Genomic DNA, 56,297 nt, shown 5'->3' on the forward strand with positions numbered 1-56,297 from the left:
TACGTTTGCTACATGTATTCCAAGGCCTCGCCCAACGTGAATATCCTGCCGGCCCTCAAGCCGCTGCCGAACTTCGAGTTGCGGGCCAATTCCCATGTGCTCAAGGTCAACCTGGACAGCAGCAAGACCCTGGCCACCGGCGTCACCTACGTCGACGCCCAGGGGCGCGAGATCGAGCAACCGGCGGACCTGGTGATCCTCGGCGCCTTCCAGTTCCACAACGTGCGCCTGATGCTGCTCTCGGGCATCGGCAAGCCCTACGACCCGATCACCGGCGAAGGCGTGGTGGGCAAGAACTTCGCCTACCAGAACATGGCCACCATCAAGGCCTACTTCGACAAGGACGTGCACACCAACAACTTCATCGGCGCCGGTGGCAACGGCGTGGCGGTGGACGACTTCAATGCCGACAACTTCGACCACGGCCCCCATGGCTTCGTCGGTGGTTCGCCATTCTGGGTCAACCAGGCCGGCAGCCGGCCGATCGCCGGGACGTCCAACCCGCCAGGCACTCCGGCCTGGGGCAGCGCCTGGAAGAAGGCCACGGCCGACTACTACACCCACCAGGTGTCCATGGACGCCCACGGTGCGCACCAGTCCTACCGGGGCAACTACCTCGACCTGGACCCGGTCTACCGCGATGCCTACGGCTTGCCCCTGCTGCGGATGACCTTCGACTGGCAGGAAAACGACATCAAGATGAACCGCTTCATGGTCGAGAAGATGGGCAAGATCGCCCAGGCGATGAACCCCAAGGCCATCGCCCTGCTGGGCAAGCAGGTCGGTGAGCACTTCAACACCGCCTCCTACCAGACCACTCACTTGAACGGTGGCGCGATCATGGGCACCGACCCCAAGACCAGCGCCCTGAACCGCTACTTGCAGAGCTGGGACGTGCACAACGTGTTCGTGCCTGGAGCCTCGGCCTTTCCCCAGGGCCTGGGCTACAACCCCACCGGGCTGGTGGCGGCGCTGACCTACTGGTCGGCGCGGGCGATCCGCGAGCAGTACTTGAAGAACCCCGGCCCGCTGGTCCAGGCATAAGGAGCGATGACCATGAAAGCACTCGTTATCGCCAGTCTGGCGCTGTTGGGCAGCGCCTCTCTCCAGGCCGCCGAAGTCGACCAGGCCCTGGTCAAGCAGGGCGAATACCTGGCCCGTGCTGGTGACTGCGTCGCCTGCCACACCGCCAAGGACGGCAAGCCGTTCGCCGGCGGCCTGCCGATGGAAACCCCGATCGGGGTGATCTATTCCACCAACATCACTCCGGACAAGACCGGTATCGGCGACTACAGCTTCGAGGACTTCGACCAAGCCGTGCGCCATGGCGTGGCCAAGAACGGCAGCACGCTGTACCCGGCCATGCCCTTCCCGTCCTACGCCCGGGTCAACGACGCCGACATGCAGGCGCTCTACGCCTACTTCATGCACGGCGTGGCGCCGGTGGTGCGGGACAACCAGGACAGTGACATTCCCTGGCCCCTGAGCATGCGCTGGCCGTTGTCGATCTGGCGCTGGATGTTCGCCCCGAGCGTGGCGCCAGCCGCCGTGGCTGCCGACAGCGACCCGTTGATCAGCCGTGGTGCCTACCTGGTGGAAGGCCTGGGCCACTGTGGCGCCTGCCATACGCCACGGGCGCTGACCATGCAGGAGAAGGCCCTGAGCGCCAGCGAAGGTAGTGCTTTCCTGTCCGGCAGCGCGCCGCTGGAGGGCTGGATCGCCAAGAGCCTGCGTGGCGATCACAAGGACGGCCTGGGCAGCTGGAGCGAAGAGCAACTGGTGCAGTTCCTCAAGACCGGTCGCAGCGATCGCAGCGCGGTGTTCGGTGGCATGAGCGATGTGGTGGTCCACAGCATGCAGTACATGAGCGACCAGGACCTGACGGCCATCGCCCGCTATCTCAAGTCGCTGCCGGCCAACGATCCCGCCGACCAGCCGCACCAGTACGACAAGCAAGTGGCCGACGCCCTGTGGAAAGGCGACGACAGCAAGCCGGGCGCCTCGGTGTATATCGACAACTGCGCCGCCTGCCACCGTACCGATGGCCATGGCTACACCCGGGTGTTCCCGGCGCTGGCCGGCAACCCGGTGCTGCAATCGGAAGACGCCACCTCGCTGATCAACATCGTGCTCAAGGGCGGCACCCTGCCCGCCACCCACAGCGCGCCGTCGACCCTCACCATGCCGCCCTTCGCCTGGCGGTTGTCGGACCAGGAGGTGGCCGACGTGGTCAGCTTCATCCGCAGCAGCTGGGGCAACCAGGGCGCGCCGGTGAAGGCCGCGGACGTGGCCGGGCTGCGTGACGGGCGCCTGCAGAGCACCTCCAACGACGACCTGGGCAACGTGATTCCACGTCACTAGTGGCAGGACCGGCGCCTGCAACGGGCGCCGGTTCGACATGGGCCTTCAGCCCCCGGGGAATGGCTGGATCCCCAGCTGGCTTTGTAGCTGGTAGCCGGCGATGCAGTCCGCCAATCCGGCGCTCATCAGGTCTTCCCAACTCGCGGGCAGCAGGCCGATGTCGTCGTGGTGAGGGCGCCAGTGCGCCTCGGCGAACTTCGCCTCGGCTGCATCGAAGGGCTGCAGGCCGCTCACCGCGGCTTGCCGGATGTCCCGGGTGCACAGGTCGAACTCGCAGGCCAGGCCCCAGAGCTGGCCATCCGCGGCCCTGACGATGATCAGGTCGGCGCCTTGCCCGTAGCTCGGCAGGTAGGCGTGCGCCGCATAGAAGATCTTTTCCAGTGTGCCGGGTGTCCTGGGCATTGCCGTGCTCCTTTGATTGCCGCTCGGGAAGCCTTTCCGGCTGCCGGCCTGCAGGGTGTCCTGATTAGTGTGCTGCGGGGTCTGTTCCCCCTCGGCATGGCTGCGCCGCCGAGTCAGGCAGCCGTGTCCAGGGCTGCTGCGATCTTACCGAACACGCCATGGAGGCGAACATGAATAGCTCTGAAGTTGAAACAGGAAGCTCACTGTCCCGGGGCGCTGCGCTGCGTTCCATAGGCAAAGGCACGTGGTGGCTGGCGGGCGCGCTGATGTTCCTGGCCCAGGGGGCATTTGCCAGTGATGTGTGCAGCGTGCCGGATACCAAGGCGCCGCTGGACATCGCCTGTTCGATGCCGACCAAGGACAACGCGGACACTGCCAAAGGGTACGAGAGCGCGTTGACGCTGGTCCAGAAGCAACTGGCCAAAGCGCTGGACTGGAAGGGTGTGCTCAACCCAGTGACGGAAAGCCAGGTTGCCGCGAGTGGCAAGTTTGCCAGCCTGAGGTTCCTGGACGACAACCAGAAAGAGGTCGTCAGGTTCTATATCAATCTACGGGACCTGTATGTGGTCGGCTATAAGGTTGGCGCTACTTACTACGAGCTCAAGGATCAGACCGGCCCTGATCTCAAGCCGAAGGTGAAGTTGAGCTTTGGCGGGAGCTACCAGCAACTGGAAACCAAGGAGGTTGATCGGACCGACATCAACTATGGATGGGTGGTGCTCACCAGTTCACTCAACAAGCTCGCGCTGGATCCCAGCGGTGGTAAAGAGGGCAAGGGCGCCAAGAAGGCACTGCTGGTCGTCATCCCCATGTTCATCGAAGGCTCACGCTTCAAGTACTCCATCGGTCGCGATATCCAGCAGAACATTGTCAAGGAGGCAGAGGGGCAGCCAGTGAAAAGCTACAACATCGACTTGATGGAAAGCTGGCGCAAGTTGAGCGATCTGGCATTTTCCAGCTATGCCCCCAAGAAGGGCGAGAAAGTGACGCCCGTGACCATCGCGCCGAACACGTCCGAGGCCAAGACATTCAAGGACTACAAGGATGTCAGTGGCTCGCTGGGCATCTTGCTGACCCTGAAGAAGTGAAGCCGGGCCGGCGAGAGGTCCCGTGAAACGTTCTGCTCGACGGCGCTAGGCAGCTTATCGCAGCTCCATTACTGTATTCATATACAGTAATGGAGCGTCCCCATGTCCAGCCCCTTGCCGCCCCGCGGTCGCGGCACCGCGAGCAACCCGCACAACCGTTTCGCCCCTAGCCGTTCGGTGGCCGAGGATGACGGCTGGCACCAGGAAGTACCGCTGACCCAGGGCACCGAGGTGCGCTTGGAAACCGCCAAGTCGATCATCACCCGCAACAATTCGCCGGACCTGCCCTTCGATCGCTCGATCAATCCCTATCGCGGTTGCGAGCACGGCTGCATCTACTGCTATGCGCGGCCCAGCCATGCCTACTGGGACATGTCGCCGGGGCTGGACTTCGAAACCCGGCTGATCGCCAAGAGCAATACCGCCACCCTGCTGGAGCAGCAGCTGTCCAAACCCGGCTACCAGTGCGCGCCGATCAACCTGGGTTCCAATACCGATCCCTACCAACCCATCGAGCGTGAACAACGGCTGACCCGGCGCACCCTGGAGGTGCTGCTGCGCTACCGGCACCCGGTGACCATCGTCACCAAGGGTTCGCTGATCCTGCGTGATCTTGACCTGTTGGCCGAGCTGGCCCGGCAGCGGCTGGTGGCGGTGATGATCAGCCTCACCACCCTGGACGATGAACTGAAACGCATCCTCGAGCCCCGGGCCGCAGCGCCCAATGCCCGCCTGCGGGCGATCCGGGTATTGCGTGGAGTGGGCGTGCCGGTGGGGGTGTTGTGCTCGCCGATGATCCCGATGATCAACGACAGCGAGCTGGAGGCCCTGCTGACCGAAGCCCAGGCCGCCGGCGCGCAAAGCGCGGCCTACATGATGCTGCGCCTGCCCCTGGAGGTGGCGCCGCTGTTCGAGGAGTGGCTGGCGGCTCACTATCCGCAACGCGCCGCCCATGTCCTGAGCCTGATCCGCCAGAGCCGCGGGGGCGAGCTCTACGACAGCCGCTTCGGCAGCCGCATGCGCGGCGAGGGCCCGTTCGCCGACCTGCTGGCCCAGCGTTTCGCCAAGGCACTCAAGCGCCTGGGGCTCGATCGTCGTGGCGGTTTCGACCTGGACTGCTCGGCATTCTGTCCGCCGGGCAGGCAGATGTCGTTGCTGTAGGCCCGCGGCTTTTGCGAACGGATGTGCCGCCCATCGTTTCGCGGCCCATAGTGGCGTTCTAGAGCGCTGCATTCAGTTTGAGTTAAGTTTTCACGGCTACCTTGCTCATCAAGTGACTTGGATGTCACTTCCGACGGTTCGGTCGTTTTTTGATCAGCCGTCGGCGTCGTGCCGGATCATTCTGGGACATTCACCAAATCCGACAGAGAGAATCAATCATGAGTGACAAGGATAAACAGCCGCTGGCTGCGTCGGCTCCAGCCCCTACCAACGGTTCCGCCGAGACCGCCGATGCAGCGCTGCAACATATCGTCGACGGTTTTTTGCATTTTCATCATGAAGTCTTTCCGCAGCAGCAAGAGTTGTTCAAGAAACTCGCCACGGCCCAGCGGCCAAGGGCGATGTTCATCGCCTGTGCCGATTCGCGGATCGTTCCCGAACTCATCACCCAAAGTTCCCCTGGCGACCTGTTCGTGACCCGCAACGTGGGCAACGTGGTGCCGCCCTATGGGCAGATGAACGGTGGTGTGTCCACGGCGATCGAATACGCGGTAATGGCTTTGGGCGTGCACCACATCATCGTTTGCGGGCATTCGGACTGCGGGGCCATGCGCGCCGTGCTCAACCCGCAGAGCCTGGAAAAGATGCCCACGGTCAGGGCCTGGCTGCGCCACGCCGAAGTGGCCCGGACCATGGTCCAGGACAATTGCTCGTGCGCCGACGAGCCTTCGAGCATGCATGTCCTGACCGAAGAGAACGTCATCGCCCAGTTGCAGCACTTGCGTACCCATCCTTCCGTTGCCTCGCGCATGGCCAACGGCCAGTTGTTCATCCACGGCTGGGTCTATGACATCGAGACCAGCTCGATCAAGGCCTACGACGCGGACAAGAGCTGTTTCCTGCCGCTCGACGGTAGCCATCCGATTCCCGTGGCGACGCCCAAAGCGCGTTTCTGAATCCACCTCAATTCCTTGTGAGGTCTTGGCCTGGGCTGCTTGGGAGCAGTCCGGCCTTGCCACGCCTGAAGAAAATGTCGGGAGAGTTGTCATGCGTGCAGCACAGCTTAAAAGTGTCCTGCCACGGGAGCTGTTGGCTTCGGTGGTGGTGTTTCTGGTGGCCCTGCCCCTGTGCATGGGGATCGCCATCGCCTCGGGCCTGCCGCCGGCCAAGGGCCTGATCACCGGGATCATCGGCGGCCTGGTGGTGGGTTGGCTGGCAGGATCGCCATTGCAGGTCAGCGGCCCGGCCGCGGGGCTGGCGGTGCTGGTCTTCGAGTTGGTGCGCCTGCATGGGGTAGCCATGCTCGGGCCGGTCCTGCTGTTGGCCGGGCTGTTGCAGTGGTTGGCCGGGCGTCTGCGCCTGGGGTGCTGGTTCCGGGTCACGGCGCCGGCAGTGGTATACGGCATGCTGGCGGGTATCGGGGTGCTGATCGTGTTGTCCCAGGTCCATGTGCTGGTGGATGCCGCGCCCCAGGCCTCGGGGCTGGATAACCTCGCCGGCTTTCCCGCCGCGCTGTCCCGGGCCCTCGATGGCCTGGGCTGGCAGGCCGGGCTGCTGGGGCTGGCGACCATTGCGGTGATGTGGGGCTGGGACAAGTGGCGGCCCCAGGCGCTGCGTTTCGTCCCCGGGGCGCTGCTCGGGGTGGGCTTGGCGACCCTGGCCAGCCTGCTGCTGGCGCTGCCGGTGAACCGGGTCGAGGTGCCGGCGAGCATGGCCGAGGCCATCGACTGGTTGCGTCCTGGCGACCTGCTGCACCTGGCGGACCCGGCCCTGCTGGTAGCGGCCGTGGCCCTGGCCTTCATCGCCAGTGCCGAGACGCTGCTCTCGGCTGCTGCTGTGGATCGCATGCACAACGGCCAGCGCTCGGACTTCGACCGCGAGCTGTCGGCCCAGGGCACCGGCAACATGCTCTGCGGCCTGCTGGGCGCCTTGCCGATGACCGGGGTGATAGTGCGCAGTTCGGCCAACGTCCAGGCCGGTGCCCGCACGCGCTACTCGACCATCTTCCACGGCCTGTGGCTGTTGGGGTTCGTCCTGCTGCTGTCCAGCGTACTGCAGCGCATCCCGGTGGCGAGCCTGGCCGGCGTGCTGGTCTACACCGGCTTCAAGCTGGTGGATCTCAAGGCCTTCCGTGGTTTGGGACGCTACGGGCGGATGCCGATGTTCACCTATGCGGTGACGGCCCTGGCGATCGTCTTCAGCGACCTGTTGACCGGTGTGCTGGTGGGTTTCGCCCTGACCTTGCTCAAGCTGGCGTTCCAGGCCGCGCGCCTGAAGATCAGCCTGGTCGACCTGCCCCAGGCGGGACAGATGGAACTGCGCCTGGTGGGGACGGCGACCTTCCTCAAGGTGCCCGCGTTGAGCCAGGTCCTGGCCACGGTGCCGGCGGGGACGACCTTGCATGTGCCGCTCAACCACCTGGGCTACATCGACCATGCGTGCCTGGAGTTGCTGGAGGAATGGGAGCGGGCCAGCGCTGCCAAGGGCTCGCGGCTGGTGATCGAGTCCCGGGGCCTGAAACGGCGCCTGGAGGGACGCTTGAGCGGTGTCGGCGGGATGGGCGTGGCGGTACGCGAGTGAAGCATGGGCCTGGCGCCAGGCCCTTCGCCACAAGGCCCACGGTGGGCCTTGCCGGCGAGGAGTGGGTCAGGCGGCGGGCTGGTCGAGTTCCAGTTCCACGCCCAGCTGGCGTGACAGGCACGGCCAGCGTTTCCAGGCTGCCTCGGTGTCGGGGCTGCCGAGGCGGTCGCGGTAGGTTTCCACTGACTCCAGGGCGAAGCTGTCTTCGTCGAGCATGGCGTCGACCGCGTGATGCACGGCTTCGTCCAGTTGGTTGGCAAAGGTCTCGCCGATCAGCTGATGGGCGATGAGATTGGCGACCGTCATGTCCAGGGGGATCAGTGGACGGCCGAAATGCTTGATGTACAGGTCGTTGACTTCCTCTACCAGGCGCAGGGCCAGGTAGGCTTCGTCCAGCAGGCCGTCGAGGCCGACATGCCCGGCCATGATGGCCGGCGGCTGGAGGAAGAACTGCTCGGCGATCTTGAGCACCGGCTTGATCTGCGATTCGATGCCCGCTTCACGGGCAACGGCGTTGGCGGCGTCCAGAAGGTCTGGCACCTGATCGATGTATGCGCTGACGAAACGGGTCATGACGCCTTGTGCGTCGACTTCGGGCAGCAGGATGGCGGGGTGCAGGTGAGGGAGCTGCGCTTCCAGTTGGCGGGCCAGGTGGCCCGTGCTGGCTTCGTGCTGTTGAGCCAATAGGATCTGCTCGCGTAATGCGGCGGTGTTCATGAAAGCTCCAGGAACAAGGGCGGTCGATCGGGACAACCGAGGTGGGATGACGGCCTGCCGCCCATTAGCGACCATCCCTCGGGGGAGAACATAAGTTAGCCTGCTCATCAAAGTGTTTAAGACATATTTGTAATATTCACTTATTACTTAGTCGGGTGCGTTATATCGTCGCACCCCCTCTTTTTCGTCAATCCCTTGATTACCGTGGCCTGCAAAGCCTCCATGAGGTGTTTCAGCAGGTTTACGCCATTGCGTTGCGAGGTGAGAGTCGCTGGCTATACTCGCCAATGTATGAAGTTAGCTGATGATGCCCGACTGCAATTGCAGCGAGGCTCGATGGTCTAAGTTCGTAGTCTAGGCAGTCGCTCCCTTGCCGCAGGTGTATAGCCGGCGGGATAACAAGAACGATAAGGGGAACCCGCAATGAAGCGACATCCACAAGTCTGGATGGGCCTCCTGTTGTGGACGATATTCAGCCAGGCGCAAGCCGCCTGGACGGTGAATATGGCGCCTGGGGCTACCGAGATAAGCCACGCGGTATTCGACCTGCACATGACCATCTTCTGGATCTGTGTGGTGATCGGCGTCATCGTCTTCGGCGCGATGTTCTGGTCGATGATCGTTCACCGTCGCTCTACCGGCCAGGTCCCGGCCAGGTTCCACGAAAGCACCACGGTGGAAATCCTCTGGACCATCATCCCTTTCCTGATCCTGGTGGCTATGGCCGTGCCGGCCACCGCGACCCTGATCAAGATGTACGACACCAGCGAGCCGGACGTGGACGTGCAGATCACCGGCTACCAGTGGAAGTGGCACTACAAATACCTGGGCCAGGATGTGGAGTTCTTCAGCAACCTGGCCACCCCCGCCGAGCAGATCCACAACAAGAGCGCCAAGGGCGAGCACTACCTGCTGGAGGTCGACCAGCCGCTGGTGCTGCCGGTGGGCGCCAAGGTGCGGTTCCTGGTGACCGCCGCCGACGTCATCCATTCCTGGTGGGTGCCGGCCTTCGCGGTCAAGCGCGATGCCATCCCCGGCTTCGTCAACGAAGCCTGGACCCGGGTCGACAAGCCCGGCATCTATCGTGGCCAGTGCGCCGAGCTGTGCGGCAAGGACCACGGCTTCATGCCGATCGTGGTGGAGGTCAAGTCCCAGGCCGACTACGACGCCTGGATGGGCGAGCGCAAGGCCGAGGCCGCCAAGCTCAAGGAGCTGACCAGCAAGGAATGGACCCTCGACGAACTGGTGGCCCGCGGCGACAAGATCTACCACACCACCTGCGTGGCCTGTCACCAGGCCGAGGGGCAGGGCCTGCCGCCGATGTTCCCGGCGCTCAAGGGCTCGAAGATCGCCACCGGACCCAAGGAGGCTCACCTGAGCCTGGTGTTCCACGGCAAGCCGGGCACCGCCATGGCCGCCTTCGGCAAGCAGCTGTCGGAAGTCGATATCGCCGCCGTGGTCACCTACGAACGCAACGCCTGGGGCAACAACAAGGGCGACATGGTGACGCCCAAGGATGTCCTGGCGCTGAAACAGGCGGAAAGCAAATGAGCCGGCTTCTTGGGTATCTGCGCAACCGGTCGCGGCGCGCCGCCGCCGATCGTCCAGTCCATTCGCGTGCAGGAGACAGGACATGAGTGCTGTGATCGATGACCACGGCCATGCCGGCCATGATGACCATGCCCACGGGCCGGCCAAGGGCCTGATGCGCTGGGTGCTGACCACCAACCACAAGGACATCGGCACCCTCTACCTGTGGTTCAGCTTCACTATGTTCCTGGTGGGCGGCACCTTCGCCATGGTGATCCGCGCCGAGCTGTTCCAGCCCGGCCTGCAGATCGTCGAGCCGGCGTTCTTCAACCAGATGACCACCATGCATGGCCTGGTGATGGTCTTCGGCGCGGTGATGCCGGCCTTCGTCGGCCTGGCCAACTGGATGATCCCGCTGATGATCGGCGCGCCGGACATGGCCCTGCCGCGGATGAACAACTTCAGCTTCTGGCTGCTGCCGGCGGCCTTCCTGCTGCTGCTCTCGACCCTGTTCATGGCTGGGGGCGGACCGAACTTCGGCTGGACCTTCTACGCGCCGCTGTCGACCACCTACGCGCCGGAGAGCGTGACCTTCTTCATCTTCGCCATCCACCTGATGGGCATCAGCTCGATCATGGGGGCGATCAACGTGATCGCCACCATTCTCAACCTGCGCGCCCCGGGCATGACCCTGATGAAAATGCCGCTGTTCGTCTGGACCTGGCTGATCACCGCGTTCCTGCTGATCGCGGTGATGCCGGTGCTGGCGGGCGTGGTGACCATGATGCTGATGGACATCCACTTCGGCACCAGCTTCTTCAGCGCCGCCGGAGGTGGCGATCCGGTCCTGTTCCAGCATGTGTTCTGGTTCTTCGGCCATCCCGAGGTGTACATCATGATCCTGCCGGCCTTCGGCGCGGTCAGCTCGATCATCCCCACCTTCAGCCGCAAGCCGCTGTTCGGCTACACCTCGATGGTCTACGCCACCGGGGCCATCGCCTTCCTGTCGTTCATCGTCTGGGCGCACCACATGTTCGTGGTGGGCATCCCGCTGGTGGGCGAGCTGTTCTTCATGTACGCCACCTTGCTGATCGCCGTGCCCACGGGGGTCAAGGTGTTCAACTGGGTGAGCACCATGTGGCAAGGCGCGCTGACCTTCGAGACGCCGATGCTGTTCGCCGTGGCCTTCGTCATCCTGTTCACCATCGGCGGTTTCTCCGGGTTGATGCTGGCCATCGCCCCGGCGGATTTCCAGTACCAGGACACCTACTTCGTGGTGGCGCACTTCCACTACGTGCTGGTGCCCGGGGCGATCTTCGGCATCTTCGCCTCGGCCTACTACTGGCTGCCCAAGTGGACCGGGCACATGTACGACGAGACCCTGGGCAAGTTGCATTTCTGGCTGTCCTTCATCGGCATGAACATGGCGTTCTTCCCCATGCACTTCGTCGGCCTGGCCGGCATGCCGCGCCGGATCCCGGACTACAACCTGCAGTTCGCCGATTTCAACATGGTGTCGTCCATCGGTGCCTTCACCTTCGGTGCGACGCAGATCTTCTTCCTGTTCATCGTCATCAAGTGCATTCGCGGCGGCGCGCCGGCCCCGGCCAAGCCCTGGGAAGGCGCCGAGGGGCTGGAGTGGAGCATTCCGTCGCCAGCGCCCTACCACACCTTCGTCACACCGCCGGAAGTGAAATGACCCGCGCGGGCGCGGGCCTGTTCTCCAGGGCGGCGCCGCGCGCCGCCCGACTTGTTGCAGGAGGGTATCGGGATGGCTGAGATCTCGTTGAGGAAGCTGGTCACGCGCCTGTTGCTGGTGGTGGTGGCGATGTTCGTCTTCGGTTTCGCCCTGGTGCCGATCTACGACGTGATGTGCAAGGCCCTGGGGATCAATGGCAAGACCGGCGGGCAGTACCAGGATGCGCAACAGCAGCAGGTCGATGCCTCGCGTCAGGTGCGGGTGCAGTTCCTGTCCACCAACGCCATCGACATGGTCTGGGATTTCTACCCCAAGTCCGATGACATCGTGGTCCACCCGGGTGCGGTGAACGAGATGATCTTCATCGCCCGCAACCCCAGCGACCACCCGATGAGCGCCCAGGCGATCCCGAGCATCTCGCCCAGCAGCGCGGCGGTGTATTTCCACAAGACCGAGTGCTTCTGCTTTACCCAGCAGGTACTACAACCCGGTGAGCAGATCGAGATGCCGGTGCGTTTCATCGTCGATCGCGACATGCCCAAGGATGTGAAGCACCTGACGCTGGCTTACACGCTGTTCGATATCACCGCGCGTCATCCCCCGGTGGCGGTCGCCGCCAAGACTGGCGGCTAGGCGCCCTGGCGTGCCCGATAAGGAGAACAATCAATGGCGACTCATGAGCACTATTACGTTCCCGCCCAGAGCAAGTGGCCGATCGTCGCCACGCTGGGCATGTTCATCACCGTGGCTGGCCTTGCGACCTGGTTCAACGACCTCAAGGCGGCGCGCCCGGAATCCCACGGCCCGCTGATCTTCTTCGTCGGCGGCCTGCTGCTGGCCTACATGCTGTTCGGCTGGTTCGGCGCGGTGATCAAGGAGAGCCGCGCCGGGCTGTACAGTGCCCAGCTCGATCGCTCGTTTCGCTGGGGCATGAGCTGGTTCATCTTTTCCGAGGTGATGTTCTTCCTGGCCTTCTTCGGCGCCCTGTTCTACGTGCGGCACCTGTCCGGGCCCTGGCTTGGCGGCGAGGGGCACAAGGGCATCGCCCACACCCTGTGGCCGAATTTCCAGTTCGTCTGGCCGCTGCTCGAGAACCCCGATCCGAAGCTGTTCCCATCGCCCAAGGGCACCATCAGCCCCTGGGGCCTGCCGCTGCTCAACACCGTGTTGCTGGTGAGTTCCAGCGTCACCGTGACCATTGCCCACCACGCCCTGAAGAAGGGCCATCGCGGGGCGCTGAAGCTGTGGCTGGCGCTGACCGTGGTGCTGGGCTGTGCCTTCCTGGGTTTCCAGGCCCAGGAGTACATCCATGCCTACCACGAGCTGGGCCTGACCCTGGGCTCGGGGATCTACGGCGCGACCTTCTTCATGCTCACCGGCTTTCACGGCGCCCACGTGACCATCGGCACGCTGATCCTGTTCGTGATGCTGATGCGGGTGATGCGTGGGCATTTCGATGCCGAGCACCAGTTCGGCTTCGAGGCCGCCAGCTGGTATTGGCACTTCGTCGACGTGGTGTGGATCGGCCTGTTCGTTTTCGTCTACGTGCTCTGAACAGCCTTACCAGGGGGAATGGGACACCAGCTGGCCGCTGAAGAAACCCCAGGCGATCAAGCCCACGGTGATCACGGCCAGGCACACCCGAATACTCAGCGAGGTCAGCAGGCGCTTGGATTGACTGTCGTCCTTGACCAGAAAGAACAGGCCGCTGAACAGGCTGATAACCGTGGCAATCAGCATCAGGACGATGGCTGCTTTGAGCATGCTGGACTCCGGGGGGAAGCGCGATGCAAGTCAGTATAGCGAGTGGATTTCTCAAGCTTGCGGCGCGGTCATGAAGGGCTTTCGCCCGGGCCTGGTGTCGACCCTGGTGGTGCTTGCGTTGCTGCCGGTGCTGGTCTGGCTGGGGTTCTGGCAACTGGGGCGTGGCGAGCAGAAGCGCCAGTTGCTGGACAGCTATGCCGAACGCCGGACGGCCGCGCCGGTGCCGTTGTTCGAGCTGCTGGAGGCGCCGGACCCGGCCTTCGCGCGCGTGCGCTTGCACGGGCATTTTGATGGCGAGCACAGCCTGCTGCTGGATAACCGCATGCACGAGGGCAAGGTCGGGGTCGAGCTGCTGCAACCCTTCCTGGACCAGGCCAGCGGCCGCTGGTTGCTGGTCAACCGTGGCTGGCTGCCCTGGCCCGACCGGCGCACGCCGCCGCGTTTCGACACCCCTTCGCAGAGCCTGGACCTCGAGGCCTGGGTCTATGTCGCACCGGGGGCGGCGTTCCAACTGCATGCCGATCCGGCGGGGGCCCGTTGGCCCCGGCTGGTGACGGCGGTGGCGCCGGCCCAGCTGTGGGCTGAGCTGGGCCGCACAGGTTTTGCCCATGAGGTACGCCAGGAATCCGGCCCCGGCGCCTATCTCACACAGTGGCCCGTGGTCGCCATGGGCCCGGAAAAGCACCAGGCCTACGCGGCGCAATGGTTCGCCATGGCCGTGGCGCTGCTGCTCCTCTACGGCTACTTCGGCTGGCACAACGCAAGGGAGAAACGCCATGGGAACGGCCATGAATCCACCCAACATCTCTGAAACCCGGATGCCCAGCCGGCGGCGCGGTCGCTGGCAACTGGTGCTGATCGTGCTGATGGTGATCGGCCCGATGATCCTCGCCACCTGCATGTACAAGCTGCAGTTCTGGGTGCCGGACAGCCGCAGCTACCACGGCGAGATGATCGGCAATGGCCAGACTCGCGCGCAGATCGGGGTTTTCGCCGAGGACAACCGGTGGCAGATCCTGGTCACCGCGCCCCGGGGCTGCCTCGAGGATTGCCAGCAACTGGTGTACCTGGCGCGCCAGCTCCAGGTGGCCCTGGGCCGCGATGCCTCGCGGGCCAGCCATGCCCTGGCCAGTGCCCAGCCACTGGACGCCGGGTTCGAGGCCAGGTTGCAGCGCGAGTACCCGCAACTGCAGCGCTATCCGCTGGACCTGGCGACCTTCGCCAAGGGCGCCAGGGACTCCCAGGCGCCGCAGCTGTGGATCGTCGACCCCCACAGCAACCTGGTGCTGCGCTATGACGCCGGGGTCAAGGGCAAGGACCTGCTCGACGACCTGCGCCACCTGCTGAAACTGTCGAACATCGGATGAGGGCATCGACATGGCCAAACCTGGATTTCGCCTTGCCTTGTTCGCCACCCTGCTGGCGTTGATCGTGGTGCTGCTGGGGGCCTATACCCGGCTGACCCATGCCGGCCTCGGTTGTCCCGACTGGCCCGGTTGCTACGGCTTCATCAGCGTGCCGAAGAGCGAGGCCCAGCTGGCCCATGCCGAGCTGCACTTTCCCGAGGCGCCGGTGGAGGCGCACAAGGGCTGGAACGAGATGATCCACCGTTATTTCGCCGGCACCCTGGGGCTGTTGATCGTGCTCCTGGCCGCGCGCTCCTGGACCCATCGGCGTTATCCCGGGCAGCCGCTGAAGCTGCCACTGTTCCTTCTGGCGGTGGTGTTCGCCCAGGCCGCCTTCGGCATGTGGACCGTGACCCTCAAGCTCTGGCCCCAGGTGGTGACCGCGCATCTGCTCGGCGGCTTCGCCACCCTGAGCCTGCTGTTCCTGCTGACCCTGCGCTTGTCCGGGGTGCTGCCGGCGCTGGTCGTGCCGCGGCGCCTGCAGCACTGGGCCACGGCCGCCCTGGTGCTGGTGATCGGACAGATCGCCCTGGGTGGCTGGGTCAGCTCCAACTATGCGGCGGTGGCTTGTATCGACCTGCCCACTTGCCATGGGCAATGGTGGCCGCAGATGGATTTCGCCAATGGCTTCCACCTGACCCAGCACATTGGCCCCAATTACCTGGGCGGGCAGCTGGATAGCGACGCCCGTACCGCGATCCACATGACCCACCGCCTGGGCGCGGTACTGGTGAGCCTGGTGCTGCTGGGGCTGGCCTGGCAGTTGCGCCAGGTGGGCATGAGCCGCCTGGCCGCCTTGGTACTGGTGGCGCTGGCGACCCAGGTCGGCCTGGGCGTGAGCAACGTCCTGCTGCACTTGCCGCTGCCGGTGGCCGTGGCTCACAACGCCGGCGGCGCTGCCTTGTTGCTGACCCTGGTACTGGTCAACTATCACGCCCGGACCAGCCTGGTGCAGGTCCGCGAGCGCCGGCCCCTGGGCTGGCGGCTCAGCCCACGCAAGCCGGTGTCTGGTCTTGTCACTATCAAAGGAGAGATGCCATGGCGACTCTGATCGGCACCCGCCAGCACCCCCAGGCGCTATGGCGCGATTACCTGGAACTGACCAAGCCCAAGGTGGTGGTGCTGATGCTGATCACCTCCCTGGTGGGCATGTTCCTCGCCACCCGGGCCGGGGTGCCCTGGACCGTGCTGGTGTTCGGCAACCTGGGCATCGGCCTGTGCGCGGGAGGCGCGGCGGCAGTCAACCATGTGGTGGACCGGCGCATCGATGCGCAGATGGCCCGCACCCACAAGCGTCCACTGGCCGAGGGCCGGGTCTCGCCCCGGGCTGCCCTGGCCTTCGCCCTGCTTTTGGCCCTGGCCGGGCAGGCGTTGCTGCTGGCCTTCACCAACCCGCTCACGGCCTGGCTGACCCTGGCCTCGCTGCTGGGCTACGCGGTGGTCTACACCGGCTTTCTCAAGCGCGCGACGCCGCAGAACATCGTCATCGGCGGTTTGGCGGGCGCCGCCCCGCCGCTGCTGGGCTGGGTTGCCGCCACTGGCCACCTGAGTGCCGAGCCGCTGCTGCTGGTGTTGATCATCTTCGCCTGGACCCCACCGCATTTCTGGGCCCTGGCCATCCATCGCAAGGAGGAATACGCCAAGGCCGATATCCCGATGCTGCCGGTGACCCACGGCGAGCAGTACACCAAGGTGCATATCCTGCTCTACACCTTCGCCCTGCTGGCGGTGAGCCTGCTGCCCTTCGTGATCCACATGAGCGGCGTGCTGTACCTGGCCTGCGCCCTGATCCTGGGCGGACGCTTCCTGCAATGGGCGTGGGTGCTGTACCGTGGCACTCGACCACACGCGGCGATCGATACCTTCAAGTACTCTATCTACTACTTGTTCCTGCTGTTCATCGCCTTGCTCGTAGACCACTACCTACTGTTGAACCTATGACCAGAACCCAGAAAACCGTCTTCATCCTCGTTGCCGTGGTAGCCCTGATCCTGGGGCTGACCGTCAACAAAGTCCTGTCCGGCAAAGGCCAGGGCGACCCTACCGCGCTGATCGACGCCGGTATCATCATGCTGCCCCAGAGCCGCACCCTGCCCGCGGTGAAGATGCTCGACCAGGATGGCCAGCCAGTGGTGGTGGACGAGCTCAAGGGCAAGTGGTCGCTGCTGTTCTTCGGCTACACCTTCTGCCCGGACATCTGCCCCACCACCCTGGCCCAGCTGCGCCAGATCAAGAGCGAACTGCCCAAGGAGGTGGTGGACCAGATGCAAGTGGTGCTGGTCAGCGTCGACCCCAACCGCGATACCCCACAGCAGCTCAAGCAGTACCTGGGTTACTTCGACAAGGACTTCAAGGGCCTGACCGCCTCTTCGGTGGAAGACCTGCAGAAGCTCGCCAATGCCGTGAGCATTCCCTTCATCCCCGCCGACACCAGCAAGCCCAACTACACCGTGGACCACAGCGGCAACCTGGCGGTGATCGGCCCGGACGGCAACCAGCGTGGCTTCATCCGCGCGCCATTGAACAACCAGAAGCTGGTGGCCCAACTACCGGCGATGGTGCAACGCAAGTAATGCTTGCCCTGTAGTCGCTGCCGCAGGCTGCGCCAAGGCGCGCAGCGCCTTCAGGATCGCCAGGTCGCGTTCTCTGCGAGGCCGTACGCAGCCTTCGGCAGCGGCTACACGAAGCGTGCCGGGACTTCTGGATGCGGCTACACGCCGCCGGTGCAATGCCTGAAACGCAACGGGGCGCCCCAAGGCGCCCCGTTGCTGTTTCTGCGAGTCGATCAGAACGCCGGCACGATCGCGCCCTTGTACTTCTCTTCGATGAACTTCTTCACCTCTGGGCTGTGCAGGGCGGCAACCAGCTTCTTCATGGCGTCCGAGTCCTTGTCGTCAGCACGGGCCACCAGGATGTTCACGTAAGGCGAGTCCTTGCCTTCGATCACCAGGGCGTCCTTGGCCGGATCCAGCTTGGCTTCCAGGGCGTAGTTGGTGTTGATCAGGGCCAGGTCGACCTGGGTCAGCACGCGCGGGATGGTGGCGGCTTCCAGCTCGCGGAATTTCAGGCCCTTGGTGTTCTCGCTGATGTCCTTGACGGTGGCCAGGATGTTGTTGGCGTCCTTGAGCTTGATCACGCCGGCCTTGTCCAGCAGCAACAGGGCGCGGCCGCCGTTGGTGGCGTCGTTGGGCACGACCACGGTGGCGCCGTTGGGCAGCTCCGACAGTTGCTTGTATTTGCTCGAGTAGGCGCCCAGCGGCTCGACGTGCACGCCGGCGACGCTCACCAGCTGGGTGCCCTTGGCCTTGTTGAACTCATCCAGGTACGGCTGGTGCTGGAAGAAGTTGGCATCCAGGCGCTTCTCGGCCACCTGCACGTTGGGCTGAACGTAGTCGGTGAAGACCTTGACCTTCAGGTCCACGCCTTCCTTGGCCAGGGCCGGTTTGACGAACTCCAGGATCTCGGCGTGGGGCACCGGCGTGGCGGCCACGGTCAGGGTTTGGGCGGCATGCGCGGAGAACGCGGCCACGGCTGCGAAAGCGACGAGTAGTTTTTTCATCGAACAAGCTCCTTGTAAGTCGCCCGACCCCGGGCGCCTGCCGGCCAGCCGGCGATTGCGTTTATTTACGGGAAAAGTGCACTACCAGCTTATCGCCGATGATCTGCAGAACCTGAACCAGCACGATCAGCAGCACCACGGTGACCGACATCACATCATCCTGGAAACGCTGGTAGCCATAACGAATGGCCAGGTCGCCCAGGCCCCCCGCACCCACCACGCCGGCCATGGCGGTATAGCCGACCAGGGCGATGGCGGTGACGGTGATGGCCGCGATGATGCCCGGACGGGCTTCTGGCAGCAGGGCGTTCATGATGATCTGCCGGGTCGTGGCGCCCATGGCCTGGGTCGCCTCGATGATGCCCCGGTCCACTTCGCGCAGTGCGGTTTCCACCAGGCGGGCGAAGAAGGTCGAGGCTCCCACCACCAGCGGCGGGATCGCGCCAGCCACTCCCAGGGAGGTGCCGGTGATCAGGATGGTGGTGGGGATCATCACAATCAGCAGGATGATGAATGGCAACGAGCGTATGGCGTTGACCACGAAGCCCAGCACCGAATACACGGCTTTCTGTTCCAGCAGCTGCTTGGGGCTGCACAGGAACAGCAGGACCCCCAGCGGCAAGCCCACCAGTACGGTGAAAAACAGGGATGTGCTGAGCATGATCATGGTGTCGCTGGTGGCGATGCCGATGTCGACCCAGTCGATATTGTCGAAGTAACTCAGTAGTCCTTCCATTAGCGCAGCACCTCCATGTGGACGTCCGCCGCGGCGAAGCGGGCGAAGGCCGCTTCCATGTCGCCGCCGGAGATGGCCAGGGTCAATTGCCCGTAAGGGGTGTCTTTGATGCGGTCGATGCGTCCGGCAAGGATGCTGTAGTCGACCCCCGTCTCCCGGGCCACGGTGCCCAGCAGCGGTGCATAGGTGGACTCGCCCTGGAAGGTCAGGCGCACGATGCGTCCCGGTACATGGGCGAAGTCATCGCGCTGTTCGTTCTCGTCGATCTGTTCGTCTTCCTGGACGAAGCGCTTGGTGGTCGGGTGCTTGGGATGCAGGAACACCTGGGCCACATCGCCTTGCTCGACGATCATGCCGGCGTCCATCACCGCCACCTGGTCGCAGACGCGACGGATCACGTCCATCTCGTGGGTGATCAGGACGATGGTCAGCTTCAGCTCGCGGTTGATCTCGGCCAGCAGTTGCAGGACCGAGGCCGTGGTCTGTGGGTCCAGGGCGCTGGTGGCCTCGTCGCACAGCAGGATCTTGGGCTTGGTGGCCAGGGCGCGGGCGATGCCGACGCGCTGCTTCTGGCCGCCGGACAGCTGCGCCGGGTACTTGCGGGCATGGTCGGCCAGGCCCACGCGGGCCAGCAGTTCGGTGACGCGCTGGTCGATCTCGGTCCGCGACAGCTCGCCGGAGAGCTGCAGCGGCAGGGCCACGTTATCGGCCACGGTCTTGGAGGCCAGCAGGTTGAAGTGCTGGAAGATCATCCCGACCTGCTGGCGGAAGCGGCGCAGGCCGCCGGCGTCCAGCGCGGTGATTTCCTCGTTGTCGACGATGATCCTGCCGCCGCTGGGGTTTTCCAGGCGGTTGATCAGGCGTAGCAGGGTGCTCTTGCCCGCGCCGGAGTGACCGATCAGGCCGAAGACCTGGCCAGCCTCGACCCGAAGACTGGTCGGGTGCAGCGCGGGAATATCCCTACCGGCGACCCGGTAGGTTTTATGGACGTTTTGAAACTCGATCACGTAGCGAACCTTGTGAGGCGCGTTAGAAAGGGGTCAGCGGTTAGCCGGGCGCGCATTTTAGCCTGTCCGTATAGAGGTTCTTAGCATTTATTTCGTAATCATCCTGCCATTTGGCAATAACGCGATCAAAGGTCATAAAAAAGGAACGCTCGCGGCGACTCCCCAGTCACTACCTAAGCCACTCGAAAGCGCCCAGGTGCCGTGCCTCGGCGCATCCGCCCGCGAAGTCCTGGCACGCCAGGGATTTCGCCAACGAGGAGTATGTGTCTGATGAGTACCAAGAAAACCACCAGCCCGAACAGCCAGGCCGCGGGAACCGACACCCTGGACCGGGGCAACAGCAACGCCAAGCTCGAGAGCCTGGAGCGGTTTCGCAGCGATGCCACCGGGCAGGCCCTGCGCACCAACCAGGGAGTGAAGATCGCCGATAACCAGAACACCCTGAAAGCCGGTGCTCGCGGCCCTTCGCTGCTCGAAGACTTCATCATGCGGGAGAAGATCACCCACTTCGACCACGAGCGGATTCCCGAGCGTATCGTCCATGCCCGAGGCACTGGCGCCCATGGTTATTTCCAGAGTTATGCCGACCATTCGGCGCTGACCAAGGCCGGTTTCCTGCGTGATCCGGGGAAAAAAACCCCCGTGTTCGTGCGCTTTTCCACGGTCCAGGGGCCGAGAGGCTCCGGCGATACCGTGCGTGACGTGCGCGGCTTTGCGGTGAAGTTCTTCACCGACGAGGGCAACTTCGACCTGGTGGGCAACAACATGCCGGTGTTCTTCATCCAGGACGCGATCAAGTTCCCCGACTTCGTGCATGCGGTGAAGCCCGAGCCGCACAACGAGATGCCCACCGGCGGTTCGGCCCACGACACCTTCTGGGACTTCGTCTCGCTGGTGCCGGAGTCGGCGCACATGGTCATCTGGGCCATGTCCGACCGGGCGATTCCCAAGAGCCTGCGCAGCATGCAGGGTTTTGGCGTGCACAGCTTCCGCTTGATCAACGCCGAAGGACGCTCGCACTTCGTCAAGTTCCACTGGCATCCATCGGTGGGCACTTGCTCGCTGCTCTGGGACGAGGCGCAGAAGCTGGCGGGCAAGGACACCGATTTCCACCGCCGTGATCTCTGGGAGGCCATCGAGATCGGCGACTACCCGGAATGGGAGCTGGGCGTGCAGGTCATCGCCGAGGAAGACGAGCACAAGTTCGAGTTCGACATCCTCGATCCGACCAAGCTGATTCCTGAAGAGCTGGTGCCCATCACGCCGCTGGGCAAGATGGTGCTCAATCGCAACCCGGACAACTTCTTCGCCGAGACCGAGCAGGTGGCGTTCTGTCCTGGGCATATCGTGCCCGGCATCGACTTTTCCAATGACCCATTGCTGCAGGGCCGGCTGTTTTCCTACACCGATACCCAGATCAGCCGCCTGGGCGGGCCCAACTTCCACGAGCTGCCGATCAACCGGCCGGTAGCGCCGTTCCACAATAGCCAGCGCGACGCCATGCATCGTTCCACCATCGACAAGGGGCGGGCTTCCTACGAGCCCAACTCGATCGACGGCGGCTGGCCCAGGGAGACCCCGCCGGCACCGGAGAACGGCGGTTTCGAGAGCTACAACGAGCGCATCGATGCGCACAAGATCCGCCAGCGCAGCGAGTCCTTCAGCGACCACTTCTCCCAGGCGCGGCTGTTCTACAACAGCATGAGCAAGCATGAACAGGAGCACATCATCGCCGCCTACAGCTTCGAGCTGGGCAAGGTCGATCGGCCGCAGATCCGCGAGCGGCAGGTGCAGCAGATCCTGGCCAATATCGACCTGCGGCTGGCCAAGCGCGTGGCCGAGAACCTCGGCCTGAAGGCTCCGGCCAAGGGCACTGTGGCCGAGCGCAAGGTGTCGCTGTCGCGCTCGCCTGCCCTGAGCCAGGCCAACCTGTTGTCGGGGGATATCAAGACTCGCAAGGTCGCGGTGCTGGTGGCCAATGGCGTCGACGGCGCGGCAATCGCCGCACTGCAAAAGGCGCTCAAGGCCGAAGGTGCCCATGCCAAGCTGTTGGGGCCGACCTCGGCTGCGGTGACGACCGCCCAAGGCAAGGCATTGGCAGTGGATGCGTCGATGGAGGGGTTGCCGTCGGTGGCGTTTGACGCGGTGTTCGTGCCGGGTGGCGCCCAGTCGATCAAGGCCCTGGCGGGCGATGGAGTCGCCCTGCACTACCTGCTCGAGGCCTATCGGCACCTGAAGGCCATCGCCTTGCATGGCGAAGCCCGGGAGTTGTTGCAGGTACTTGGGTTGGAGGTGGACGAGGGCTTGATCGTCGGTGGCGATGCCAAGGCCCTGAAAGCGTTCTTCGCCGCTATCGCCCAGCATCGGGTGTGGAGTCGCGAACCCAGGGCCAGGGCGATCCCGGCCTGAGGTGGTTGCCGGCAGCCTGCGGGCTGCCGGCCACGGTCATTTCGCCTGGCGTGGGGTCAAGACCATTTGCGCCGGCACATGGCGCACGATATGCCGGCTGATCTTCTGCTGAAAGTCGGGGTCGAGCTTCTTCACCCGCTTGCCCAGCAGGGTCGAGAGCCAGGGGTAGTCTTCGCGGCGCGGTACCTGGATGGTCACATCGCACTGGTAATTCACCACATCCGCGGCCAAGGCATCGAGCTGCCGGCGCAGCTTGCGAATGTCGGTGACGTTCAGGGCGATGGTGGTGCTGGGCGCCGAGGGGTCGATCAACTTGGCGGCAGGGCGTGCTTCAGCAGCCTTCAGCGCGGCCTCGGCCTTGTCCAGCTCGGCTTTGCGGGCGTGGGCGATGGCGCTGTTGACCCCGCCGGTCAGCGCCGGCGCCTTGGGCATCAGCGCCCGGGCACGGCTCAAGGCAGTGGCCGCGGCATTCACATCGCCTTTTTGCAGGACGATCTGGCTGCGTTGCAGATAGGCCTCGGCCAGCTGGCGCTGGTACTGCACCAATTGCGGATCGTCCGGCGTTTGCCCCTGCATCGCCGCGAGCTGGTCCTCGGCGGTCGCCAGTTCGTTGCTGGCGATGCTTTGCTGCAGCTGTGCGATGGCCGTGGCCCGCGCATCGGGGACCTCGGTGGCCGCCGGTGGCGTGCTTTGGCAGGCTCCCAGCAGCAGGGAAAATGCGACAAGGAGCAGATAACGGGAGGCGAACGGCTTCATTCCTGCGACTCTCTAATTGCGCAAAAAGCGAGCAAGTCTACACCCCTCGACGGGGCAGAACAAAACTCAGCAGAAACAGTGCGGCCGCCGTGACCACGATCGACGGCCCGGCCGGGGTGTCCTTGAACCAGGACAACGCCAGCCCGCCGCCCACGGCCAGCATGCCCAGCAGGCTGGCGCCAAGGGCCATCTGCTCCGGCGAGCGGGCGTGACGCTGTGCCGCAGCGGCCGGGATGATCAGCAGGGAGGTGATCAGCAGCACCCCGACGATCTTCATCGCCACGGCGATCACCACCGCGATCAGCAGCATCAAGGTCATGCGCAGCGAGGCCACGGGTAGCCCTTCGACCTTGGCCAGTTCCTCGTGCACGGTGATGGCCAGCAATGGCCGCCACAGCGCCACCAGCAGCAACAGTACAGCGGCGCTGCCGCCGAGGATCCAGGCCAGGTCGCCGGGGCTGATCGCCAGCAAGTCGCCGAACAGGTAGGCCATCAGGTCGATGCGCACCTCATGCATGAAGCTTAGTACCACCAGGCCCAGGGAAAGGGTGCTGGGTGCAAGAATTCCCAGCAGTGTGTCGGATGCCAGGGGCTGGCGCTGTTGCAGGGTGACCAGCAGCACCGCCAGCAACAGGCAGCCGACGGTGACCGCCACCGCCGGGCTGACATCCAGCAGGAACCCCAGGGCGACGCCCAGCAGCGCGGCATGGGACAGGGTGTCGCCGAAATAGGCCATGCGCCGCCAGACCACGAAGGAGCCCAGGGGGCCGGCGACCAGTGCCAGGGACAAACCTGCGAGCAGGGCGTACAGCAGGAAATCAGCCATGCTTGCAGTTTTCTCCGTGGACATGGGGCTGGACCACCACCGAGCCGTGCAGGTCGTGGGCGTGGTCATGATGATGGTGGTAGATCGCCAGGCTCGGTGCGTTCTTGCCGAACAGCTCGACGAAGGCCGGATCGCCACTGACCTGCTCCGGGTGCCCGGAGCAGCAGACATGGCGGTTGAGGCAGACCACCTGGTCGGTGGTGCTCATCACTAGGTGCAGGTCGTGGGAGACCATCAGCACGCCGCAGCCATGGCGGTCGCGCAGGCGGGTGATCAGGCTGTAGAGCTCGGCCTGGCCGGCCACGTCGACACCCTGAACCGGCTCGTCGAGGACCAGCAGCTCAGGCTCGCGCAGCAGCGCCCGGGCCAGCAGCACGCGCTGCATCTCGCCGCCGGAAATGCTTTGCACCGGGCTGTCGATCACCTGCTCGGCGCCCACTTCCTTGAGTGCCGCCAGGGCCCGGGCGCGGTCTACCCCGGGTACCAGGCGCAGAAAGCGCAGCACTGACAGCGGCAGGGTCGGGTCGACATGGAGCTTTTGCGGCATGTAGCCCACCCGCAGCCGGGGCTTGCGCCAGACGCTGCCGGTATCGGGCTTGAGCAGGCCGAGCACGGCACGCACCAGGGTGGTCTTGCCGGCGCCATTGGGGCCGATCAGGGTGACGATCTGCCCGGGTTCGACACTGAGCTGGATGTTGTCCAGCACCGGCTGCCCGGCAAAGGTCACCCCGACCTGCTCGAGGCGGATCAATGCAGTGCTCATCAAGCCCCCTGGCAGCCCGAGCAGAGTCCGACCACTTCCACGGTCTGGCCTTCGACCACGAAGCCGACCTCGCGGGCGCTGCCGATGATCGCGTCGCTGATGGATTTCTGCTCGAGCTCGATGGCCGCGTGGCATTCGCGGCAGATCAGGAACTGGCCCTGGTGGGCGTGTTCCGGGTGGTTGCAGCCGACGAAGGCGTTGAGCGAGGCGATGCGGTGCACCAGGCCGTTTTCCAGGAGGAAGTCCAACGCCCGATAGACGGTCGGCGGCGCGGCGCGGCGGCCATCCTGCTCGCTGAGTACCGCCAGGATGTCATAGGCGCCCAGGGGCTTGTGGCTTTGCCAGACCAGCTCCAGCACCCGCCGGCGCAGGGCGGTCAGGCGCAGTCCCTGCCGCGTGCACAGGGCATCGGCCTCAGACAGTGCGTTGTGCACGCAGTGAGAGTGGTCGTGTGGTCGGCTGGCGAGGGGTGTTTTAGGCATGAGCGGCGACGAGGTTGGTGAGAGACGTTATTATGTTACCCGTTATCGCCTCTTCGAGTGTCCATCGTGCCCCGACTTTTTCGTCTTTTTGTCGCTTTTACCTTCAGCTTGTTCGCGATCGGCTCGGCCCAGGCCGAGGTCCGGGTGTTGACCAGCATCAAGCCGCTGCAATTGATCGCCGCGGCCGTGCAGGACGGCGTGGCGATTCCCGAAGTGTTGCTGCCGCCGGGGGCCTCGCCGCACAACTATGCGTTGCGCCCATCCGATGTGCGCAAGGTGCAGAGCGTGGATCTCTTGTACTGGATCGGCCCGGACATGGAAGGCTTCCTGCCGCGTGTCTTGAAGGGCCGCAACCTGCCCTCGGTGGCGGTACAGGACCTACCAGGCATGAAGCTGCGGCATTTTGCCGAAGACAGCCACTCCCACGCCGAGGAGGCCGACGAGCATGACCACGATCATCGCCCTGGCACCCTGGACGCCCACCTCTGGTTGTCGCCGGTCAACGCCCGGGTGATCGCCACTCGCATGGCGGCCGACCTGAGCGCCGCCGACCCGGCCAACGCCGCGCGCTACCAGGACAACCTGAAAGCCTTCAGCGAGCGCCTGGACGCCCTGGATACCCGCTTGAAGGCGCGCCTGGCTGGCATCGCCGGCAAGCCGTATTTCGTCTTCCATGAAGCCTTCGACTATTTCGAAGACGCCTATGGCCTCAAGCACACCGGGGTGTTCAGCGTCGCTGCCGAGGTGCAACCGGGGGCCCAGCACGTCGCGGCCATGCGCGCACGCCTGCAGCAGGTGGGCAAGACTTGCGTGTTCAGCGAGCCGCCCCTGCGTCCGCGCCTGGCAGAAACCCTGGTGGCCGGGCTGCCGGTGAAGCTGGCCGAGCTGGATGCCCTGGGTGGTTATACCCCGGCCTCCGCGACAGGCTATGAACAGGTGCTGGAGAAACTCGGCAACGACCTGGCCGGTTGCCTGGAGCAGCTGTAACCGGGTTTCCTGCACAGGTTTCATTCTTCGCGGGCCAGTCCGCTCCTGCTCGTTCATGGCAGGGGCGGCTGGCCCGTGAAGCGTTTCAGAGGGCGAACGGCAGGGCCACGCTGACCTGCTGGCGCTGGGCCAGGTAGCGCTGGAACTCCATTGGATCGTGGATCAGTACGTCCTGGCCGGCGAAGGTCTCGGCGGCGATCAGGCGCGACAGCCAGAAGCGCACGCAGGCCACCCGCAGGATGGTTGGCCACAGCTCGGCCTCGGCGGCGGTGAATGGCCGCAGGGCCGCATAGGCACCCAGCAGGGCCCGGGCACGCTGGCCGTCGAGTACCCCTTGGGCATCGGAGCACCAGTCGTTCAGGGCGATGGCCACGTCATACAGCATCGGTCCCGAGCAGGCGTTGTAGAAGTCGATCAGGCCGGTCAGGTGGGTGCCTTCGAACATGGCGTTGTCGCGGAACAGGTCGGCGTGGATGTTGGCCCGCGGCAGGGCGAGGATCCTGGCTCTCTGTTCGACGATCTCTTGCAGCGCACGGTGCAGCAGGTCCTGGGCGGTACTGTCCAGGCGCGGCAGCAGCTTGGCGCCCTCTTCCTGCATCCAGTCCAGGCCACGATCGGTCTTGCGCTTGATCATGTTGTCCTTGGTGGCCACGTGCAGGTGGCCCAGCAGCTCGCCGACCTGGACGCAGTGCTGGGCGTTGGCCTGCTTGATGTGCTTGCCGGCCAGGCGCGGTTGCAGCAATGCCGGCTTGCCCGCCAGTTCCCGCAGGGCGATGCCGTCGGTGGTGCGCAGCGCGTAGGGCACCGGCAGGTCGGCTTCGTGCAGTACGTCCAGCAGTTCGATGAAGAACGGCATTTCCTGGACCGGACCACGCTCGACCAGGGTCAGGACGAACTCGCCCTGTTCCAGGCTGATGAAGAAGTTGGTGTTTTCGCTACCAGCGGCAATCCCCTGGAAGTCAAGCAGGCGGCCGAGCCCGTACGGGGCGAGAAAGGTTTCCAGCTCGGGCCGAGCCAGGGGGGTGAACACAGACATGGTTGAGAACTGCCAGTACCGGCGCCGCTATCGAGACGGCGCCATTGAGTTGAAATGGGAGTGGCTTACCACTCGAAGATTTTCCACGAAGGGATCAGCATATCCGGCTGGTCCGAACGGATGAAGTTGCCGTCGGAGCCATCGGCGCGCACCAGGAAGTAGGGCTTGCCACCTTTTGGCGTGACCTTGATCGCATACAGGAAGCCATTTTGCCGGTATTCCTGGATGGTCTTGTCGCCTTCCGTGCGAATGGTTACTTCCGGGTCGGCCGAAGGGGCGTCTTCCGCGGCGATCGCTGCCATGGAGGAGACTGCAATCAAGCCGGCCAGCAGCAAGCGATTTAGTGTGCGCATGATAACCTTGTCCCTTTGTCGTCAACGGTCCCGCTATTCTAGCGCCGGACCCGCCCAAAAGGTTGATCCTACTCATGAGCCAAGCCCCCCTCATCCTGGTGGACGGTTCGTCCTACCTGTACCGCGCCTTTCATGCGCTGCCGCCGCTGACCACCTCCAAAGGCATGCCGACCGGCGCGGTCAAGGGCGTGCTGAACATGCTCAAGAGCTTGCGCAAACAGTATCCGCAAAGCCCCTTCGCCGTGGTGTTCGACGCCAAGGGCGGAACCTTCCGCGATGAAATGTACGCCGAGTACAAGGCCAACCGTCCGAGCATGCCGGACGACATGCGGGTGCAGATCGAACCCCTGCACGCCAGCGTGATCGCCCTGGGCTTCCCGCTGCTGTGCGTCGAGGGCGTGGAGGCCGACGACGTGATCGGCACCCTGGCCCGCAGCAGTTCGGCGGCGTCCCGGCCGGTGGTCATCTCCACCGGCGACAAGGACATGGCGCAGTTGGTGGATGGGCACATTACCCTGGTCAACACCATGTCCGGTAGCAGCATGGACGTGGAGGGCGTGAAGGAGAAATTCGGTGTCGCTCCCGAGCAGATCATCGATTACCTGGCGCTGATGGGCGACTCCTCCGACAACATTCCTGGTGTTCCGGGCATCGGTCCGAAGACCGCCTCGGGCTTGCTGGTGGGGGTCAACGGCGGCCTCAAGGAGCTCTACGAGCAACTCGATATCGTGCCTACCCTGCCGATTCGCGGGGCCAAGACCTTGCCGGCCAAGCTTGAAGAGCACAAGGAAATGGCGTTCCTTTCCTACCAGCTGGCTACCATCAAGGTCGACGTACCGCTGGAGGTGGGGCTGGATGACCTGCACCTGCGCGAGCCGGACCGCGAGAAGCTGGCAGAGCTCTACAGCCTGATGGAATTCAAGAGCTGGCTCGACGAGCTGCAGCGTGATGCCAAGCGTGTCGAACTCGATTTGGCTGCGGCTCCGGTCGCTGCTGAGCAACCCGCGGCCGAGCAGGCGCCGCTGGAATTGCAGTATGAAACCATCCTAGAGCAGGCGCGTTTCGATGCCTGGCTGCACAAGCTCAAGGGCGCCAAGCTGATCGCCTTCGACACCGAGACCACCGGCATCGATGCACAGCAGGCGCAACTGGTGGGCCTGTCCTTCGCGGTCCAGGCGGGCGAGGCGGCCTATGTCCCCCTGGCCCATAGCTACCTCGATGCACCGCAGCAGCTGGATCGCGACGCGGTGCTGCTAGCCCTGAAGCCGTTGCTGGAAGACCCGAAGCTGCTCAAGGTGGGCCAGCACGCCAAGTTCGACATGAACATCCTGGCCAATTGCGCCATCGGTGGCGACCCGGCCAATGGCATCAGCATGCGCGGCGTGGCCTTCGATACCATGCTCGAGTCCTATGTGCTCAATTCCACCGCCACCCGCCATGACATGGACAGCCTGGCGCAGAAGTACCTGGATCACACCACGGTGAGTTTCCAGGACATTGCCGGCAAGGGCGCCAAGCAGCTGACGTTCGACCAGATCCCGCTGGAGCAGGCCGGCCCCTACGCCGCCGAAGACGCCGACGTGACCCTGCGCCTGCACCAGGCCCTGTTCGAGAAACTCAGCGCCATTCCGAGCCTGGCCAGTGTGCTGACCGATATCGAGATGCCGCTGGTGCCGGTGTTGGCGCGCATCGAACGCCAGGGCGCGCTGGTGGATGACAAGCTGCTGGGCGTGCAGAGCATCGAGCTGGGCGACAAGATGGTGGCCCTGGAGCGTGAGGCCTTTGCGATCGCCGGCGAGGAGTTCAACCTGGGCTCACCCAAGCAGTTGGGCAGCATCCTCTATGACAAGCTGGGCCTGCCGGTGCTGAAGAAGACCGCCAAGGGCCAGCCATCCACCGCCGAAGAGGTCCTGGCCAAGCTGGCCGAGGACGACTACCCGCTACCCCGGGTGCTGATGCAGTACCGCTCCATGAGCAAGCTCAAGAGCACCTACACCGACCGCCTGCCGGAGCAGATCAACCCGCGTACCGGGCGGATCCACACCTCCTATCACCAGGCGGTGGCTTCCACCGGGCGCCTGTCGTCCAGCGACCCGAACCTGCAGAACATCCCGGTACGCACCGCCGAGGGCCGGCGTATCCGCCAGGCCTTCGTCGCTCCGGCCGGGTACAAGCTGCTGGCGGCGGACTACTCGCAGATCGAGCTGCGGATCATGGCCCACCTGTCCCAGGACGAAGGCCTGCTCAACGCTTTTCGCAACAACCAGGACGTACACACCGCCACGGCCGCGGAAGTGTTCAAGGTCGAGCTCGGGGAAGTTACTTCCGAGCAGCGCCGCAGTGCCAAGGCCATCAACTTCGGCCTGATCTACGGTATGGGCGCGCAAAAGCTGGGCAAGGACATCGGCGTCGAGACCAAGCAAGCCAAGGCCTATATCGACACCTACTTCGCCCGCTATCCGGGGGTGCGCGAGTACATGGACCGCACCCGCGCCCAGGCGGCCGACCAGGGGTATGTGGAGACCATCTTCGGCCGTCGCCTGTACCTGCCGGAGATCAACTCCAACAAGCCCCAGGAACGGGCGGGCGCCGAGCGCACCGCGATCAACGCGCCGATGCAAGGCACCGCCGCGGACATCATCAAGAAGGCCATGGTGGCGGTGGACAACTGGCTGCAGGCCTCTGGCCTGGATGCGAGGGTCATCCTCCAGGTGCACGACGAACTGGTCCTGGAAGTCCGCGAGGACCTGGTGGACCAGGTGCGTGAGGAAATTCGCGGTTACATGAGTGGCGCCGCGACCCTGGATGTACCGCTATTGGTAGAGGTCGGGGTGGGAAATAACTGGGATGAGGCCCATTAAGGGGACTTTTCACCGATTTTTGCCGCGGCATAGTGTCGCGGCAAAAATGCCTGAAACGCCATTAGCACGAAAAATTTCAGCACTTATCGCCAATAGTTTTTGTTCGCGGCCGGAACTAAATCGAGCAACGCCCACTCAGAGTTACTGAATGGCTGGTGAAGCCCTTCAATGCTCCTATGTTGTGTTAAGTGTTGGCAGATATCTGGACCCCGCCCTAGCGGTCTAGAACTTGAACCCCGAACTTCCCCCTCCCCATATGAAGTCCGGGGTTTTTTTTGCCTGAAAATTGCCTGCGTGGCGACCATGCTGCATTAAAAAGCGGCGGGAAATGCTCATTTAGGCTCCTAAACTCCGCTTTTGCACTCCACTTTTGCCCTGCTTGATCATCCCCCAGGCAATTTCCCCTACGTCCCTCAGGCCTCGATCTCGGCACCCTTGTCGGCCAACTCCAGCCATCTGGCCAGCATGGTGTAGGCCTCTTCCAGGCCCATGCGCTTGGGCGCGGAGAACAGCTGGATGGTGATGGCGTCGCCCCAGCCCTTGCGGATCTGCGACTGGACCTTGAGCAGGGTGTTCTTGGCTGCGCCGTAGGTCAGCTTGTCGGCCTTGGTCAGCAGGATATGCATCGGCATGCCGCTGGCTACGGCCCAATCCAGCATCAGGGTGTCGAAGTCGGTCATGGGGTGCCGGATATCCATCATCAGGATCAGCCCCTTGAGGCTCTCACGGCTGCCCAGGTAGGCCTCGAGGTGACGCTGCCAGTGCTGCTTGAGCGGGATCGGCACCTTGGCGTAGCCGTAGCCCGGCAGGTCGACCAAGCGGCGATCGTCGTCTAGCTTGAAGAAGTTCAACAACTGCGTGCGCCCCGGGGTCTTCGAGGTGCGTGCCAGGCTGGCGTGGGTCAGGGTGTTCAGGGCGCTGGACTTGCCGGCGTTGGAGCGCCCGGCGAAGGCCACTTCGAAGCCGGCGTCATCGGGACACTGGTCGACCTTGGCGGCGCTGAGCATGAAAGTGGACTGTTGGCACAGACCGAGGATGGGGTTCTTCAGTTGCATGGGATTTCCGAATAGGGGCGATGCCGAGGGTGGGTGCGGCGAGCGGTGTCGTTTCCGTTTCAGTAACGCCAGTATATAATGCCGCAGATTTTGTGTGCGCTTTGTCCCAGCGTAGGATGAAGCTCACGAGAGCGATAAACCTTGTATGCGCATTAGAACGCAGCACGCTCTCAACCCTGAAAAGGTCGTTTTATGACGAAATGGCTGCTGGCTACCGGTCTCTTGATGCCGCTTTACAGCGTGCAGGCTACACAGGATCCGGAAGCTGTGTACAACCGTGTTTGTGGGGCATGTCATTCCGGCCAACTACCCACGGCGCCCCGCAAGGGCGACCAGGAAGCTTGGGCGCCGAGGCTGGCGCAAGGTATGGAGACGCTGGTGCAACACGTGACCCAGGGTTTCAAGGCGATGCCGCCGCGTGGTTTGTGCATGGACTGCAGTGCCGAGGATTACCGAGCCATCATCCACTGGATGAGCGAGTGATCCCGGTCCATAACTCTTAACCCTTAGCCGTAGTTGGATTAGCTGATGAACAAATTACTCGTGAGTCTGCTGTTGACCCTGGGCATCACTGGTGTTGCCCATGCCGCAGGCGACGCTGCTGCCGGTCAGGCGAAAGCCGCAGTCTGTGGCGCATGCCACGGTCCTGATGGGAACAGCATGGCGCCAAACTTTCCCAAGCTGGCGGGTCAGGGGGAAAAGTACCTGGACAAGCAGCTGCACGATATCAAGTCCGGCAAGCGCCAAGTACTGGAAATGACCGGCCTGCTGACCAACCTGAGCGATCAGGACCTGGCCGACATCGCTGCCTACTTCGCCAGCCAGAAAGGCAGCGTCGGCGCCGCCGATCCCAAGGTCGTGGCCCGTGGCGAAGAGCTGTTCCGTGGCGGCAAGCTGGACCAGGGCATGCCTGCCTGCACCGGTTGCCACTCGCCCAATGGCGCGGGTAACGCAGCCGCCGGCTTCCCGCACCTGGGCGGCCAGCACGCTCAATACGTAGCCAAGCAGCTGACCGACTTCCGTGAAGGCGCCCGTACCAACGACGGCGACACCATGGTCATGCGCAGCATTGCCAGCAAGCTGAGCAACAAGGACATCGAAGCCGTGTCCAGCTACATTCAGGGCCTGCACTGAGGCCGCTATGATCAATTGCCGGCAGGTGCATGGCCACGGCAACGTTAATGATCGATTAATCTGACGGTGCAAGCATAAAGGGTGGCTCAGGCCGCCCTTTTTTATGGTGCCAGCCGCTACACTAGCGAACTCAAGCCCGCCATGATCTGTCTGAAATCAGGTCGCGCGAGGCGCCTAAATCGTCCAGGAGTAAAGCATGCGTAATCTGATCCTCAGCGCCGCTCTCGTTACCGCCAGCCTGTTTGGCGTGACCGCTCAAGCCGCCGAGCCGCTTGAAGCCGGTAAACAATATGTCGAGTTGAGCAGCGCCGTTCCGGTTGCCGTGCCTGGCAAGATCGAAGTGGTGGAGCTGTTCTGGTACGGCTGCCCACACTGCTATGCCTTCGAACCCACCATCAACCCATGGGTCGAGAAGCTCCCGGCCGACGTCAACTTCGTACGGATCCCGGCCATGTTCGGTGGCATCTGGAACGTTCACGGCCAGCTGTTCATCACCCTGGAAGCCATGGGTGTCGAGCACGACGTGCACAAGGCCGTTTTCGAGGCCATCCACGGCGGCAAGAAGCTCGCGACTCCTGAAGAGATGGCCGACTTCCTGGCTGGTGAAGGCGTCGACAAGGACAAGTTCCTCAGCACCTACAACTCCTTCGCCGTGAAGGGCAAGGTCGAGGACGCCAAGAAGAAGGCCCAGGCCTACCAGATCAGCGGCGTACCGACCATGGTGGTCAACGGCAAGTATCGCTTCGACCTGGGCACCTCCGGCGGTCCTGAGGGCGCGCTGAGCGTGGCCGACCAGCTGATCGCCAAAGAGCGCGCAGCCAAGTAAGCGCCGCCGCCATGCCGCGCTGGGGCTCGGAACGCGTCGTTGGCCTGCATGATCCGCAGGTCAACGAACACCATTTAGCGTCGACCGGCCTACCGGCTGACAGCCGCCTGCGCTTACTCAGTTTCAACATCCAGGTCGGCATCAGTACCGAACGCTATCGGCATTACCTCACCCGCGGCTGGCAGCACCTGTTGCCCCACAACGGCCGGGCGGACAACCTGCAGAAGATCGGCAGCCTGCTGGCGGATTTCGACCTGGTGGCCCTGCAGGAGGTCGATGGCGGCAGCCTGCGTTCGGGCTACGTCAATCAGGTGGAGCACCTGGCCCAGCTGGGTGCCTTTCCCTACTGGTACCAACAACTCAATCGCAACCTCGGACGCCTGGCCCAGCACAGCAACGGTGTGCTCAGCCGCATGCGTCCCTGGGCCATCGAAGACCACCCCCTGCCGGGCCCCAAGGGTCGCGGTGCGATCCTCCTGCGTTTTGGCGAAGGTCCGGAAGCGCTGGTGGTGGTGATGATGCACCTGGCGCTCGGCGCCCGGGCCAGGACCCGGCAACTGGCGTATATCCGCGAGTTGATCGGTGGCTACAAGCACCAGGTGCTGATGGGGGACATGAATACCCACGCCAGCGACCTGCTGGAACATTCCCCGCTGCGTGACCTCGGCCTGCTGGCGCCGCAATTGCAGGCGACCTTCCCTAGCTGGCGTCCGCAACGCTGCCTGGACCACATCCTGCTCAGCTCTGGCCTGGCGCTGGAGCGTGTCGAAGTCCTGGCCCAACCCATTTCCGATCACCTGCCGGTCGCGGTAGAGATTCGTCTGCCGGGTTCGCTCACGGCCGATGCATTGCCCGCGTTGAGTCCTGCCCCTCGCGGAACCGATGAATGAGCGACGACGCCCAACGCTGGAAAGAGAAATACCTCAAGAGCATCGAGCAACAGGAAAAGCTCGAGCGCCGTTGGGCTGCCCGCCTCGACTTGCTGCGCCGTGGCCTGGTGCGCAGCACCCTGGCGGCTGAAGGCACCGATCGCGCGGTCGACCAGTGCATGAAGGAAATGCGCGAGGTCGTGCGCACCGATGACATGGACGCCGGCCTTGCGGCCTTGATTCCGCGCCTGGAAAAAGCCGTGCTGGATTCCGAGCAGCGCCGGGAAACCCGCATCGACCAGATGAGCAGCGCCCTGACGGCCCTGGTCGCCCAGTTGCAGACCCTGCCCCTGCCCCGTGAAGTCAGCCGCCCGCTCAAGGCTTTCGCCAAGCAACTGGATGGCCGGGTCGGCCAGGCGCGGGAGATCCCATTATTGCTGGGCGAGTTGAGCGCCCTGCAGGGCAAGGCCCTGAGCCAGTTGGAAAACCCGGTGGAGCCGGGGCGCCCGAGCCTGTTGCAACGTTTGTTCGGGACGCGAGATGCCAATGGGGAAACCGCTCCCGCGAGCGAAGCCGTGGCGCCGCCGCTACCCGTTCCAGCACCGGAGCAGCAGCCTCGGCTTCAAGACGCTGTGGATGACATGGTGCCGGAGCATGAGCCAGCGCCAGCTCCCACTTCTGCTGCACCCGCAACCATTACCGCTACCCAGGTCCCCGCCGTCGCGGCAGAGGCACCGGCGCCGGCGGATATCCTGCCCGAGCCTGCCTTCGAGCCTGTCGCGAGTGTCGAGTCCAAGCCAGAGCCAGTTGCCGACACTGACGCCGAGGTTGCGGCCCAGGCTGCGGTGGCTGCCTTTGTGCCTCCGGTCCTGGTTCGGGAAGAGGCCGCACCACAACAAGCAGTGGAACCCCAGGCCCTGGCCCAGGAACCTGAAGCGGATGCAGCACCCGTGGCACCGGCAATCGAGGTGGCGCCTGAGCCGGTAGCCGAGGTTCAAGCCGGCATACCCGAGGCCAGCAATCCCGATGAGCTGCTGCCCATTCCCGCAGCGGCACTGCTCGACAGCCTGCCGTTGCCGGTGGCCATGGCCGAGGCCCTGGCGGCCATCGATCCCGAGCAGCCAGAGCAGGACGTGCTCTATGCCCTGCCGGACTCCCCCGAGCCGTCCTATAGCTCGGTGGCCAAGCACATCGAGCACACCCTGCTGGGCCTGCTCGATGACCTGAGCCTGCCGGAGCGGCACCGGCCCCAGGCCGAGGCCATGCGTGATCGCCTGCAACACGGGTTGAACTGGTACGAACTGCTGCCGATCCTCGATGATCTGGCGGTGTTGATGCTGGCCATCACCGACTCCGGCCAGCATGAGTTCGAGGATTACCTCAAGCAGCTCAACGAGCGCCTGGAGGCCTTCCAGAGCAACCTGCAGGCTGCCAGCGACGGGCATGCGGACATCAGTTCGGCAGCACGGGCCATGGACTCGCAGATCCGCGAGCAAGTCGATGGCCTGCAAAGCAGCATGCAGGAAGCGGCGGACCTGGATGACCTCAAGCAGGTTCTGGAAAGCCATCTGGAAGGCCTGCTGGGCACCATGGACCAGCACCAGAAGCAACGCGACGAGCGCGAGAAGGACATGGCCACCCGCCTGCAAAGCCTGGCGGCACGAGTGTCGAGCATGGAGCAGGAAGCCCAGGGTTATCGCGAGCACCTGGAAGAGCAGCGGCAGAAGGCCCTGGTCGACCCGCTGACTGGCCTGCCCAACCGTGCGGCCTGGAGCGAGCGTCTGGAGCATGAGGTGAGCCAATGGCAACGCCATGGCAATAGCCTGTTGCTGGCAATGCTCGACCTGGATCACTTCAAGCGGATCAACGACAGCTATGGCCACCTGGCGGGCGACAAGGTGCTCAAGATCATCGCCAACGTGCTGCGCAAGCGCCTGCGTGGTACCGACTTCATCGCCCGTTTCGGCGGCGAGGAGTTTGTCCTGCTGATGCCCGACACTCCATGGGCAGCGGGAACGCGTCTGGTGGAAACCCTGCGTGCGGCGATCGAGGCCTGCCCGTTTCACTTCAAGGGTGAGCCGGTGACGGTCACGGTTTCCATCGGCTTGAGCGCCTTCAAGGCCGGAGATCGCAGCGATCTGGTGATCAAAAGAGCCGATCAGGCGCTGTACCGGGCCAAGGATGCCGGTCGCAACCGGGTCGAGGCCGGCTGAGACGCCAGTTGCCTGCCGGCCCCGGCGTCGCAGTTTTGCCCATGATAGGCGGAGCAGTACGTTACACTGTTGCATTAATGTCCCAGGCGTACTGTTCCCAGCCATGAAATTCCTTGCCCTTGCCTTCTGCTCCCTGTTGATGCTCGCCGGCTGCGCCAGCGGCCCGCGTATCGACACCAGCCATCCCTCGGTCAACTACGACCAGCGTGCCCAGTTCATCATCGTCCACTACACCTCGGCGTCCATGGAGCGCTCCCTGGCCCTGCTGACCCATGGCCAGGTCAGCAGCCACTACCTGATCGGCGACGACAAGTCCGCCACCATCTACAAGCTGGTGGACGAGCAATACCGCGCCTGGCATGCCGGCGAGAGCCAGTGGCAAGGCCGGACCTGGCTCAACTCCAGCTCCATCGGCATCGAGATCGTCAACCCGGGCTTTCGCGATGGCCCCAATGGGCGCCTGTGGTACCCCTACAGCGAGGCGCAGATCCAGAACCTGATCGTGCTGCTCAAGGACATCAGCAAGCGCAACAACATTTCCCCGCGACACATCATCGGCCACAGTGATATCGCGCCGCTGCGCAAGCTCGACCCGGGCCCGCTGTTTCCCTGGAAGCGCCTGGCCGAGGCTGGCCTGGGCCTGTGGCCCGATGCCCAGGCCGTGGCACGCCAGCAAGCGTTCTATGGAGCCAGCCTGCCGAGCATCAGCTGGTTCCAGCAACAGTTGGCGCGCCTGGGTTACGCCACCCCGCAGACCGGCGAGCTGGACGTGACCACCCGGCATGTCCTGGCGGCCTTCCAGATGCACTACCGGCCAGGTCGTTTCGATGGCACCCCGGACGCCGAGAGCGCAGCGATCTTGCAGGTCCTCAACCAGACAAAATAATGACGCCGCCGGACGGTCCGCGCCGATTGCCCAATCAGTTGCTATAACTCATTGGTAATCCTTCGGATGTTCCATGATGCCGGCCGCCCGCGAGACCCCGCGCACCTGGTTCCATCGCCCCTGGTTGCTGGCGATGCTGGCGGCTGTCCTGAGCGCGGCGGTGCTGATGCTGGGCAGCGTTGGGGTGGCCATGCACGAGGTCCAGCAGCGCGAAAGCGAGCAGATGAACGCCCAGGGCCGGCGCTTCCTGGAGCGCCTGGAGCAGCTCTTCCGGCAACTGCGCGAGGGCCTGGATACTCTTGAGGGGCAGCCGCTGCGCGGGTGCAGCGCGGACATGGTTGCGGTGCTGCAACAGGTCAGCTTCAACTATCGCTTCATCTATGAAGCGGCCTACATGGATGCCGACCAGACCTGCTCCAACTGGCCCCGGCAAAACCTTGCGACTTCTCCCCGACCGGCGGATATCCGCGGGCCCACCTACAGCTACTGGCTCAATACCTCGGCCCAGCCCAACGAAAACCTGGCGGCGCTGATGCTCGGCCGGGGCAATTTCCGCGTGGCCACCTCGCGCGGGCACCTGACCGACGTGGTCGACCTGCCGTCCGGTGGCAGCCTGATGGTGGTGGTCGACCACGGCGCCCGGGCCATACCGGTACTGGGCCAGGCCCGTTCCTGGCCGCCGGAGCAACCCTGGCAGGATGATCGCAGCCGACCGTTGCAGGTGACCCGCGACTTGTTGGTGTACCGCATGCCGACCCGCAATCCCGAATACCAACTGGTGCTGATCACGCCACGGGCCAGCATGCAGGCCGAGTTGCTCGATGGCTGGTGGTGGCTGCTGCCGACCAGCCTGCTGCTGGCGCTGTTCATCGGCGCCCTGGTGTATCAGTTGGCGCGCCAGCGCCAGTCCCTGGGTGCCGAATTGCAGGGGGCCTTGCGTCGTAACGAACTGCAGGTGCTGTACCAGCCGATCTTCGATCTCAACAGCCGGTTGTGCGTGGGTGCCGAGGCTCTGCTGCGCTGGCGGCGTCCGGACGGCACCTTGACCAGCCCCGAACTGTTCATCCCCCTGGCGGAAAACACCGGGCAGATCCGCCAGATCACCGATTTCGTCCTGCAACGCCTGCTGGAGCAACTGGGACATGTGCTGCGGGCCAATCCGCAACTGTATATCTCGGTCAACCTGGCGGCCTGTGACGTGATGGTGCCGCGTGTCGGTCGGGTCATGGCCAGGCTGCTGGCGTTGCACCGGGTCGCGGCGCGGCAGATAGCCTTCGAGGTGACCGAGCGTGGGCTGATCGACGTGGTAGTGGCGCGCAACAACCTGCAAGCCCTGCGGGATGTCGGGCACAAGGTGCTGATCGATGACTTCGGCACGGGATACTGCAGCCTGGCCTACTTGCAGAACCTGCCGGTGGATTGCCTGAAGATCGACAAGGCGTTCGTCGACGCCCTCGGCCACGATGCCGCCAGCAGCGGCGTGGCCCCGCACATCATCCGCATGGCCCATGCCCTGAAGCTCAAGGTGATCGCCGAAGGCATCGAATGCGAGGACCAGGCCGTGCTGCTGAGCAGCGAAGGCGTCAACTTCGGCCAAGGCTGGCTGTTCGCCCATGCCCTGAGCGCCTTGCAGTTCACCGAGTTGATTACCCGTGGCCGACGCCTGGTGGCCAGGCGCCTGGACGATGAAGCCTGAACCCTAGAGCGGCAGGGCCAGGTAGAACTGGGTGCCCTGCCCGGGCCGCGAGTAAACGCCCATGCGCCCGCCATGGAGCTGGACGATTTCCTTGCACAACGCCAGCCCCAGGCCGGCGCCGCCCTTCTTGCGTCCCACCTGGACGAAAGGTTCGAAGATCCGCCCCTGCTGGCCATAGGCGATGCCTTCGCCGTTGTCCTCGACGCTGACGATCACCCGTTCGCCGTGGCGTCGGGCCTGCAGGCGGATCTGCCCGCCGCGGGCGGTGTGGCGCAAGGCGTTGTCCACCAAGTTGTCCAGTACCCGTTCCAGTTGCGGGCGGTCGGCATGCAGGCGCGGCAGCGGCGCCTGGATCTCCAGCAGCAGCGCGATGTCCTGTTGTTGCGCCTGCTCGCTGAAGCGCCCCTGGGTCTGTTCCAGCAACTCGTCCAGGGAGCAGGGCGCGAGGGTCAGCTTTTGCAGGCCGTTCTGGTAGCGGGAGAAGTTCAGCAGGTCGTTGATCAGTTGCATCAGGCGCTGCATTTCTTCGTTGACGGTATTGAGCAGATCGGTTTCCCGGGACTCCTCGGCAAAGTGCAGGCGTTCCTGGAGCAGTCCGAAGGCCATGTGCATGCCGGTGACCGGGGTGCGCAGCTCATGGGAGGCGCGCAGCACGAACTCGCTGCGCACACGCTCGAAGGCCCGCTGCTCGGTGACATCGTGCAGCACCATCACCGCTCCGAGGATATGCCCCTGGGTATGGCACACCGGGGTCAGGCTGTAGGTCAGCAGGCGGGCTTCGCCGTCGACCTCGATATCCAGGTCCTCCGGTGCCCGCTCCAGGTTGCCGCCGCGCAGCACCAGTTGCAGCTGCTCGTCCAGCTCCGGGCGTTGCAAGGCGCTTCCCAGGCCCTGGCCAAGGCGCTCCTGGTCCCAGCCGAGCTGGCGCTGGGCCACCGGGTTGAGGTGCTCCAGCCGGCCCTGGCGGTCGATCATCAGCAAGCCGTCGTCGATGCTGTCGAGCACGGCCTGCAGGCGTTGCTGGCCGGCCAGCAGTTCATCGACATTGGTTGCCTGATGTTGGCGCAGGACTTCGGCCATGATCCCGAAGCGCCGGGTCAGCAGGTTCATTTCCGCCGGGCCGGAGATCGGCAGGGTAACGTCGAAATTGCCCTGGCTGATCTTGTCCGCCGCCTTGGCCAGGGCCTCGATCGGGCCGCCGAAGCGCCGGGCGATGGAGTGGGCGGTAATGAAACCGATGATCAGCACCGCCAGACCTACCAGCCCCAGCAGGCCGGCCACCAGCAGCGCCCGGCCACGGGTCTGGTGCTCCACTTCGCTGATGTTGTCCAGGGCGCGCTTGTGTTCGTTGATCAGGCCCCCGCGCAGGGTATTGAAGCGCTCGGTCAGCTCGTTGTTGTTGCTCAGGCTGGAGGTGCTGTGTTCGAAAGCCTCGAAGAAGCTGACATAGTCGCTGCGCGCCTGCTGGAAGCCACTCTGTCCCTTCTGTTGCTGTTCATGGGCGATGCCCTGGTCGAGCAATTCCAGGTAGTGCTGCCGGGAGGCTTGCAGAGCCGCGGGATCGGGCTTGTTGCTGAGCATGAGGATCAGCTGGTCGCCGAGGGTCTGGCGCAGCTTGAGCCCCAGGTCCAGGGTGATGAAGTTGTTGCGGATCAGCGATTCCTGGGTACTGGCCATCTGCATCACGCTGACCAGCCCCAGCACCAGACCGAGCAAGGCCACGGTGATCAGGGCGGAGATGCTGAGAAACAGCCGGGTCCGCAGTTTTATCGCGAGCTTCATGGGGTCCCGTTCACAGGTTGTACTGCTTGCGTTTGCGATACAGCGTCGAAGCGTCGATGCCCAGGGTCTTGGCGGCCTGGTCCAGGGTGTCGCTGGTGGCCAGTACCGCGCCGATGTGGGCCTTCTCCAGTTCATCCAGGCTCAGCGCGGCGCCGATCCGCGGGGCGTTGTTGGTGGGCTGCTCGGCCATGCCCAGGTGGCTGATTTCCACCCGCTCCTGGGGACAGATGATGCTCGCGCGTTCCACCACGTTGCGCAGTTCGCGGATATTGCCCGGCCAGCGGTAGTTGAGAAGCGCTTCCCGGGCTTCGTCGCTGAAGCCGCGGGCTGGCCGCGAGTACTCCTTGACGAAGCGCGCGAGGAAACGATCGGCCAGGGTCAGGATGTCCTCGCTGCGTTCACGCAGGGGCGGCAGGTGCAAGGTGATGACGTTCAGGCGGTACAGCAGGTCTTCGCGAAAGCGCCCATCGCGCACCATGTCTTCCAGGTTGAGGTTGGTGGCGGCGAGGATGCGCACATCGGCCCGACGAGTCACCGGATCGCCGACACGCTCGTATTCCTTGTCCTGGATGAAGCGCAGCAGCTTGGGTTGCAGGGTCAGCGGGAAGTCGCCGATCTCGTCGAGGAACAAGGTCCCGCCGTCGGCCTGGTTGACCCGGCCCAGGGTGCTTTCGCTGGCGCCGGTGAAAGCGCCCCGGCTGTGGCCGAACAGCTCGCTTTCCATCAGTTCGGCTGTCAGCGACGGGCAGTTGATGGTCACGCAGGACTTCTTCGCGCGTTTGCTCCAGCCATGGATGGCCCGGGCCAGCTCGCCCTTGCCGGTGCCGGACTCGCCGAGGATGAGGATGTTGGCGTCGGTGCTGGCCACCTGGCGTGCGGTTTCCAACACCACCTTCATGGCTGGGCTGTGGGAGTCCAGGCCGTCGCTGGGTTTGCGCACTTCGCCTTCCAGGGCTTCCAGGCGCGCCGAGAGCTGGCGTACCTCCAGCTGCTTGGCGGTGGCCAGGCGTAATTGATCGGGGCTGCAGGGCTTGACCAGGTAGTCGGCGGCGCCGGCCTGGATCGCATCCACTGCGGTGTCCACGGCGGAGTGTGCGGTGACGATCACCACCCGCATCCAGGGAGCCTGGACGCGCATCTGGGCCAGGACGTCGAGACCGTTGTCTTCACCCAGGCGCAGGTCGAGGAAGCACAGGTCGAACACCTGGCGCTGCAACAAGGTATCCGCCTGGGCCGCGCTGTTGGCGGTGGCGACGGTATAACCCTCATCTTCCAGGCAGTAACGGAAGGTGCGAAGGATGGCGGATTCATCATCCACCAACAGGATGCGGCCTTGATTTTCCGGCGCTGACTCCATTTTTCCTGGGCTCCTTATATAGACGATCTTATTTAGTCCCGGAAAAATCGGGCAAGTTGCAAGGTTGATTCTGATCCATTCTGCGGCTTGCAGGTTAGATCTCTCCGAGGCGAATAGCTAACCCACTGAAACAAATGATGTTTTCAATAATGGGGCGATTCCGCTCAGATGCCGGTCTGTATCAGGCTGCTCGCCGTTCGGCAAAGTTCCCACCACAAGTCAGAAGGTGTTCGATCCTGCACAAGGCGATCGTGCATTTCGCACGGCCCGGCAAGCGGGCATCGTGCAGGATGCGTCTCGTCAGGTTTCGATGAGTTTGCATAACTATATGATTTTATTGGTTTTTTTATTTGTTACAAAGCTGGCATGCAGCCTGCAATACCTCTCCCACATTGCATAACAACATCTCAACCGCTGTGGGAGGTATTTCAGGATGAATCGCCAACGTCTCGCCCAAATGCGTATCGCGCCGCTGCACTTGCAACAAGGCCTGTTCGCCAGCCTTGCCCTGCTGGTCACCCTGATCGCCGGGCAGCAATTGCAGCGCTGGCAAGACAGCGAAGCGCCCGCTCCCCGTGTAGCGGTCCAGCACATGACCCAGACCCATTTCGCCCCGGTGAGCGGCCAGTTCACCGAAGCACCCCTTGCACAATTGATGACCGTCGACCAGGCACAACCGGTGCTTGAGTCGCCCCGCGAGGAGCGCTGGGTGTTCTAGACGGCCTGGGCACCGCGGTCGTGCCGGCCTTGCGGCGGCGTCGACTGTCCATGCAGGTAGCGTTTCCTATAAAGAAGAGTAAGGAGAATCATCATGCTGAGTTGGGCAATCACATTCCTGATCATCGCCATCGTCGCTGCCGTGTTGGGCTTCGGTGGTATCGCGGGTACGGCCACCGGAATCGCCAAGATCCTCTTCGTGGTGTTCCTGGTGATGTTCATCGCTTCGTTCTTCTTTGGCCGTCGCGGCCGGGGCTGACCATGGGGTTCTCCTACAAGACCCTGGCCGCTGTCGTGCTGCTGGGCGCCAGTACCCTGGCGAGCGCAGCCAACGACGGCCAGGCACGCGCCAACCAGTTGCTGAACTCGGATCCACAGTTCCGCAAGACCTGGCAAGACGTCGTGCAGAAGGAAGAGCGCCTGCCCGAATGGGTGATGAACCTGTCGGGCGAGGCCGAGCAAATGAATGCAGTGCAGGAGGATGGCGACAAGTACCTGGTGGGCCCCCTGTGCGAAACCGCCCAGAGTTGCCGCAACCAGCGCCTGATCGTGGCCTTCGGTTTCGATAAAAAGCATGCCTATGCATTGCTGGTGGAAGTGCCTGCGGGGCTGCCCGCCGACAAGTCGCCCACCCGGCATGCCAACTACCGGTTTCTCGGCAAGCCCGAGCCCGGTATGCAGGAATTGCTTAAAGAGCAGCTGAGAAAGGACCCGAACTGGTATTGAGTCCGGGTCAGTCGAATAGACGAAAGGGCCAGGTGCGCTTTCGGCTGTTGCACGACCCGAGGAGGGCACGTGCATGACCAGGGGGCCGGGACGTTCTGATCCACCAGAGATCGGAGTGACCTAGGGGTACAGGGAGTGCCTCCGCGAGGGCCGGGTCAGGAAAAAGCGACGGCGCAAGCTCCCAGGTCGGCATCGACCTGATGAGCTTGCGGCGTGCTTGGACAGGAAAAAGACCCGATCTAGAGCCCTTGGCAAGAAAACCCACAGTGCGAACTGAAAAATCTTCCTTTGACTCCGGTCAAACGTTACCTGGTGTTTCTCTGCGACCGTATATCGAGAAACTTTCCGGGAAATCCGGAAGGTTCAAGGGCACCCGAAACAGAACATTCCTAAATTTTTTAGACCTTTTCCTGACCCTTCCGACAAGCCTGCACGCCGCCTGAAATGGCCGTTTCACGGCATTCTGGCCTGCCGAAATGTCGTATTCGAACCGGTTGGGACGCTCGTTTTGTTTCGAAAAACTCATGCCGATTCGGCATAGGGTAGGCGTTTACGGCATTAGACGCGCCACCCTTGCATCGGAATAGTTGCGCCTTTTTTCGCCTGCAGAGAGCCGTCATTGCTCGCTCGGGATGACCTTATACGGGGGCCGATGCACAGACTTTTCCGCCATTGAGCGTTGCAGTTCGCGCATCTGCCCGAGTCCAACTGAAGTAAGGGTAATGATATGAAGAAGGCCAAATTAAGCCTCGCCTGGCAGATCCTCATCGGTCTGGTCCTGGGTATTGCGATCGGCGCACTGCTCAATCATTTCAGCGCTGAAAAAGCCTGGTGGATCAGCAACGTCCTGCAACCTGCGGGCGATATCTTTATCCGCTTGATCAAGATGATCGTGATCCCGATCGTCATTTCCTCGCTGGTGGTAGGCATCGCCGGTGTCGGCGACGCCAAGAAGCTGGGCCGCATCGGCCTCAAGACCATCATCTACTTCGAGATCGTGACCACCATCGCCATCGTCGTCGGCCTGCTGCTGGCCAACCTGTTCCATCCGGGCGCAGGCATCGACATGAGCACCCTGGGCACCGTGGACATCTCCAAGTACCAGGCCACCGCGGCCGAAGTGCAGCATGAACACGCCTTCATCGAGACCATCCTCAACCTGATTCCGTCGAACATCTTCGCGGCCATGGCCCGCGGCGAGATGCTGCCGATCATCTTCTTCTCGGTGCTGTTCGGCCTGGGCCTGTCGAGCCTGCAGGCCGACCTGCGCGAGCCGCTGGTGAAGATGTTCCAGGGCGTTTCGGAAACCATGTTCAAAGTCACCCACATGATCATGAACTACGCCCCCATCGGCGTATTCGCACTGATCGCGGTGACTGTCGCCAACTTCGGTTTCGCCTCGCTGCTGCCTTTGGCCAAGCTGGTGATCCTGGTCTACGTGGCCATCGCTTTCTTCGCCTTCGTGGTCCTGGGGCTGGTCGCACGCCTGTTCGGCTTCTCGGTGATCAAGCTGATGCGCATCTTCAAGGATGAGCTGGTGCTCGCCTACTCCACCGCCAGTTCGGAAACCGTGCTGCCGCGAGTGATCGAGAAGATGGAAGCCTACGGCGCGCCGAAGGCGATCTGCAGCTTCGTGGTGCCTACCGGCTACTCCTTCAACCTCGACGGCTCGACCCTGTACCAGAGCATCGCGGCGATCTTCATCGCCCAGCTGTACGGCATCGACCTGTCCATCAGCCAGCAACTGCTGCTGGTCCTGACCCTGATGGTCACTTCCAAGGGTATCGCCGGGGTTCCGGGCGTGTCCTTCGTGGTCCTGCTGGCCACCCTGGGCAGCGTCGGCATCCCGCTGGAAGGCCTGGCCTTCATCGCCGGTGTCGACCGCGTGATGGACATGGCGCGTACCGCCCTGAACGTGATCGGCAACGCCCTGGCGGTGCTGGTGATCGCTCGCTGGGAAGGCATGTACGACGACGCCAAGGGCCAGCGCTACTGGAACTCCCTGCCGCACTGGCGCAGCAAGGAGAAGCTGCCAGCCGGCGAGATCTCCAAGGGCTGAGCCGCCTGACGCCCGCCCGCCACCCTGGTGGGCCCGCGCAACAGACGAACCCCGGTCGATCCGGGGTTTGTCGTTTCTGCAGCCCCCGCTATCATTCGCGGCATCTTCCGAGGGATATGACCGATGCTCAATGGCCTGTGGCTTGGCTTCTTTATCGTTGCAACCGTTTCCGCCCTGGCGCAGTGGCTGGTGGGGGGCAACGCCGGGATCTTCGCCGCCATGGTGGAAAGCATCTTCGCCATGGCCAAGCTGTCGGTGGAGGTCATGGTGCTGCTGTTCGGTACCCTGACCCTGTGGCTGGGCTTCCTGCGGATCGCCGAGAAGGCCGGCATCGTCGAATGGCTGGCCAAGGTCCTCGGCCCGCTGTTCAAGCGCCTGATGCCGGAAGTGCCGCCGGGCCATCCGGCCCTGGGCCTGATCACCCTGAACTTCGCCGCCAACGGCCTGGGCCTGGACAATGCCGCCACGCCCATCGGCCTCAAGGCCATGCGCGCCCTGCAAGAGCTCAACCCCAGCGCCACTACCGCGAGCAACGCGCAGATCCTGTTCCTGGTGCTCAACGCATCGTCCCTGACCCTGTTGCCGGTAACTATCTTCATGTACCGCGCCCAGCAAGGCGCGGCGGACCCGACCCTGGTGTTCCTGCCGATCCTGCTGGCCACCAGCGCCTCGACCCTGGTGGGCCTGCTGTCGGTGGCGGTGATGCAGCGCCTGCGGTTGTGGGATCCGGTGGTACTGGCCTACCTGGTTCCCGGTGCCCTGGCACTGGGGGCTTTCATGGCGCTGCTGGCGAGCTTGTCGGCGGCGGCCCTGGCATCGCTGTCGTCGATCCTCGGCAACCTGACGCTGTTCGGCCTGATCATGCTGTTCCTGGTGGTCGGCGCGCTACGCAAGGTCAAGGTCTACGAGGCTTTCGTCGAGGGCGCCAAGGAGGGGTTCGACGTCGCCAAGAACCTGCTGCCGTACCTGGTGGCCATGCTGTGCGCCATCGGCGTGCTGCGGGCTTCCGGCGCCCTGGACTTCGGTCTCGACGGGATCCGCCACCTGGTGGCCTGGGCCGGTTGGGATACGCGCTTCGTCGATGCCCTGCCCACCGCCATGGTCAAGCCGTTCTCCGGCAGTGCGGCCCGGGCGATGCTGATCGAAACCATGAAGAGCCAGGGCGTGGACAGCTTCCCGGCGCTGGCGGCGGCGACCATCCAGGGCAGCACCGAAACCACCTTCTATGTGCTGGCGGTGTATTTCGGTGCGGTGGGTATCCAGCGGGTCCGGCACGCCGTGGGCTGCGCCCTGCTGGCGGAATTTGCCGGCGTGGTCGCGGCGATCGCCGTCTGCTACTGGTTCTTCGGCTGATCCTGCGCCGGCCTGCCGGCGCAACGGACCTCAGCGTTTCCCCACCTGGTTGCCCTGCCCCACGGCCCAGTCCACCACCTGTCGGGCCAGCACGTCGCTGGCCTGGCCGAACCCGGTCACCACTGCCGGCACCTGGTTCTCGGCCAGCGGCTGGCGTACCTCGAAGCGTCGGCTGGCGAGGATCTTCTGGTCAGCACCACGAATCAACCGCGCATCCAGGCGTATCACCACCTGGGCGGCCTTGCCCTGGTATTCGGTCTGGAACGCCTGCAGATCGCCGCCCAGGGCCAGATCGGTCTGCAAGTTGCTGTCGTCGGTGCTCAACAGCTGGACCCGGCCATCGCGCTGGAACCCGTCCAGCAGCCGGTTGCGCAGCAGGATCGGCGCCGGGTCGGTCCAGCGGGAGGCCTTGTAGCTGCTGAGCAGGTCGCCCTGGGGGATCACCGCGATCCGCGCACTGTTCAGGGCATCGCTGGCCTGGGGCTTGAGCAGTTGCAGCGACCACGGCAGGGCCTTGCCCGGGGTGCTGGCCTGGCCCACCGGCAAGCGGTAGATATCCAGCGGCTCGCTCTGGGGCAGGATCGAGCAGCCACCAAGGGCCAGGACGGTCCCCAGGGCCAGGGGGGCAAACAGGCGGCTGGCACGCATCATGGCGTGAACTCCTTGTTCTTCTCGTTACCCAGCAGGTAACCACCGGGGTTGGCTTCCAGGCGGCGGGTGATGGCCCGCAGCGAGCTCATGGTCTCGCGCAATTCGCGCACGGCCGGTGCCAGGCCATTGAGGCCCTGCATGCCGTTGCTCAGCGAGTCCTGGTTGTCGTTCAGCAGCTGGTTGAGGGTGGCGCTGCTTTGCTCCAGGGAGCGCATGGCCTGCTGGGCGCTGCCGAACATCTGCCGGCCCTGGTCGTTGAGCAGGCCGTTGGCGTTGCGCATCAGCGCGGTGGTCTGCTCAAGCATGGCGCTGGTCTGCTTGGTGATGGTCCCCAGTTGCTGCATCAGCTGGCGCAAGTCGTTGCGCTGCTCGGCGATGCTGGCGGTGGTCTTCTGCAGGTTATCCAGGGTACTGCCGACCCGGTCCACGTTCTCCGGGGAGAACAGCTGGTTGGCGTTGTGCAGCAGCAGGTTGACCCCGGTCATCAGGTCGTCGCTGTTGTTCAGCAGCCGGGCGATGGGCGATGGGGAGGCGGTGATGCTCGGCAGATGGCCGTTCTTGCCCTTGAGCGGCGGGCTTTGCGGGGTGCCGCCGCTGAGCTGGATGATCGAGGTGCCGGTGATGCCGGTCAGCGCCAGTTTGGCCTGGGTGTCTTCCTTGATCGGCGTGTCGCCGCCCAGGCGGATCTGCGCCAGCACCCGGCGCGGGTCCTTGGGATCCAGGCGCAGGTTGACCACGTCGCCGACCTTGATCCCGCTGTACTGTACCGAGCTGCCCCGGGACAGGCCGCTGACCGCTTCGTTGAAGACGATCTCGTAGTCCTGGAAGGCGCTGTCGACGCTGGACTTGGCCAGCCACAGGCCGAACAGCAAGGCGCCGGCCACCAAGATCACCGTGAACAGGCCGATCAGTACGTGATGGGCTCGGGTTTCCATATCATCCCTCGTTGGTCGGTGTCGCGGCCTGGTACGCCGCGCGGCCCCGGGGGCCGTGGAAGTATTCGTGGATCCAGGCGTCCGCAGTCTCGGCGACGATATCGATGGCATCGGCCACCAGCACCTTCTTCTGCGCCAGTACCGCTACCCGGTCGGTGATGGTGTAGAGGGTATCCAGGTCATGGGTGACCAGGAACACGCTCAGGCCCAGGGCATCGCGCAGGGTCAGGATCAGTTGGTCGAAGGCGGCGGCTCCCACCGGGTCGAGGCCGGCGGTGGGCTCGTCGAGAAACAGGATGTCCGGGTCCAGGGCCAGGGCGCGGGCCAGGGCTGCGCGCTTGATCATGCCGCCGGACAGCGACGCCGGGTACTTGTCGGCCGCCGACAGCGGCAGGCCGGCCAGGGCCAGCTTCACTGCCGCCAGGTGCTCGGCGTCGGCGCGCGACAGACCGGCATGTTCGATCAGCGGCAGGGCGACGTTCTCGGTCACCGTCAGCGAGGTGAACAGCGCGCCCTTCTGGAACAGCACGCCGAAACGTCGCTCCACCAGCGAGCGCTGTCGCTCCGGCAAGCTCGGCAGGTCCTGGCCGAATACCCGTACCGAACCCTCGCTGGGCTGGCGCAGGCCGACGATACTGCGCAGCAAGACCGACTTGCCGCTGCCCGAGCCACCGACCACGCCGAGGATCTCGCCCTTGTACACGTCCAGGTCGAGGTTCTCGTGCACGCTCTGCTGGCCGAAGCGGTTGCACAGCCCGCGAACCTCGATCACCGCTTCGGCGGGCGCGCGCGGCGGGCGGCTCACCAGCCCATCTCCATGAAGAACAGCGCGGCCACGGCGTCGATGACGATCACCACGAAGATCGACTGCACTACCGCGGAAGTGGTGTGTGCGCCCACCGACTCGGCGCTGCCACTGACCTTGAAGCCCTCCAGGCAGCCGATGGCGGCGATCAGGAAGGCGAATATCGGGGCCTTCACCAGGCCCAGGAGAAAGTGTTTCACGCCGATATCCGAATGCAGCAGCGAGAGGAACATCGCCGGTGAGATGTCCAGCGACAGCGCGCAGACCACCCCGCCGCCGATGATGCCCGAGAGCATCGCCAGGAAGGTCAGCATCGGCAGCGCCACCAGTAGCGCCAGGACTCGGGGCAGCACCAGCAATTCCATGGGGTCCAGGCCCAGGGTGCGAATCGCGTCGATTTCCTCGTTGGCCTTCATCGAGCCGATCTGTGCGGTGAAGGCGCTGGCGGTACGCCCAGCCATGAGGATGGCGGTCAGCAGCACGCCGAATTCGCGCAGGAAGGAAAACGCCACCAGGTCCACGGTGAAGATGCTGGCGCCGAATCCAGCCAGCACCGTGGCGCCGAGGAAGGCCACCACCGCCCCCACCAGGAAGGTCAGCAAGGCGACGATGGGCGCGGCGTCCAGGCCGGTCTGCTCGATATGCGCCACCACCGGGGTGATGCGCCAGCGCCTGGGATGCAACAGGCCGCGGGCCAGGGTCTCGAGGATCAGGCCGATGAAGCCCAGGGCCTTCAAGGTGTCGTGCCAGACGGTGTAGACCGAGCCGCCGATGCGCGAGAGCAGTTGTATGCCCACCGGGATTTCCGGTTGCTTGACCGGCACGCAGAAGTCGTTCAGCGAGCTGTAGACGGTTTGCAGCAGGGCACGGTCGGCGGCGGACAGGGTGCAATCGGGATGCTCGGCGCTGCGTCCCAGGCGCTCGGCACCCAGTAGCTCCACCAATAGCGAGGCGCCGGCGGTGTCCAGGGCGCCGAGGCCATTGAGGTCGATGTGGGTGTCGCTATCGTAGCGCCCGGCCAGGGATTGGCTGAGGCGCTTCAGGTCGCTGTAGTGCGCCAGCGTCCAGTCGCCGTGGATGCGCAATTGCGCCGGAGAATGGGCAAGATCCAGTTGAGCGGTGCCGGGCGTCACGCTGGTAGTCATAAGCTCCAAGCTTGTATGGCCATTTTGCAGTGCTACGTAATAGCACGATCCACATTACTTTGCCTCGCCGGGCTTGGCCGCCTGTTGATCTGGATCGTCGATCTGGAAGCGCAGCACGCCGATCACCTGGCCGTCCTCGGTGACGACCCGGACCTGCCATTTGCCGGCGGGGTTGGCCGGGAAGTTCTGCTTGTGGGACCAGGCGCGGTAACCCTCCTTGCGCCCGCCGTGGATGTCCAGGGCGATGCGGTCCACCTCGCTGCCGTTGAACTGCCAGACATGGTAGATGCGCTCGTCCAGGCCCCGCGGCGCGTTGATCGCGGTGTAGGCATACAGGCCATTGCCACGCACCTGGCTGGCGCTGAGGGTTTGCAGGCTGGCGCCTGGAGTACGGTCCTGGAGCTGGGTACTGATGGCGTCCTCGGTCAGCCACAGGGTGGCCGGTGGCACCCAGGAGCGCAGCAGCCAGCCGGTGCCGCCGATGGCCAGGGTGATGCACAGTACGGTCAGGGCGCTGCGTACGCTGCGGATCGGCAGGATCGAGGCCAGGCTCGGGAAGGACAGCAACATGGCGGTGCCCAGGGCCAGCTTGAAGCTCTGGGCGGTGGTCAGGTGCAGGATCAGCGGCAGCGCCGTCAGCAGCACGGCGAACAGCGTCAGCGTATGCAGGGCCAGGAACAGCCAGCGGCGAGGGGCCAGCCACTTGTAGTACAGCGGGTCGGTGATGGACACCAGGGCCGCGGCGCCCAGTAGCCCGGTGAACGCCAGTTGGCCGCTGTTCCAGCTGGTGGTGATGAAAAAGAACGGCAGGACGAAGAACAGGCTTTCCTGGTGGATCATCTGCGTGGCATAGCGCAGCAGCGGCTGCGGGATCTCGCGCTTGAAAACCTGGGCGAACAGCTGGGTCAGGCTGTTTTCCAGCATCAGCCAGACCCAGCTCACCAGCATGATGATGGCGATCCATGAGGCCAGGCCCTGTTGCCGGTCCACCAGGATGAAGCTGCAGACCCCCGAGATGAAGCCGCCGAGTGCGATGACCCCGGGGTAGCGCTTGATCAGTTCCAGCAGGCGCTGTATGTGTCGGTTCCAGTCGGGCATCGGCAGCAGGTCACGGTCAGGGTGGGAAAAAGCGCGACAGGATAACGTTGGCGGCTGCCCGTGGCGAGGGAGTCCACCCGCTCCCGGATGGGAAGCGGGTCGGCCCGGCCGATGGGCATGGCGGTACCGGTTTTCGGGCTGTCATGCAGCGCCCTGCCAGGGTCAGCTGGTGCGCCGGCGCAGCAGGCCCGCGCCCACGCCGCCCAGCACCGCCAGGATCAGCAATCCGCCCAGCATCCAGAGCACTTGCTCGTCGCTCAACAGGGGTTTTTCGATCCGCAGGTAGCCCGGCTGTTCAAGCAGTTGGTGCAGGGCCTGGTTGGCCTGGTCCAGGGTCACGGCGCGCAGGGCCTTGGCCGGATCGCTGAAACGCCCATCGTCAAGATCCCCCAGGGCACTCCAGTAGTAGTCCGCCAGGGCGCTATTGCCCTGCACCGCCCAGGCCTGGCGATCGATGGCGGCCTGCTTCAGGCGGGCGAAGGCGGCGGGGTCCAGGCCGTCCTTCAGCAAATGTGCCCGCAACTGCTCGACTACCTGCCGTGCTTCGTCCAGGTCATCGCGCTCCAGGTCGGCGTTGAGGCTGAGGAACCCGACACCACCGAAGACTTCGCGATCGCTCCAGGGGCCGTAGGACAGTTCATGCTCCAGGCGCAGCTGGCGGTACAGGGCCCAGTCCAGGTAATCCTTGAGCAGGTCGAAGGTCTCGCTGTGCTGTTGCTCCAGCACCGGCTCGGGGAACAGCCAGTGCAATTGGGCGCTCTGCCCCACCCAGCCACGGATCAGGCTGCGCGCCGCTGCGGCATGGCCCTGCATTTGTGGCAGCTGCGGGTGTTCGCTGGGCTCCACTGGCTCCAGGGCGCCGTAGGTGCGCTCCAGATAGGCGGGCAGCAGGCGATCCAGTTCGCCCACCACGATCAGGCTCATGTTGTTGGGGGCGTACCAGTCCTTGCGCACCTGCTCCAGCCGGGCCAGGGTCAGGTGGCTGACTTCGGCTCGCTCGGCGCACTTGAGCCCCAGCTCCACCGCCAGCTGGTTGCTGGCCTTGTGGCCCAGGTCCTGGCGGTCGAGCCAGCGTTGCAGGTGCGAGTAATGGCCGCCGTCTTCACGCTCCACCACGCGCTTGGCGCTGGCCAGGGCCTTGTCGTCCAGGCGGGTGTGGGTCAGTAGCGACAGCAGCAGGTCGAGGACCTTGCGCTGGTTGCGCGCCGGGGCCTCGATCACGAAGGTGGTATCGGCATTGCTGGTATAGGCGTTCCATTCGCCGCCCAGGGCTTGCATGCGTTCTTCCAGGCCACCCTCGCCGCTGGCGTCGATACCGCTGAACAACAGGTGCTCGAGCAGGTGCGGCAGTTCCTTGTCGGTGCAGGGGAAGTCATCCAGGCCCACGCCGACTACCAGGCGGATCGCCACGTGGCCGCGTTCGCTGCCGGGCTTGAGCAGCACCTGCAAGCCATTGGGCAGGGTGTAGTCTTCGACCTGGAAGCGATCCAGGGCCCATCCTTGTGCACTGCCCAACAGCAGGCAGGCGAGTAACAGACAACGCATAACAAGAACTTCCTTACGGCGTGCGTAAGTTGTAGAGACTGCACATGACCCTGGACGTTCAGGGCGAATGGGTGATGTCGCTCATGTCCTCGACCTCCAGGGCCCCGGTATCCGAGGTTTCCAGCACGACATAGGCGCTGCTGCAGAACAGCGAGTTGAGGCGCTTCATGTCGGCGATCAGTTCCAGGTGCAGGGAGCTGGTCTCGATGCTCTGGACGATCTTGCGTTGCAGGCGGCTGACGTGGGCGTGGGCCAGGCGCCGTTCCTGGGCGCGGAAACGGCGCTTCTCGCGCAGCAGTTGCCGGGCGCTCTCCGGATCGGCACTGAGGAACACCGAGAGCCCCAGGCGCAGGTTGGCGATCAGCTGGGCGTGCAGGCCGGTCAGTTCCTCCAGGCCGACCTCGGAGAAGGAGCGGCGCTGGGAGGTTTTCTGCTGCTGGACCTTGCGCAACATGCGCTCGATCAGGTCGCTGGCCAGCTTGAGGTTGATCGCCAGTTCGATGATTTCCGCCCAGCGCCGGCTGTCCTGGTCGCTGAGGTCTTCGCGGGGCATCTGTGCCAGGTACAGCTTGATGGCGCTGTACAGCGCCTCGACGTCGTCGCTCAAGGCCCGCAATTCCTGGGTGATGGCGGTCTGCTTGCCGCGCAGTACGTCGCCCATGGCTTCGAGCATGCTGTCCACCAGGTCGCCGATGCGCAGGGTTTCCCGGGCGGCGTTGGCCAGGGCCAGGCTGGGCGTGACCAGGGCAGTGGGGTCCAGGTGGCGCGGCCGTGCCCGGCCATTCTCCTGGGCGCGCTCGGGCAGCAGCCAGGCGCAGAGCCGCGCCATGGGGCCGACACTGGGCAACAGCAGCAGGCAACGGGCGGTGTTGTAGAGCAGGTGGAAGCCGATCACCACTTCCTGGGCACTGAAATCCAGGCTGTCCATCCAGTGGGCCAGCGGATCGAGGACCGGGATGATCAGCAGCAGGCCGATCAGCTTGTACAGCAAGCTGCCCAGGGCCACCTGGCGCCCGGCGGCGTTCTGCATGCTGGTGCTGAGAAAGGCCAGCACGCCGCTGCCGATGTTGGCCCCGATCACCAGGCCGATGGCCACCGGCAGGCCGATGACCCCGGCTCCGGCCAGGGTGGCGGTGAGCAGCACGGCGGCCAGGCTGGAATAGGAGACCATGGCGAACACCGCGCCCATCAGCGCATCCAGCAGGATGTCGCCGGTCAGCGAGGCGAACAGCACCTTCACCCCCTGGGCATGGGTGATGGGTGCGGCAGCTTCCACGATCAGTTGCAGGGCCAGGATGATCAGGCCCAGGCCGATGCCGACCCGGCCCAGTTGGCCGGCGCGGGTCTGCTTGCGCGAGAGGAAGAACATCACCCCGATGAAGATCAGCAGCGGCGAGAGCCACGACAGGTCGAAAGTCAGCACCCGGGCCATCAGGGCGGTACCGACGTCGGCGCCGAGCATGGTGGCCAGGGCCGGGGTCAGGCCCATCAGGCCCTGGCCGACGAAGGAGGTCACCAGCATGGCCGTGGCGTTGCTGCTCTGGACCATGGCCGTTACCAGGATCCCGGCGATGAACGCCAGCGGACGCCGGCTCATGTTCTGGCCGATCACGTGCCGCAGGTTGGAACCGTAGACCCGCAGGATCCCGGTACGCACGATATGCGTGCCCCACACCAGCAGGGCCACGGCGGAAAGCAGATTGAGCAGGGTCAGCATGCACGGCCCCCCTGGGGTGAAGAGCCCCAAGCGGGGCCAATGGACGTTGCTGCGCGCGGTTCTAGGTTATGTATGTAAGCTTTAGTCGGCTAACGCACAGGGCGCCAGCATCGCATAGCTGTTCCGGCGACTGAAACATAACTGTTATGAAAGCGTCATGTACCGGACAAGCAAAAGGGGCCCGAAAGCCCCTTTTTCATTTCAGCGATTCCAGCGCATTCGGTTTATTGACCGGGAATGTCCTTGCGCAGTTTCACTGGATCCACTTGTTTTTTCTTCGCCAGGTTGGTGCGCAACTTGATGTTGATGACTTCCACCGCCAGGGAGAAGGCCATGGCGAAGTACACATAGCCCTTGGGCACATGCACGTCGAAGGCTTCGGCGATCAGTACGGTACCGACCACCAGCAGGAACGACAGCGCGAGCATCTTCAGCGATGGGTGCTTGTCGATGAATTCGCTGATGGTGCCCGAGGCCAGCATCATCACCAGCACCGCGACGACGATCGCCGCCACCATTACCGGCACGTGGGAAACCATGCCCACCGCGGTGATCACCGAGTCCAGGGAGAACACGATGTCGATGATCGCGATCTGGATGATGGTGTAGATGAAGTTGCCGCCCTTGCCCTTGGGTTCGTCGCTGGACTCATCCTCGCCTTCCAGGGCGTGGTACATCTCCTGGGAGCTTTTCCACAGCAGGAACAGGCCACCGAAGAACAGGATCAGGTCACGCCCGGAGATACCCTGGCCGAGCACGGTGAACAGGTCGTCGGTCAGGCGCATGACCCAGGTGATCGACAACAGCAGCATGATCCGCGTGATCATCGCCAGGGCCAGGCCGAAGATCCGGGTGCGGGCCTGCATGTGCTTGGGCATGCGGCTGACCAGGATCGAGATCATGATGATGTTGTCGATGCCCAGGACGATCTCCAGGGCCGTCAGGGTGAAGAAGGCAACCCAGATTTCCGGGTTGGTCAGCCATTCCATGTGTGTTCCTTTGAGCGAGGGTTATGGCCCCGTCCGACGATCGGCCAGGGCGAAGAATCTGTGGTCTTTTATAGAGTGCTGAACAGGGGAAATATTCCCATCAACAAGGCGGCGAGCATTATGCACAGGCAGACCAGCACTGCCCACTTGAGGGTGAAGCGCTGGTGATCGCCGAACTCGATGCCGGCCAGGGCCACCAACAGGTAGGTCGAGGGTACCAGCGGGCTGAGCAGGTGTACGGGTTGGCCGACGATCG

General features: G+C 64.1%; 53 protein-coding genes and 1 pseudogene (2 of these 54 running past the window's edge). 30 read left to right on the plus strand and 24 right to left on the minus strand.

The genetic code is table 11. From position 1 onward, the window contains the following. A protein-coding gene (locus tag C4K40_RS00295; protein WP_031320868.1) for a GMC family oxidoreductase crosses the window boundary here: on the plus strand, positions 1–1,044 show its 3' portion. The gene continues 741 nt to the left of window position 1, outside the view; only the last 1,044 of its 1,785 coding nucleotides appear in the window; its start codon lies off the left edge, out of view; its stop codon occupies positions 1,042–1,044. Between the two features lie 12 nt (positions 1,045–1,056). Continuing rightward, positions 1,057–2,361: a cytochrome c gene (locus C4K40_RS00300; protein ID WP_022642252.1), complete on the plus strand. Its 1,305-nt coding sequence runs from the start codon at positions 1,057–1,059 to the stop codon at positions 2,359–2,361. Positions 2,362–2,406: 45 nt separating this feature from the next. On the opposite strand, the gene C4K40_RS00305 is transcribed toward C4K40_RS00300, so the two are convergent. Beyond that, the gene (locus C4K40_RS00305; RefSeq protein ID WP_053137890.1) at positions 2,407–2,763 is read right to left on the minus strand and encodes a hypothetical protein; all 357 of its coding nucleotides are present in this window, start codon (positions 2,761–2,763) and stop codon (positions 2,407–2,409) included. Between the two features lie 170 nt (positions 2,764–2,933). Here C4K40_RS00305 and C4K40_RS00310 point away from each other — a divergent pair, with 170 nt between their 5' ends. From C4K40_RS00310 to C4K40_RS00325, 4 genes are all read left to right on the plus strand, one after another. Then, the gene (locus C4K40_RS00310) at positions 2,934–3,851 is read left to right on the plus strand and encodes a ribosome-inactivating family protein (protein ID WP_164485008.1); all 918 of its coding nucleotides are present in this window, start codon (positions 2,934–2,936) and stop codon (positions 3,849–3,851) included. Between the two features lie 102 nt (positions 3,852–3,953). Next, positions 3,954–5,012 carry a PA0069 family radical SAM protein gene (locus C4K40_RS00315; RefSeq protein WP_053137896.1) on the plus strand — a complete coding sequence of 353 codons (1,059 nt, stop codon included), beginning with the start codon at positions 3,954–3,956 and terminating at the stop codon, positions 5,010–5,012. A 218-nt stretch (positions 5,013–5,230) separates the two neighbouring features. Next, positions 5,231–5,968, plus strand: coding sequence for a carbonic anhydrase (locus tag C4K40_RS00320; protein ID WP_022642256.1), 738 nt, complete (start codon positions 5,231–5,233; stop codon positions 5,966–5,968). 91 nt (positions 5,969–6,059) lie between these two features. Further along, complete coding sequence (locus tag C4K40_RS00325) at positions 6,060–7,592, plus strand: SulP family inorganic anion transporter (RefSeq protein WP_053137899.1); 1,533 nt, start codon at positions 6,060–6,062, stop codon at positions 7,590–7,592. Between the two features lie 66 nt (positions 7,593–7,658). Here the strand turns inward: C4K40_RS00325 and C4K40_RS00330 are convergent, their stop codons facing one another. Further along, positions 7,659–8,309 carry a hypothetical protein gene (locus C4K40_RS00330; RefSeq protein WP_022642257.1) on the minus strand — a complete coding sequence of 217 codons (651 nt, stop codon included), beginning with the start codon at positions 8,307–8,309 and terminating at the stop codon, positions 7,659–7,661. Between the two features lie 423 nt (positions 8,310–8,732). On the opposite strand from C4K40_RS00330, the gene coxB reads away from it, so the two are divergent. From coxB to C4K40_RS00350, 4 genes are all read left to right on the plus strand, one after another. Further along, a complete protein-coding gene (coxB, locus tag C4K40_RS00335) occupies positions 8,733–9,860 on the plus strand; it encodes a cytochrome c oxidase subunit II (RefSeq protein ID WP_031320870.1) in 1,128 nt (375 codons plus the stop codon). 82 nt (positions 9,861–9,942) lie between these two features. Next, a complete protein-coding gene (ctaD, locus tag C4K40_RS00340; RefSeq protein ID WP_022642259.1) occupies positions 9,943–11,538 on the plus strand; it encodes a cytochrome c oxidase subunit I in 1,596 nt (531 codons plus the stop codon). A gap of 72 nt (positions 11,539–11,610) precedes the next feature. Beyond that, on the plus strand, positions 11,611–12,171 hold the full coding sequence (locus C4K40_RS00345; RefSeq protein ID WP_022642260.1) for a cytochrome c oxidase assembly protein: 561 nt from the start codon (positions 11,611–11,613) through the stop codon (positions 12,169–12,171). 33 nt (positions 12,172–12,204) lie between these two features. Beyond that, a complete protein-coding gene (locus C4K40_RS00350) occupies positions 12,205–13,092 on the plus strand; it encodes a cytochrome c oxidase subunit 3 (RefSeq protein ID WP_022642261.1) in 888 nt (295 codons plus the stop codon). Positions 13,093–13,098: 6 nt separating this feature from the next. Here C4K40_RS00350 and C4K40_RS00355 read toward each other — a convergent pair whose 3' ends face one another. Beyond that, positions 13,099–13,302 (minus strand): twin transmembrane helix small protein, encoded by a 204-nt coding sequence (locus C4K40_RS00355; RefSeq protein ID WP_022642262.1) that lies wholly within the window; start codon positions 13,300–13,302, stop codon positions 13,099–13,101. A gap of 70 nt (positions 13,303–13,372) precedes the next feature. Between C4K40_RS00355 and C4K40_RS00360 the strand changes: the two genes are divergently transcribed. The 5 genes and pseudogenes from C4K40_RS00360 (at position 13,373) to C4K40_RS00380 (ending at position 17,281) form a co-directional block, all read left to right on the plus strand. Beyond that, positions 13,373–14,113, plus strand: coding sequence for an SURF1 family protein (locus C4K40_RS00360; RefSeq protein ID WP_053137902.1), 741 nt, complete (start codon positions 13,373–13,375; stop codon positions 14,111–14,113). After that, a complete protein-coding gene (locus C4K40_RS00365; RefSeq protein ID WP_053137961.1) occupies positions 14,079–14,669 on the plus strand; it encodes a hypothetical protein in 591 nt (196 codons plus the stop codon). The genes C4K40_RS00360 and C4K40_RS00365 overlap by 35 nt, the downstream gene beginning before the upstream one ends. Positions 14,670–14,679: 10 nt before the next feature. After that, a pseudogene (locus C4K40_RS00370) lies at positions 14,680–15,683 on the plus strand (heme A synthase); the annotation flags it as partial. A gap of 63 nt (positions 15,684–15,746) precedes the next feature. Then, a complete protein-coding gene (cyoE, locus tag C4K40_RS00375; protein WP_085593933.1) occupies positions 15,747–16,649 on the plus strand; it encodes a heme o synthase in 903 nt (300 codons plus the stop codon). Then, entirely contained in the window at positions 16,646–17,281 is a 636-nt protein-coding gene (locus C4K40_RS00380; RefSeq protein ID WP_022642267.1) for an SCO family protein, read from the plus strand. The genes cyoE and C4K40_RS00380 overlap by 4 nt, the downstream gene beginning before the upstream one ends. A 212-nt stretch (positions 17,282–17,493) precedes the next feature. Here C4K40_RS00380 and C4K40_RS00385 read toward each other — a convergent pair whose 3' ends face one another. The 3 genes from C4K40_RS00385 to C4K40_RS00395 form a co-directional block, all read right to left on the minus strand. Further along, the gene (locus tag C4K40_RS00385) at positions 17,494–18,267 is read right to left on the minus strand and encodes a MetQ/NlpA family ABC transporter substrate-binding protein (protein ID WP_022642268.1); all 774 of its coding nucleotides are present in this window, start codon (positions 18,265–18,267) and stop codon (positions 17,494–17,496) included. Between the two features lie 61 nt (positions 18,268–18,328). After that, positions 18,329–19,003: a methionine ABC transporter permease gene (locus C4K40_RS00390; protein WP_022642269.1), complete on the minus strand. Its 675-nt coding sequence runs from the start codon at positions 19,001–19,003 to the stop codon at positions 18,329–18,331. Beyond that, on the minus strand, positions 19,003–20,010 hold the full coding sequence (locus tag C4K40_RS00395; protein ID WP_022642270.1) for a methionine ABC transporter ATP-binding protein: 1,008 nt from the start codon (positions 20,008–20,010) through the stop codon (positions 19,003–19,005). The genes C4K40_RS00390 and C4K40_RS00395 overlap by 1 nt, the downstream gene beginning before the upstream one ends. A 213-nt stretch (positions 20,011–20,223) precedes the next feature. Between C4K40_RS00395 and katE the strand changes: the two genes are divergently transcribed. Next, positions 20,224–22,419, plus strand: a complete 2,196-nt coding sequence (katE, locus tag C4K40_RS00400) for a catalase HPII (RefSeq protein WP_256224274.1) — start codon at positions 20,224–20,226, stop codon at positions 22,417–22,419. A 36-nt stretch (positions 22,420–22,455) separates the two neighbouring features. On the opposite strand, the gene C4K40_RS00405 is transcribed toward katE, so the two are convergent. From C4K40_RS00405 to zur, 4 genes are read right to left on the minus strand one after another with little or no spacing between them, the layout of a single operon-like run. Next, positions 22,456–23,175 carry a PA5502 family lipoprotein gene (locus tag C4K40_RS00405; protein ID WP_053137911.1) on the minus strand — a complete coding sequence of 240 codons (720 nt, stop codon included), beginning with the start codon at positions 23,173–23,175 and terminating at the stop codon, positions 22,456–22,458. A gap of 37 nt (positions 23,176–23,212) precedes the next feature. Continuing rightward, on the minus strand, positions 23,213–24,001 hold the full coding sequence (gene znuB / locus C4K40_RS00410) for a zinc ABC transporter permease subunit ZnuB (RefSeq protein ID WP_022642273.1): 789 nt from the start codon (positions 23,999–24,001) through the stop codon (positions 23,213–23,215). Continuing rightward, positions 23,994–24,764 (minus strand): zinc ABC transporter ATP-binding protein ZnuC, encoded by a 771-nt coding sequence (gene znuC / locus C4K40_RS00415; RefSeq protein WP_022642274.1) that lies wholly within the window; start codon positions 24,762–24,764, stop codon positions 23,994–23,996. The genes znuB and znuC overlap by 8 nt, the downstream gene beginning before the upstream one ends. Beyond that, positions 24,764–25,246, minus strand: coding sequence for a zinc uptake transcriptional repressor Zur (gene zur / locus C4K40_RS00420; RefSeq protein ID WP_031320873.1), 483 nt, complete (start codon positions 25,244–25,246; stop codon positions 24,764–24,766). The genes znuC and zur overlap by 1 nt, the downstream gene beginning before the upstream one ends. Positions 25,247–25,312: 66 nt before the next feature. On the opposite strand from zur, the gene C4K40_RS00425 reads away from it, so the two are divergent. Beyond that, on the plus strand, positions 25,313–26,233 hold the full coding sequence (locus C4K40_RS00425) for a zinc ABC transporter substrate-binding protein ZnuA (RefSeq protein WP_053137964.1): 921 nt from the start codon (positions 25,313–25,315) through the stop codon (positions 26,231–26,233). A gap of 85 nt (positions 26,234–26,318) precedes the next feature. Here C4K40_RS00425 and C4K40_RS00430 read toward each other — a convergent pair whose 3' ends face one another. Together C4K40_RS00430 and C4K40_RS00435 are read right to left on the minus strand one after the other, a co-directional pair. Further along, positions 26,319–27,269 carry a homoserine kinase gene (locus C4K40_RS00430; RefSeq protein ID WP_053137914.1) on the minus strand — a complete coding sequence of 317 codons (951 nt, stop codon included), beginning with the start codon at positions 27,267–27,269 and terminating at the stop codon, positions 26,319–26,321. Positions 27,270–27,334: 65 nt separating this feature from the next. Then, positions 27,335–27,622, minus strand: a complete 288-nt coding sequence (locus C4K40_RS00435; RefSeq protein ID WP_031320877.1) for a DUF2782 domain-containing protein — start codon at positions 27,620–27,622, stop codon at positions 27,335–27,337. Between the two features lie 74 nt (positions 27,623–27,696). Here C4K40_RS00435 and polA point away from each other — a divergent pair, with 74 nt between their 5' ends. Further along, the gene (polA, locus tag C4K40_RS00440; RefSeq protein WP_022642279.1) at positions 27,697–30,483 is read left to right on the plus strand and encodes a DNA polymerase I; all 2,787 of its coding nucleotides are present in this window, start codon (positions 27,697–27,699) and stop codon (positions 30,481–30,483) included. 413 nt (positions 30,484–30,896) lie between these two features. Here polA and yihA read toward each other — a convergent pair whose 3' ends face one another. After that, positions 30,897–31,538: a ribosome biogenesis GTP-binding protein YihA/YsxC gene (gene yihA, locus C4K40_RS00445; protein ID WP_053137917.1), complete on the minus strand. Its 642-nt coding sequence runs from the start codon at positions 31,536–31,538 to the stop codon at positions 30,897–30,899. Positions 31,539–31,730: 192 nt separating this feature from the next. On the opposite strand from yihA, the gene C4K40_RS00450 reads away from it, so the two are divergent. The 7 genes from C4K40_RS00450 (at position 31,731) to C4K40_RS00480 (ending at position 39,162) form a co-directional block, all read left to right on the plus strand. Then, on the plus strand, positions 31,731–32,021 hold the full coding sequence (locus C4K40_RS00450) for a cytochrome c5 family protein (protein ID WP_031320879.1): 291 nt from the start codon (positions 31,731–31,733) through the stop codon (positions 32,019–32,021). Positions 32,022–32,066: 45 nt separating this feature from the next. Beyond that, positions 32,067–32,672 carry a cytochrome c gene (locus C4K40_RS00455; protein ID WP_022642281.1) on the plus strand — a complete coding sequence of 202 codons (606 nt, stop codon included), beginning with the start codon at positions 32,067–32,069 and terminating at the stop codon, positions 32,670–32,672. 196 nt (positions 32,673–32,868) lie between these two features. Next, entirely contained in the window at positions 32,869–33,498 is a 630-nt protein-coding gene (locus tag C4K40_RS00460; RefSeq protein WP_022642282.1) for a thiol:disulfide interchange protein DsbA/DsbL, read from the plus strand. An 11-nt stretch (positions 33,499–33,509) separates the two neighbouring features. Then, a complete protein-coding gene (locus C4K40_RS00465) occupies positions 33,510–34,388 on the plus strand; it encodes an endonuclease/exonuclease/phosphatase family protein (RefSeq protein ID WP_053137920.1) in 879 nt (292 codons plus the stop codon). Next, positions 34,385–36,580, plus strand: a complete 2,196-nt coding sequence (locus C4K40_RS00470) for a diguanylate cyclase (RefSeq protein WP_053137924.1) — start codon at positions 34,385–34,387, stop codon at positions 36,578–36,580. Before C4K40_RS00465 ends, C4K40_RS00470 begins: the two co-directional genes overlap by 4 nt. Positions 36,581–36,683: 103 nt before the next feature. After that, positions 36,684–37,466, plus strand: coding sequence for an N-acetylmuramoyl-L-alanine amidase (locus tag C4K40_RS00475; protein WP_053137927.1), 783 nt, complete (start codon positions 36,684–36,686; stop codon positions 37,464–37,466). A 76-nt stretch (positions 37,467–37,542) separates the two neighbouring features. Continuing rightward, a complete protein-coding gene (locus C4K40_RS00480) occupies positions 37,543–39,162 on the plus strand; it encodes an EAL domain-containing protein (protein ID WP_031321042.1) in 1,620 nt (539 codons plus the stop codon). A gap of 3 nt (positions 39,163–39,165) precedes the next feature. On the opposite strand, the gene C4K40_RS00485 is transcribed toward C4K40_RS00480, so the two are convergent. Together C4K40_RS00485 and algB are read right to left on the minus strand one after the other, a co-directional pair. Continuing rightward, positions 39,166–40,944, minus strand: a complete 1,779-nt coding sequence (locus tag C4K40_RS00485; protein WP_022642716.1) for a KinB sensor domain-containing domain — start codon at positions 40,942–40,944, stop codon at positions 39,166–39,168. Between the two features lie 10 nt (positions 40,945–40,954). Further along, positions 40,955–42,301, minus strand: a complete 1,347-nt coding sequence (gene algB, locus C4K40_RS00490) for a sigma-54-dependent response regulator transcription factor AlgB (protein WP_022642717.1) — start codon at positions 42,299–42,301, stop codon at positions 40,955–40,957. A 433-nt stretch (positions 42,302–42,734) separates the two neighbouring features. On the opposite strand from algB, the gene C4K40_RS00495 reads away from it, so the two are divergent. The 5 genes from C4K40_RS00495 (at position 42,735) to C4K40_RS00515 (ending at position 47,156) form a co-directional block, all read left to right on the plus strand. Continuing rightward, the gene (locus C4K40_RS00495) at positions 42,735–43,019 is read left to right on the plus strand and encodes a hypothetical protein (RefSeq protein ID WP_031321043.1); all 285 of its coding nucleotides are present in this window, start codon (positions 42,735–42,737) and stop codon (positions 43,017–43,019) included. 93 nt (positions 43,020–43,112) lie between these two features. Continuing rightward, positions 43,113–43,277, plus strand: a complete 165-nt coding sequence (locus tag C4K40_RS00500) for a DUF1328 domain-containing protein (protein WP_003170804.1) — start codon at positions 43,113–43,115, stop codon at positions 43,275–43,277. 2 nt (positions 43,278–43,279) lie between these two features. Continuing rightward, positions 43,280–43,744, plus strand: a complete 465-nt coding sequence (locus C4K40_RS00505; protein ID WP_053137930.1) for an inhibitor of vertebrate lysozyme family protein — start codon at positions 43,280–43,282, stop codon at positions 43,742–43,744. A 727-nt stretch (positions 43,745–44,471) separates the two neighbouring features. Then, entirely contained in the window at positions 44,472–45,803 is a 1,332-nt protein-coding gene (gene gltP, locus C4K40_RS00510) for a glutamate/aspartate:proton symporter GltP (protein ID WP_022642721.1), read from the plus strand. Between the two features lie 123 nt (positions 45,804–45,926). Continuing rightward, a complete protein-coding gene (locus tag C4K40_RS00515) occupies positions 45,927–47,156 on the plus strand; it encodes a nucleoside recognition domain-containing protein (protein WP_022642722.1) in 1,230 nt (409 codons plus the stop codon). A 30-nt stretch (positions 47,157–47,186) separates the two neighbouring features. Here the strand turns inward: C4K40_RS00515 and C4K40_RS00520 are convergent, their stop codons facing one another. From C4K40_RS00520 to C4K40_RS00560, 9 genes are all read right to left on the minus strand, one after another. Beyond that, on the minus strand, positions 47,187–47,807 hold the full coding sequence (locus C4K40_RS00520) for an ABC-type transport auxiliary lipoprotein family protein (RefSeq protein ID WP_022642723.1): 621 nt from the start codon (positions 47,805–47,807) through the stop codon (positions 47,187–47,189). After that, positions 47,804–48,742, minus strand: coding sequence for an MlaD family protein (locus C4K40_RS00525; RefSeq protein WP_022642724.1), 939 nt, complete (start codon positions 48,740–48,742; stop codon positions 47,804–47,806). The genes C4K40_RS00520 and C4K40_RS00525 overlap by 4 nt, the downstream gene beginning before the upstream one ends. A 1-nt stretch (position 48,743) precedes the next feature. After that, the gene (locus C4K40_RS00530; protein WP_022642725.1) at positions 48,744–49,547 is read right to left on the minus strand and encodes an ABC transporter ATP-binding protein; all 804 of its coding nucleotides are present in this window, start codon (positions 49,545–49,547) and stop codon (positions 48,744–48,746) included. Further along, positions 49,544–50,692, minus strand: coding sequence for an ABC transporter permease (locus C4K40_RS00535; protein ID WP_031321044.1), 1,149 nt, complete (start codon positions 50,690–50,692; stop codon positions 49,544–49,546). Before C4K40_RS00535 ends, C4K40_RS00530 begins: the two co-directional genes overlap by 4 nt. Before the next feature lie 54 nt (positions 50,693–50,746). Continuing rightward, positions 50,747–51,790 (minus strand): DUF5924 family protein, encoded by a 1,044-nt coding sequence (locus tag C4K40_RS00540; protein WP_022642727.1) that lies wholly within the window; start codon positions 51,788–51,790, stop codon positions 50,747–50,749. A gap of 162 nt (positions 51,791–51,952) precedes the next feature. After that, on the minus strand, positions 51,953–53,335 hold the full coding sequence (locus tag C4K40_RS00545) for a pitrilysin family protein (RefSeq protein ID WP_053137934.1): 1,383 nt from the start codon (positions 53,333–53,335) through the stop codon (positions 51,953–51,955). Positions 53,336–53,393: 58 nt separating this feature from the next. Next, the gene (locus C4K40_RS00550) at positions 53,394–55,052 is read right to left on the minus strand and encodes a Na/Pi cotransporter family protein (RefSeq protein WP_053137937.1); all 1,659 of its coding nucleotides are present in this window, start codon (positions 55,050–55,052) and stop codon (positions 53,394–53,396) included. A 224-nt stretch (positions 55,053–55,276) separates the two neighbouring features. Further along, positions 55,277–56,041, minus strand: coding sequence for a TerC family protein (locus C4K40_RS00555; protein ID WP_053137940.1), 765 nt, complete (start codon positions 56,039–56,041; stop codon positions 55,277–55,279). A gap of 68 nt (positions 56,042–56,109) precedes the next feature. Beyond that, positions 56,110–56,297 carry the 3' portion of a CitMHS family transporter gene (locus tag C4K40_RS00560; RefSeq protein WP_022642730.1) on the minus strand. It continues 1,120 nt past the right edge of the window, so 188 of the gene's 1,308 nt are visible here — the last part of the coding sequence; its start codon lies beyond the right edge, outside the window; its stop codon occupies positions 56,110–56,112.

This window comes from Pseudomonas sp. CMR5c (assembly GCF_003850545.1).
GTDB classification, from domain to species: Bacteria; Pseudomonadota; Gammaproteobacteria; order Pseudomonadales; family Pseudomonadaceae; genus Aquipseudomonas; species Aquipseudomonas piscis.

Bases quoted from the DNA above. Each gene is read 5' to 3' on its own strand.
- C4K40_RS00300 (WP_022642252.1), top strand. From the start codon at position 1,057: ATGAAAGCACTCGTTATCGCCAGTCTGGCGCTGTTGGGCAGCGCCTCT.
- C4K40_RS00305 (WP_053137890.1), bottom strand. From the start codon at position 2,763: ATGCCCAGGACACCCGGCACACTGGAAAAGATCTTCTATGCGGCGCAC.
- C4K40_RS00310 (WP_164485008.1), top strand. From the start codon at position 2,934: ATGAATAGCTCTGAAGTTGAAACAGGAAGCTCACTGTCCCGGGGCGCT.
- C4K40_RS00315 (WP_053137896.1), top strand. From the start codon at position 3,954: ATGTCCAGCCCCTTGCCGCCCCGCGGTCGCGGCACCGCGAGCAACCCG.
- C4K40_RS00320 (WP_022642256.1), top strand. From the start codon at position 5,231: ATGAGTGACAAGGATAAACAGCCGCTGGCTGCGTCGGCTCCAGCCCCT.
- C4K40_RS00325 (WP_053137899.1), top strand. From the start codon at position 6,060: ATGCGTGCAGCACAGCTTAAAAGTGTCCTGCCACGGGAGCTGTTGGCT.
- C4K40_RS00330 (WP_022642257.1), bottom strand. From the start codon at position 8,309: ATGAACACCGCCGCATTACGCGAGCAGATCCTATTGGCTCAACAGCAC.
- coxB (WP_031320870.1), top strand. From the start codon at position 8,733: ATGAAGCGACATCCACAAGTCTGGATGGGCCTCCTGTTGTGGACGATA.
- ctaD (WP_022642259.1), top strand. From the start codon at position 9,943: ATGAGTGCTGTGATCGATGACCACGGCCATGCCGGCCATGATGACCAT.
- C4K40_RS00345 (WP_022642260.1), top strand. From the start codon at position 11,611: ATGGCTGAGATCTCGTTGAGGAAGCTGGTCACGCGCCTGTTGCTGGTG.
- C4K40_RS00350 (WP_022642261.1), top strand. From the start codon at position 12,205: ATGGCGACTCATGAGCACTATTACGTTCCCGCCCAGAGCAAGTGGCCG.
- C4K40_RS00355 (WP_022642262.1), bottom strand. From the start codon at position 13,302: ATGCTCAAAGCAGCCATCGTCCTGATGCTGATTGCCACGGTTATCAGC.
- C4K40_RS00360 (WP_053137902.1), top strand. From the start codon at position 13,373: ATGAAGGGCTTTCGCCCGGGCCTGGTGTCGACCCTGGTGGTGCTTGCG.
- C4K40_RS00365 (WP_053137961.1), top strand. From the start codon at position 14,079: ATGGGAACGGCCATGAATCCACCCAACATCTCTGAAACCCGGATGCCC.
- cyoE (WP_085593933.1), top strand. From the start codon at position 15,747: ATGGCGACTCTGATCGGCACCCGCCAGCACCCCCAGGCGCTATGGCGC.
- C4K40_RS00380 (WP_022642267.1), top strand. From the start codon at position 16,646: ATGACCAGAACCCAGAAAACCGTCTTCATCCTCGTTGCCGTGGTAGCC.
- C4K40_RS00385 (WP_022642268.1), bottom strand. From the start codon at position 18,267: ATGAAAAAACTACTCGTCGCTTTCGCAGCCGTGGCCGCGTTCTCCGCG.
- C4K40_RS00390 (WP_022642269.1), bottom strand. From the start codon at position 19,003: ATGGAAGGACTACTGAGTTACTTCGACAATATCGACTGGGTCGACATC.
- C4K40_RS00405 (WP_053137911.1), bottom strand. From the start codon at position 23,175: ATGAAGCCGTTCGCCTCCCGTTATCTGCTCCTTGTCGCATTTTCCCTG.
- znuB (WP_022642273.1), bottom strand. From the start codon at position 24,001: ATGGCTGATTTCCTGCTGTACGCCCTGCTCGCAGGTTTGTCCCTGGCA.
- znuC (WP_022642274.1), bottom strand. From the start codon at position 24,764: ATGAGCACTGCATTGATCCGCCTCGAGCAGGTCGGGGTGACCTTTGCC.
- zur (WP_031320873.1), bottom strand. From the start codon at position 25,246: ATGCCTAAAACACCCCTCGCCAGCCGACCACACGACCACTCTCACTGC.
- C4K40_RS00430 (WP_053137914.1), bottom strand. From the start codon at position 27,269: ATGTCTGTGTTCACCCCCCTGGCTCGGCCCGAGCTGGAAACCTTTCTC.
- C4K40_RS00435 (WP_031320877.1), bottom strand. From the start codon at position 27,622: ATGCGCACACTAAATCGCTTGCTGCTGGCCGGCTTGATTGCAGTCTCC.
- polA (WP_022642279.1), top strand. From the start codon at position 27,697: ATGAGCCAAGCCCCCCTCATCCTGGTGGACGGTTCGTCCTACCTGTAC.
- yihA (WP_053137917.1), bottom strand. From the start codon at position 31,538: ATGCAACTGAAGAACCCCATCCTCGGTCTGTGCCAACAGTCCACTTTC.
- C4K40_RS00450 (WP_031320879.1), top strand. From the start codon at position 31,731: ATGACGAAATGGCTGCTGGCTACCGGTCTCTTGATGCCGCTTTACAGC.
- C4K40_RS00455 (WP_022642281.1), top strand. From the start codon at position 32,067: ATGAACAAATTACTCGTGAGTCTGCTGTTGACCCTGGGCATCACTGGT.
- C4K40_RS00460 (WP_022642282.1), top strand. From the start codon at position 32,869: ATGCGTAATCTGATCCTCAGCGCCGCTCTCGTTACCGCCAGCCTGTTT.
- C4K40_RS00465 (WP_053137920.1), top strand. From the start codon at position 33,510: ATGCCGCGCTGGGGCTCGGAACGCGTCGTTGGCCTGCATGATCCGCAG.
- C4K40_RS00470 (WP_053137924.1), top strand. From the start codon at position 34,385: ATGAGCGACGACGCCCAACGCTGGAAAGAGAAATACCTCAAGAGCATC.
- C4K40_RS00475 (WP_053137927.1), top strand. From the start codon at position 36,684: ATGAAATTCCTTGCCCTTGCCTTCTGCTCCCTGTTGATGCTCGCCGGC.
- C4K40_RS00480 (WP_031321042.1), top strand. From the start codon at position 37,543: ATGCCGGCCGCCCGCGAGACCCCGCGCACCTGGTTCCATCGCCCCTGG.
- C4K40_RS00485 (WP_022642716.1), bottom strand. From the start codon at position 40,944: ATGAAGCTCGCGATAAAACTGCGGACCCGGCTGTTTCTCAGCATCTCC.
- algB (WP_022642717.1), bottom strand. From the start codon at position 42,301: ATGGAGTCAGCGCCGGAAAATCAAGGCCGCATCCTGTTGGTGGATGAT.
- C4K40_RS00495 (WP_031321043.1), top strand. From the start codon at position 42,735: ATGAATCGCCAACGTCTCGCCCAAATGCGTATCGCGCCGCTGCACTTG.
- C4K40_RS00500 (WP_003170804.1), top strand. From the start codon at position 43,113: ATGCTGAGTTGGGCAATCACATTCCTGATCATCGCCATCGTCGCTGCC.
- C4K40_RS00505 (WP_053137930.1), top strand. From the start codon at position 43,280: ATGGGGTTCTCCTACAAGACCCTGGCCGCTGTCGTGCTGCTGGGCGCC.
- gltP (WP_022642721.1), top strand. From the start codon at position 44,472: ATGAAGAAGGCCAAATTAAGCCTCGCCTGGCAGATCCTCATCGGTCTG.
- C4K40_RS00515 (WP_022642722.1), top strand. From the start codon at position 45,927: ATGCTCAATGGCCTGTGGCTTGGCTTCTTTATCGTTGCAACCGTTTCC.
- C4K40_RS00520 (WP_022642723.1), bottom strand. From the start codon at position 47,807: ATGATGCGTGCCAGCCGCCTGTTTGCCCCCCTGGCCCTGGGGACCGTC.
- C4K40_RS00525 (WP_022642724.1), bottom strand. From the start codon at position 48,742: ATGGAAACCCGAGCCCATCACGTACTGATCGGCCTGTTCACGGTGATC.
- C4K40_RS00535 (WP_031321044.1), bottom strand. From the start codon at position 50,692: ATGACTACCAGCGTGACGCCCGGCACCGCTCAACTGGATCTTGCCCAT.
- C4K40_RS00540 (WP_022642727.1), bottom strand. From the start codon at position 51,790: ATGCCCGACTGGAACCGACACATACAGCGCCTGCTGGAACTGATCAAG.
- C4K40_RS00545 (WP_053137934.1), bottom strand. From the start codon at position 53,335: ATGCGTTGTCTGTTACTCGCCTGCCTGCTGTTGGGCAGTGCACAAGGA.
- C4K40_RS00550 (WP_053137937.1), bottom strand. From the start codon at position 55,052: ATGCTGACCCTGCTCAATCTGCTTTCCGCCGTGGCCCTGCTGGTGTGG.
- C4K40_RS00555 (WP_053137940.1), bottom strand. From the start codon at position 56,041: ATGGAATGGCTGACCAACCCGGAAATCTGGGTTGCCTTCTTCACCCTG.